Source organism: Lysobacter xanthus (assembly GCF_047159895.1).
In genome coordinates this window covers 1-41,605 of record NZ_BAAGAB020000019.1, presented here as the reverse complement: position 1 = coordinate 41,605, position 41,605 = coordinate 1, and the positions used below count along the sequence as shown (strand labels likewise).

35 protein-coding genes are annotated in these 41,605 nt (G+C 69.1%); 23 read left to right on the top strand and 12 right to left on the bottom strand.

Translation table 11 applies throughout. The features are described 5' to 3' along the window. The 3 genes from ACY35P_RS07230 to ACY35P_RS07220 all read right to left on the bottom strand — a co-directional run. Positions 1–1,914, bottom strand: a 1,914-nt coding sequence (locus ACY35P_RS07230) for a family 1 glycosylhydrolase (protein ID WP_462115158.1), incomplete at its 3' end; no start/stop codon positions are given. Positions 1,915–1,930: 16 nt separating this feature from the next. After that, a complete protein-coding gene (glf, locus tag ACY35P_RS07225) occupies positions 1,931–3,112 on the bottom strand; it encodes a UDP-galactopyranose mutase (RefSeq protein ID WP_462115157.1) in 1,182 nt (393 codons plus the stop codon). Positions 3,113–3,126: 14 nt separating this feature from the next. Further along, positions 3,127–4,392, bottom strand: coding sequence for a glycosyltransferase (locus tag ACY35P_RS07220; RefSeq protein WP_462115156.1), 1,266 nt, complete (start codon positions 4,390–4,392; stop codon positions 3,127–3,129). Positions 4,393–4,466: 74 nt separating this feature from the next. Here ACY35P_RS07220 and ACY35P_RS07215 point away from each other — a divergent pair, with 74 nt between their 5' ends. Genes ACY35P_RS07215 through ACY35P_RS07200 form a run of 4 tightly spaced genes read left to right on the top strand, consistent with a single transcriptional unit; the run spans position 4,467 to position 9,431 of the window. Then, positions 4,467–6,305: a glycoside hydrolase family 2 protein gene (locus tag ACY35P_RS07215; RefSeq protein WP_462115155.1), complete on the top strand. Its 1,839-nt coding sequence runs from the start codon at positions 4,467–4,469 to the stop codon at positions 6,303–6,305. Next, positions 6,305–7,393, top strand: coding sequence for a galactose-1-phosphate uridylyltransferase (gene galT / locus ACY35P_RS07210; RefSeq protein ID WP_462115154.1), 1,089 nt, complete (start codon positions 6,305–6,307; stop codon positions 7,391–7,393). The genes ACY35P_RS07215 and galT overlap by 1 nt, the downstream gene beginning before the upstream one ends. Next, entirely contained in the window at positions 7,390–8,463 is a 1,074-nt protein-coding gene (gene galK, locus ACY35P_RS07205) for a galactokinase (RefSeq protein ID WP_462115153.1), read from the top strand. The genes galT and galK overlap by 4 nt, the downstream gene beginning before the upstream one ends. Then, entirely contained in the window at positions 8,460–9,431 is a 972-nt protein-coding gene (locus ACY35P_RS07200) for an aldose 1-epimerase (RefSeq protein WP_462115152.1), read from the top strand. Before galK ends, ACY35P_RS07200 begins: the two co-directional genes overlap by 4 nt. A gap of 158 nt (positions 9,432–9,589) precedes the next feature. Here the strand turns inward: ACY35P_RS07200 and ACY35P_RS07195 are convergent, their stop codons facing one another. Then, on the bottom strand, positions 9,590–9,757 hold the full coding sequence (locus ACY35P_RS07195; protein WP_462115151.1) for a hypothetical protein: 168 nt from the start codon (positions 9,755–9,757) through the stop codon (positions 9,590–9,592). A 107-nt stretch (positions 9,758–9,864) separates the two neighbouring features. Between ACY35P_RS07195 and radA the strand changes: the two genes are divergently transcribed. Then, complete coding sequence (radA, locus tag ACY35P_RS07190; protein ID WP_462115150.1) at positions 9,865–11,271, top strand: DNA repair protein RadA; 1,407 nt, start codon at positions 9,865–9,867, stop codon at positions 11,269–11,271. A gap of 82 nt (positions 11,272–11,353) precedes the next feature. Further along, positions 11,354–11,710, top strand: coding sequence for a DUF7021 domain-containing protein (locus ACY35P_RS07185; RefSeq protein WP_462115149.1), 357 nt, complete (start codon positions 11,354–11,356; stop codon positions 11,708–11,710). Between the two features lie 4 nt (positions 11,711–11,714). On the opposite strand, the gene ACY35P_RS07180 is transcribed toward ACY35P_RS07185, so the two are convergent. The 5 genes from ACY35P_RS07180 to ACY35P_RS07160 all read right to left on the bottom strand — a co-directional run bounded on the left by ACY35P_RS07180 (position 11,715) and on the right by ACY35P_RS07160 (position 17,335). Next, positions 11,715–13,262, bottom strand: a complete 1,548-nt coding sequence (locus ACY35P_RS07180) for a DHA2 family efflux MFS transporter permease subunit (protein WP_462115148.1) — start codon at positions 13,260–13,262, stop codon at positions 11,715–11,717. A 98-nt stretch (positions 13,263–13,360) separates the two neighbouring features. Continuing rightward, positions 13,361–14,545: an efflux RND transporter periplasmic adaptor subunit gene (locus ACY35P_RS07175; protein WP_462115147.1), complete on the bottom strand. Its 1,185-nt coding sequence runs from the start codon at positions 14,543–14,545 to the stop codon at positions 13,361–13,363. Next, a complete protein-coding gene (locus tag ACY35P_RS07170; protein ID WP_462115146.1) occupies positions 14,542–16,017 on the bottom strand; it encodes an efflux transporter outer membrane subunit in 1,476 nt (491 codons plus the stop codon). Before ACY35P_RS07170 ends, ACY35P_RS07175 begins: the two co-directional genes overlap by 4 nt. Before the next feature lies 1 nt (position 16,018). Further along, complete coding sequence (locus tag ACY35P_RS07165) at positions 16,019–16,465, bottom strand: MarR family winged helix-turn-helix transcriptional regulator (protein WP_462115145.1); 447 nt, start codon at positions 16,463–16,465, stop codon at positions 16,019–16,021. Between the two features lie 72 nt (positions 16,466–16,537). Further along, positions 16,538–17,335, bottom strand: a complete 798-nt coding sequence (locus ACY35P_RS07160; protein ID WP_462115161.1) for a cytochrome C assembly family protein — start codon at positions 17,333–17,335, stop codon at positions 16,538–16,540. Between the two features lie 86 nt (positions 17,336–17,421). Between ACY35P_RS07160 and ffh the strand changes: the two genes are divergently transcribed. From ffh to ACY35P_RS07110, 10 genes are all read left to right on the top strand, one after another. Further along, positions 17,422–18,789, top strand: a complete 1,368-nt coding sequence (gene ffh, locus ACY35P_RS07155) for a signal recognition particle protein (protein ID WP_462115144.1) — start codon at positions 17,422–17,424, stop codon at positions 18,787–18,789. Positions 18,790–19,000: 211 nt separating this feature from the next. Further along, positions 19,001–20,116: a non-hydrolyzing UDP-N-acetylglucosamine 2-epimerase gene (gene wecB, locus ACY35P_RS07150; protein WP_462115143.1), complete on the top strand. Its 1,116-nt coding sequence runs from the start codon at positions 19,001–19,003 to the stop codon at positions 20,114–20,116. Further along, on the top strand, positions 20,113–22,326 hold the full coding sequence (locus ACY35P_RS07145) for a glycosyl transferase family protein (RefSeq protein WP_462115142.1): 2,214 nt from the start codon (positions 20,113–20,115) through the stop codon (positions 22,324–22,326). The genes wecB and ACY35P_RS07145 overlap by 4 nt, the downstream gene beginning before the upstream one ends. Further along, on the top strand, positions 22,323–24,779 hold the full coding sequence (locus tag ACY35P_RS07140; RefSeq protein WP_462115141.1) for an NfrA family protein: 2,457 nt from the start codon (positions 22,323–22,325) through the stop codon (positions 24,777–24,779). The genes ACY35P_RS07145 and ACY35P_RS07140 overlap by 4 nt, the downstream gene beginning before the upstream one ends. Before the next feature lie 2 nt (positions 24,780–24,781). After that, the gene (locus tag ACY35P_RS07135; RefSeq protein WP_462115140.1) at positions 24,782–25,675 is read left to right on the top strand and encodes a DUF4434 domain-containing protein; all 894 of its coding nucleotides are present in this window, start codon (positions 24,782–24,784) and stop codon (positions 25,673–25,675) included. A gap of 96 nt (positions 25,676–25,771) precedes the next feature. Next, positions 25,772–26,029, top strand: coding sequence for a 30S ribosomal protein S16 (rpsP, locus tag ACY35P_RS07130; protein WP_462115139.1), 258 nt, complete (start codon positions 25,772–25,774; stop codon positions 26,027–26,029). Further along, positions 26,029–26,580 carry a ribosome maturation factor RimM gene (rimM, locus tag ACY35P_RS07125; RefSeq protein ID WP_462115138.1) on the top strand — a complete coding sequence of 184 codons (552 nt, stop codon included), beginning with the start codon at positions 26,029–26,031 and terminating at the stop codon, positions 26,578–26,580. The genes rpsP and rimM overlap by 1 nt, the downstream gene beginning before the upstream one ends. A 47-nt stretch (positions 26,581–26,627) precedes the next feature. Beyond that, entirely contained in the window at positions 26,628–27,419 is a 792-nt protein-coding gene (gene trmD / locus ACY35P_RS07120; RefSeq protein WP_462115137.1) for a tRNA (guanosine(37)-N1)-methyltransferase TrmD, read from the top strand. Between the two features lie 106 nt (positions 27,420–27,525). Further along, entirely contained in the window at positions 27,526–27,933 is a 408-nt protein-coding gene (gene rplS / locus ACY35P_RS07115) for a 50S ribosomal protein L19 (RefSeq protein ID WP_462115136.1), read from the top strand. A gap of 134 nt (positions 27,934–28,067) precedes the next feature. Beyond that, positions 28,068–28,466 carry an RNA-binding S4 domain-containing protein gene (locus ACY35P_RS07110; protein WP_462115135.1) on the top strand — a complete coding sequence of 133 codons (399 nt, stop codon included), beginning with the start codon at positions 28,068–28,070 and terminating at the stop codon, positions 28,464–28,466. Between the two features lie 9 nt (positions 28,467–28,475). Here the strand turns inward: ACY35P_RS07110 and ACY35P_RS07105 are convergent, their stop codons facing one another. Further along, the gene (locus ACY35P_RS07105) at positions 28,476–29,120 is read right to left on the bottom strand and encodes a DUF937 domain-containing protein (protein ID WP_462115134.1); all 645 of its coding nucleotides are present in this window, start codon (positions 29,118–29,120) and stop codon (positions 28,476–28,478) included. A 59-nt stretch (positions 29,121–29,179) separates the two neighbouring features. After that, positions 29,180–29,353: a DUF3606 domain-containing protein gene (locus tag ACY35P_RS07100; RefSeq protein WP_462115133.1), complete on the bottom strand. Its 174-nt coding sequence runs from the start codon at positions 29,351–29,353 to the stop codon at positions 29,180–29,182. A gap of 229 nt (positions 29,354–29,582) precedes the next feature. On the opposite strand from ACY35P_RS07100, the gene ACY35P_RS07095 reads away from it, so the two are divergent. Next, positions 29,583–30,215, top strand: a complete 633-nt coding sequence (locus ACY35P_RS07095; protein WP_462115132.1) for a TMEM175 family protein — start codon at positions 29,583–29,585, stop codon at positions 30,213–30,215. On the opposite strand, the gene mutS is transcribed toward ACY35P_RS07095, so the two are convergent. Continuing rightward, on the bottom strand, positions 30,216–32,768 hold the full coding sequence (gene mutS, locus ACY35P_RS07090) for a DNA mismatch repair protein MutS (protein WP_462115160.1): 2,553 nt from the start codon (positions 32,766–32,768) through the stop codon (positions 30,216–30,218). 185 nt (positions 32,769–32,953) lie between these two features. On the opposite strand from mutS, the gene ACY35P_RS07085 reads away from it, so the two are divergent. From ACY35P_RS07085 to alaS, 6 genes are all read left to right on the top strand, one after another. After that, complete coding sequence (locus ACY35P_RS07085; protein WP_462115131.1) at positions 32,954–35,554, top strand: TonB-dependent receptor; 2,601 nt, start codon at positions 32,954–32,956, stop codon at positions 35,552–35,554. A gap of 23 nt (positions 35,555–35,577) precedes the next feature. Beyond that, complete coding sequence (locus ACY35P_RS07080; RefSeq protein WP_462115130.1) at positions 35,578–36,075, top strand: CinA family protein; 498 nt, start codon at positions 35,578–35,580, stop codon at positions 36,073–36,075. A 45-nt stretch (positions 36,076–36,120) separates the two neighbouring features. Further along, positions 36,121–36,744: a transcriptional repressor LexA gene (gene lexA / locus ACY35P_RS07075; protein WP_462115129.1), complete on the top strand. Its 624-nt coding sequence runs from the start codon at positions 36,121–36,123 to the stop codon at positions 36,742–36,744. Positions 36,745–36,905: 161 nt separating this feature from the next. Then, positions 36,906–37,934: a recombinase RecA gene (gene recA / locus ACY35P_RS07070; RefSeq protein WP_462115128.1), complete on the top strand. Its 1,029-nt coding sequence runs from the start codon at positions 36,906–36,908 to the stop codon at positions 37,932–37,934. A 467-nt stretch (positions 37,935–38,401) separates the two neighbouring features. Further along, positions 38,402–38,893, top strand: a complete 492-nt coding sequence (locus ACY35P_RS07065; RefSeq protein ID WP_462115159.1) for a regulatory protein RecX — start codon at positions 38,402–38,404, stop codon at positions 38,891–38,893. Between the two features lie 123 nt (positions 38,894–39,016). Next, positions 39,017–41,605 (top strand): alanine--tRNA ligase (gene alaS / locus ACY35P_RS07060; protein WP_462115127.1); only part of this gene is annotated, 2,589 nt, incomplete at its 3' end.

The window sequence follows — 41,605 nt, the reverse complement described above, 5'->3', positions numbered from 1 at the left end:
GGGCACGTAGGTCGGCGAGACCGTCATGTCCTCCGAGGCGACGAAGGCTTCGCCGCTGCGGAGCGTCTTGAGCGCGATGGTGATGAAGTTGTGCGCGTCCCAGGGCCCGAAGAAGGAACTGGTGCGGACCACGAGCGCTTCCGGATGCCGGTCCAGCACGATCTTCTCGGCGCGCGCCTTGCTCTCGCCGTAGACGTTGAGCGGGCGCGTCGCGTCCGTCTCGATGTACGGCGCATCGTTCTCGCCGTCGAAGACGAGATCGGACGAGAACGTCACCAACGGCAGCGCGTGTCGCGCGCATGCGGCGGCGAGGTTCGCCGGGCCCTGCGTATTTTCGAGGAAGCAGCGCTCGGCGTCGTGCTGGGCCTCGTCCACGCGGACGTAGCCCGCCGTGTTGATGACGGCCCACGGCTGGTGGCGGTCGATCGCACGTTCGATCGAGTCCGGATCCGTGATGTCCAGCTCCGCGCGCGTCAGCACGCGGCAGTTGATGTCGCGGTCGGCGCAGATCCGTGCGAAGGCGCGGCCGAGCGTTCCGGTCGCGCCGGTCACCAGGAGCGGGGCGGCATTGGTGCCGGTACGGGGGCGCAGGGGGAAGTCCATGGACGGCAGCGTCGCGGGTTCCGTTCGGAAGAAGCGGTTGGGGCGCCGCCACCAGCCCGCGCCGGAGAGCAGCGGATGGTCGGGCAATCCCGTGGTGGCGAGGTCTTTCATCAGCCACGCGATCGCCGTGGGCCGCGGCTCGCCACTGCGCACGTCGAAGGCGCCGGCCTCGTAGTAGCCGCGGCACTCCGTCAGCAGGCAGTTCCAGTCATACAGGCCGAGCAGACCCCAGACCGTGACCGCACGGATGTCGGCGCCTTCGCGCCTCACCTCTACCGCAGCGGTCCACACCTCCGCGATCCAGCGAAGCTGGTCCTCGCGGCTCGCGTCGATATGCACTTCCGTGATCGCGATCGGCAGCCCGTAGCGCTCCCACGTCTCGCGGAGCAAGGGGCCGATCCCGCCCGTCGGGTGGGCGAGGGCGCGCGCCGCCTCGATGTCCGCATAGCGATGCTGGCGATTGCCCCCGCGGTAATGCTTCGGGTACTTGCGGTAGTCCTCGTCGAGGAATCGCTCGCTGGTGATGTAGTGATTGACGCCGATGATGTCGGGCGGGCACGGATTGGCCTTGAACCAGAGGATCTCCTCCGGCGTGGCGCGTCCGTAGGTGATGAGCCAGTCCCACAGGGCGTGCTGCTCGTCGACCATGCCGCACAGCAGGTCCCAGGCGAGCCAGCGCATCTCGTTGCTCAGGTCCGCCTGGTACTGCAGCAGCGGCGTCGAGTAGATCTTTCCGAGATCGTCCGTCTGAACGAGTTTCGCGTCGGGATTGACCTTGCGGATCTCGCGCATCGACAACACGACGCCGCGGCATTCGTTGAACAGTGCGTCCTTGAAGGTCCACTCGTCCCGGCCATGCGGGTACCAGACGCCGTAGAGCCCGCTGAAGCGCGCCGTGGTCAGCGGCTCGTTGACGGGCGTGTAGTACTCCACCCATGGATACCGGGCGGCCACCGCACCGGCGTATTCGGCGAGCTTGGTCGCGAAGCACGGGTCGACCAGGCTCGTGTGCATCGGGCCGCTGCCGTGGTGCACCAGGCCGATGATCGGCTCGATGCCGACGTCGCGCAGCTGTGCGAGGCGCTCGTCGGGCCATGACCAGTCGGCATCGGCGAGCCCATCGGGCGCCACCTGCTCCCAGAGCACCGGATAGCGGATCGCCTGCATGCCCAGCTCGCCGAAGCGCGCGATGTCGCCCGCACGGGTCGCATGGGCGCTGCGGTCGAGCTGCCGGGTGTAGGTGTCGCCCACCCGGCAGATCGTGCACTCAAGACCGCCCCACAACTGCAGCTTCGAATCGTCCAACCGCATGCCGATCGCGTATCCCTTAGTGGCGGCTGGCGATCAGCGGCATGGTATCGACGCGCGATGCCCGGGCCGTGAGTTCGGCCGGCACGGTGTCCGCCGTTTCGCCCAGCTTCTCGAGGATGTACTCCACGGACTTGAGCGCCGCACCGACGCACTGGTCCATGTTGTAGTAGCGGTACTGGGCCAGGCGACCGACGAACGTGACGTTCGATTCCTGCTCCGCGAGGCGCTCGTAGCGCTTGAACAGCGCCTCGTTCTCCGGACGGGGAACCGGGTAGTACGGGTCGCCCTCGGCCGTCGGGAACTCGCGCACCAGCGACGTGCCGGAATGCTGCTGGCCCGTCAGGTGCTTGAATTCCGTCGTGCGCGTGTAGTCGTAGTCGTTCGGGAAGTTGACCGTGCCGACCGACTGGTACCACTCGGTGTCCGGCAGGTGCTGGTGTTCGAACCGCAGCGAGCGGTACGGCAGCTTACCGTAGCAGTAGGCGTAGAACGCATCGATCGGGCCGGTGTAGACGAGGTGCGTCGCCTCGACGCGCTCGCGCACTTCGAAGAAGTCGACGCCCAGTTCCACCTTGATCGACGGATGGTCGAGCATGCGCTCGAACATCTTGGTGTAACCCTCGAGCGGCATCTTCTGGAACTTGTCGGTGAAGTAGCGATCGTCGCGGTCGGTGCGGGTCGGCACGCGGGCCGCCACCGAGGCGTTGAGCTCGGACGGGTCCAGGCCCCACTGCTTGCGCGTGTATCCGCGGAAGAACTTCTCGTAGAGGTCCTGGCCGACGGCATTGACCACCACGTCTTCCGACGTGCGGATCTTGTCGCGCGGCTCGCGCACCGAGTCGTAGAAGTCCTGGATGGTGTCTTCGTTCAGGTCGAGGCCGTAGAGCGCGTTCACCGTATCGATGTTGATCGGGATCGGCACCAGCTTCTCGTCGACCTTGGCGAGCACGCGGTGCTCGTACGGCCGCCATTCGGTGAACTTGGACAGGTACTCGGCGATGCGCTCGGCATTGGTATGGAAGATGTGCGGGCCGTACGGGTGGATCAGGATCCCGTGCTCGTCCACGCGGTCATAGGCGTTGCCGCCGATGTGCTCGCGCTTGTCGATCACCAGCACTTCGTAGCCACGCTCGGCCAGTTCGCGTGCGACCACCGCGCCGGAAAATCCAGCTCCTACGATCAGAACGTCTGTCTTCATCGATTGCTCCTTGTTCACGCGGCGGCTTGTGCGGGGACTTCAGGCCACACGGCCTGCTGTACGTCATTTCGGATGGAGGCCACGGTCGCGTCCCAGGAGGCATCGCCGGCGCGGTCGATGCCACGCGCGATCAGGTCCGCATCCGGCTGGCGCCAGGCGCGCTCCACCGCGTCCACGAATTCGGCCGGCGAGCGGGCGATGTCGACGATCGGCGTGAAGTTGCGCACCACGTCGGCCACTGCGGTCGAGACGATCGGCTTGCCGGCAGCCATGTACTCGAGCGTCTTGGTCGGGTTGATGTACTTCGTCGCCTCGTTGAGCGCGAAGGGCATCAGGCAGACGTCGAAGCCCTTCACGATCGCCGGGAGGTCCGCGTAGTTCTGCTGGCCGAGCCAGTGGATGTTGGGATGCTTCGGCAGCTCGTTCGGGTCGACCTTCACCACCGGACCGGCCATCACGACCGAAGCCTGCGGGAAGCGCTCGGCGAGCGCGGCGATCAGCTCGTAGTCCAGGCGCTCGTCGATCACGCCGAAGTAGCCGAAGCGCGGGGAAGGCGTCGCGGCGACCGCGGCCGGGATGACCGTTTCCGCGGCACGTGCCTTGCCGTAGTGCTCGACGTCCACGCCGCAGCCGTAGAAGTGCACGTTGTCGTGCAGCTTCGACTTGGACTCGAACAGCTGGTAGCCGCCGGTGAACACCACGTCGGCCTTGGAGATGACGAAGCGCTCGCGGTCCGCGATGTCCGCCGGCGCGAAGCGGAAGTTCGCCAGCTCGTCCATGCAGTCGTAGACGACGCCGACGGAATTGAACTGGCCCATGTAGCCCGGCGCGGGCATGGGCGAGTAGAACCACTGCACCGAATGCTCGAAACGGCCCGCCAGCAGCGGGTGGGTGCGCAGCGCCTGCTGGATCTGCGGCAGGAAGATCTCCGCGTCCTTGTCGGCGTTGACGGCGAGGTGCTGCGGGATCTGCGGAACGATGCGCACCAGGTTCGGATACGGCTCGTCGATCTGCAGGCTCGGCTCGCCCTCGGCGATCACCGGGTCCTCGATGAAGAGGATCCGGTGGTTCTGCGCGAGGCGCGAGAAGATCTGCTGCGGCCGCTGCCAGACGAAATCCCAGCGCAGGTGGCAGTGCACGATGATCGGGAAGTCGCCGCGTCCATCGCTTCCACCGCCCGCAACCGCGGCCGACGCAGCGCCCGAAGCGCCATGGCCGAGGCCATCCAAACCCGCTGCGCTGCCGTCGTTGCCGTCCACCGAATCCATTTCCTTTGACATGGCGCTCTCACTGAATTGGTTAAGAATGAGTCTTGGATGAACGACATCTCGACGAAGTGAAAGCCGACTCCCAAATGACGACGACCGCCGTGGACGCAGCGCGTTTCTGCGATGACGAGGCTTACCCCCGCCCTCAACTGCGGCGCGAACACTGGGAGTCGCTCGACGGACCCTGGAGGTTCGTTTTCGACGACGAGAAGCAATTCACCCACCCGCGGGAGATCGAGCACTGGCCGATGCAGATCGTGGTGCCGTATCCGATCGAATCGCAGGCCAGCGGGATCGGAGATCGCGGGTTTCACAAAGCTTGCTGGTATCAACGTGATTTCGACGTAGAGACGGTCGGTGACTCGCGCGTGGTGCTCCACTTCGGCGCGGTCGATTACCGGGCGAAAGTGTGGGTAAACGGGCACTTCGTGGTGCAGCACGAGGGTGGGCACACCCCGTTCAATGCCGATATCACGGATGCTCTGAACACTTCAGGCCCGCAGGTCGTCACCGTCTACGTCGAGGACGATCCCCACGAACTCAACAAACCGCGGGGCAAGCAGGACTGGCAGCTAGAGCCGCACTCCATCTGGTATCCGCGGACGACGGGCATCTGGCAGACCGTCTGGCTGGAGCATGTGCCGCGCACCTACGTCCAGAAGATCCGCTGGACGCCCCATGTCGAGGGCTTCGCGCTGACGTTCGAGGCCCGCGTGATGGGCGACGCCATCGACGGCCTGACGATGGAAGTGCAGGTGCGACATCGGGACCGGATCATCGCGGACGACCGCTACATGGTGATCGACGGCGAGGTCGACCGCCGGATCATCCTGTCCGACCCCGGCATCGACGACTACCGCAACGAACTGCTGTGGAGTCCGGAGAAGCCCCAGCTGCTCGACGCGACCGTGCGACTCAAACGCGGCGACGTCGTCATCGACGAAGTGCGGACCTACACGGCGTTGCGCTCGATCGGCGTGCTGCGCGATCGCTTCATGCTCAACGGGCGTCCCTACCTCCTCAAGTTGGTGCTCGACCAGGGCTACTGGCCGGACACGCTGCTCGCCGCACCCGACGACGCCGCGCTGCGCCGCGACGTCGAACTGGCGAAGGCCATGGGGTTCAACGGCGTGCGCAAGCACCAGAAGATCGAGAGCCCGCGCTATCTGTACTGGGCCGACCGGCTCGGCCTGTTCGTCTGGGAGGAGATGCCGTCGGCGTACCGCTTCACGCGCACCGCGATCAAGCGGATGGTGAAGGAGTGGGGCGAGGCGATCGAACGCGACTTCAGCCACCCCTGCATCATCACGTGGGTGCCGTTCAACGAATCCTGGGGCGTGCCCGAGCTGACGTCGGTGGGCGCGCACCAGCACGCGGTGGCCGCGCTCTACTACCTCACGAAGACGCTCGACCCGACGCGGCCCGTGATCGGCAACGACGGCTGGGAGAGCAGCGATACCGACATCATCGGTATCCACGACTACGACGCCAACGTCGAGCATCTGCGCCAGCGCTATGGCCCGGAGGTCACGACCGAACAGTTGTTCGACCGCCGCCGCCCGGGTGGCAAGGTGCTCACCCTCGACGGCTATCCGCACCGGGGCCAGCCGGTCATGCTCACCGAGTTCGGCGGCATCGCGTTCGACACGCGCCCGCGCAAGGAAAGCGACGTGGAAGGCGACACCGCGGAGATCTGGGGCTATTCGGTCGCCGAGGCCGCGGACGAGTTCGGCCGCAAGTTCCACGAGCTCATCGAGACGGTGACCTACACCGCGCTCTTCAGCGGCTACTGCTACACGCAGTTCGCCGACACGTTCCAGGAAGCGAACGGCCTGCTGACAGAAGACCGGGTGCCGAAGATCCCGATCGAGCAGATCCGCAAGGCGGTGAGCATGTCGCGCACCCACATCCAGGGCGCGGCCTGATGCATCGGCTGGAGCTCACCAAGCCGGACGGGCGCGCGCTCACGTTGTACGCGCGTGCGCCGATGGGCGAGGTGGCCGACGCGCCGAGCCCGTTCGCGGAGCCGCTCAACCGCAGCCCGCACCTGCGGCGGCATCCGCTGCGCGGCGAATGGATCACGTACGCCGCGTATCGGCAGGACCGCACCTTCCTGCCCCCGCCGGAGTACAACCCGCTCGCGGTGACGGTCGACCCTGCGGCGCCCACCGAGTTGCCCGTGGGCGCCTGGGACGTGGCGGTCTTCGACAACCGGTTTCCCTCGCTCAGCCTCGCCGCCGACGAGGCGCCGGAGGCGATCGTCGACACCGCGCCCGGCACGGGCAAGTGCGAGGTCGTGGTCTTCACGCAGGACCGCTTGTCGTCGCTGGGCGCGCTCCCACTCGACCACATCGAACTCCTGCTGCAGGTCTGGGCGGATCGCACGGCGCAGCTGGGCGCGAACGACGCGATCGACTATGTCCTGCCGTTCGAGAACCGCGGCGCGGAGGTCGGCGTCACGCTGCACCATCCGCACGGGCAGATCTATGCCTATCCCGAGGTGCCGCCCGTGCCCGCTCGAATGCAGCAGGTCGCCAGCGAGTACCACGCACGCACCGGTCGCGGCGTGCTGCAGGACCACATCGCGAAAGAGATCGAGGATGGGCGCCGCATCGTCTATCGCGGCGCGCATGCGGTCGCGTTCGTTCCCGCCGCCGCGCGTTATCCCTACGAGGTATGGGTGGCGACCATCGAGCCGGTCGCCACGTTCTGCGACCTGTCGCACCTGCAGCGCGCGGACCTCGCGCGCGCGCTCAAGACGGTGCTCATGAAGTACGACGCCCTGTGGGACCGCCCGTTCCCGTACCTGATGGCCTGGTACCAGGCACCGACCGACGGGCGCCCCCATCCGGAATCGCACCTGCACGCCGAGTTCTATCCGCCGTATCGCACCCGTGAGCGCCTCAAGTACCTGGCCGGCACCGAAATCGCTGCCGGCTGGTTCGCCATGGACGCGCTGCCGGAAGACAAGGCGCGCGACCTCCAGCAGATCGACGTGGACATCGGCCCATGAGTTTCGAGGACATCTTCGGCACCGCGCCCACCGTGGTCGCCTCCGCACCGGGACGCGTGAACCTGCTCGGCGAGCACACCGACTACAACGACGGCTTCGTGCTGCCTGCGGCGATTCCGCAGAAGACGACCCTGTCGCTGCGTCCGAACCGCGGCGCCGAGTTCGTCGTGCACGCGGCGGACCTCGCCAGCGAGTCGCGCTTCCCGCGTGACGCGCTGCCGGGCGACCACTTCGCGAGCTACGTCTACGGCGTGATCCGCGGAGTCGACGCGCTTGGGGTGGAAGTCCCGTATCTCGACATCCACGTGCACTCCGACGTGCCGATGGGTGTGGGGCTCTCCTCGAGCGCCGCGCTCGAAGTCGCGATGCTGCGTGCGCTGCGCGAGCTAATGTCGCTCGAAATCGACGACGTGCGGATCGCGCAGTTGGCGCAGCGCGCGGAGGTCGACTTCGCCGGCGTCAACTGCGGGATCATGGATCAGATGGCGTCCAGCCTCGCGGACGAGGCCCATCTGCTGTTCCTCGACACGCGCACGCTGGAGCGTCGCCTCGTTCCGCGCCCGGAGGGCACGGAGGTCCTGGTGATCGACTCGGGCCTGAGCCGCTCGCTGGCGGCGAGCGCGTACAACACGCGGCGCGCCGAATGCGAGGCCGCCGCCCGCGCGCTCGGCGTGCCCAGCCTGCGCGACGTTGCCGATGCGGACGCGGTCGAGCGCCTGGACGAACCGCAGCGCCGTCGCGCCCGACACGTCGTCACCGAGAACGCGCGGGTGCTGCGAGCGGTCGAAGGCGTCGATGGGGCGACGTTCGGCGAGCTCATGAACGCGTCGCACGCCAGCCTGCGCGACGACTACGAGGTGTCGGTGCCGGAACTCGATCGTCTGGTCGACCTGCTGCAGCAGCATGCGTCGGTGCACGGCGCCCGCCTGACCGGTGCGGGTTTCGGCGGCGCGTGCGTCGCCCTGTGTCGCGAGGGCGAGGCGCGACGCGTCGGTCACGACGTCGTCGCCCGCTACAACGCGGCAGGCGGGCAGGGCCGTGTCCTGGTGCCCGCGGAGTCCACTCCATGAGCACGCAGGATCCTGCAGTGCCCTCGACGCACCTGCATGAAGAGACTGGCCGGAGCGTCCGCACGCACACGCTCGCGGCGGGCGAGCTGCTCGCCGTGTTCCGTCCCGAGCAGGGCATGCTCTGCACGTCGCTGAAGCATCGCGGCGAGGAGATCCTGCGACGCGTCGACGAGATGGACGAGGCCCTCGCCACAGGCATGTCGATCGGCATCCCGCTGAACTATCCCTTCGCGAACCGCCTGCGCGGCACGAGTTACGACTTCGACGGCCGCGAGGTGCATCTCGATCCCGCGTCGCCGTGGCTGATGAAGGACTGGAACGACATCATCATCCACGGCGTGCCGTGGCCGAAGCTCGAGTGGCGCGTGCAGGAGGCGACCGATCGCCGCCTGCGCAGCCGGCTCGCCTGGAACCGCCCGGAGCTGCTGGGGGTCTTTCCGTTCGAGCACGAGGTCGAGATGACGGCGACACTGGACGGCCTCGGACTCACGATCGAGACCGCGGTGCTCGCGACGGCCGGTACCCGCGTGCCGGTGAGCTTTGGCTTCCATCCCTACATCGGGGTGCCCGGGCTGCGTCGGGATCAATGGCGACTGTCGCTGCCGGCGATGCAGGGGATCGTGCTCGACGCCCGACTGCTTCCCGTGGGAGAGCGCACGGATCTTCCCGCTTACGACGATCGACTCGCCGACCTCGACTTCGACCATGGCTTCGCCTTCGTCTCGGGCGCGCCGAGCATGTCGATCGAAGGAAACGGACGGCGCGTCACCGTCGATTTCCTCGAAAACTTCCGCTACGCGCAGATCTACGCGCCGCCGGGCTTCGATTACATCTCGCTCGAGCCGATGACGGCGCCCGCCGACGCGCTGCGCAGCCACGAAGACCTTCCGGTGGTGGACGCGGGCGGGCGCTTCGCGGCGACGTTCCGGATCCGCGTGGAGCCGACGCACGGGGCTTCGCTGCACTGACGTCCAAAGTCCAAGGCCCCTTGCCGCGCGTGCGGCCAGGGACTGATACGCCAGCGCGCCCTGGGCCGACCTGCGCCGCACATCACCCGGCTTCTCATGTTTCGACGGCCGGGAGGCACGCTCGACCGGCCGCCCGACCACGCCGTCGGTGGCCCGCGTTACGGGGTCCCGGACTCCGGCGCCCGGCTGACGTCGTCCTTCGCCTTGCCGGACTCGTCCGTCCGGGGCGAGGCGGTTCGTTCGTCCTGGCCGTCACGCTTGCGCGGATCGCCTTCCCGCGAATCGCTGACGCGCCCGCTGCCCGTGTTGTCGCGTTCGTCGCGCATGGCGGTCTCCTGGTTCGAGCCCCGGAATCTAGATGGACCGTCGTGAGCCGGAGGTCTTAGCGGCTGCGACCTCCGCCGTTTACCCTTGCGGCACTCTGGAGGGTTCAATGATCGGCAAGTCCGCGAAAACCGGTTCCAAGCGCGCCACGGCCTACGTCTGCGCCGACTGCGGTTCCGAGCACAGCAAGTGGCAGGGCCAGTGCACCGACTGCGGCCGCTGGAACACGCTCAACGAGTTCGCGATCGAGGCCGCCGTGCCGGAGAAGTCCGGGGTTGCGCAGAGCCGCCGCAGCGGCTGGGCCGGCAAGGTCGATCCGCCCGCGATCACCGCGCTCAAAGACGTGACCGTCTCGGAGGAATCGCGCGAGACGACGCATATCGGCGAGTTCGATCGCGTCCTCGGCGGCGGCCTCGTGCAGGGCTCGGTGGTGCTGGTCGGCGGCGACCCGGGCATCGGCAAGTCGACGTTGCTGCTGCAGGCGGTCGCGCTGATGGCGCAGTCGATGCCCGGGCTCTACGTCACCGGCGAAGAGTCGCTGGCGCAGGTCGCCGGCCGCGCCGTGCGGCTCGGTCTTCCGCTGGAAGGCGTGCACGCGCTTGCCGAGACGTGCATCGAACGCATCCTCGAACAGGCGGCGCCGATGGGGCCGCGCCTGATCGTCGCCGACTCGATCCAGACGCTGTGGACCGAGACGCTCACCGCGGCCCCGGGTTCCGTGAGCCAGGTGCGCGAAAGCGCGGCGCGCCTCGTGCGTTACGCGAAGGAGACGGGAACCGCGGTCTTCCTCGTCGGCCACGTGACGAAGGAGGGCGGCATCGCCGGGCCGCGCGTGCTCGAGCACATGGTCGACGCCGTGCTGTATTTCGAGGGCGAGTCGGGCAGCCGCTTTCGCGTGCTGCGCGCCTTCAAGAACCGCTTCGGCGCGGTGAACGAGCTCGGCGTGTTCGCCATGGCCGACAAGGGCCTGCGCGAAGTGCCCAACCCGTCGGCGATCTTCCTGTCCGGCAGCCGCGAGGCACAGCCCGGCAGCTGCGTGATGGTCACGCGCGAAGGCACGCGGCCGCTGATGGTCGAGGTGCAGGCGCTGGTCGACCACTCGCCGCTGTCGAATCCGCGGCGCGTCGCGGTCGGCATGGAAGGCAACCGACTCGCGATGCTGCTGGCCGTGCTGCATCGCCATGGCGGCGTCGCGGTCGGCGACCAGGACGTCTTCGTGAACGTCGTCGGCGGCATCCGTGTGCAGGAGACGGCGGTCGACCTGCCGCTGCTGCTCGCGGTGCTGTCTTCGCTGCGCGATCGGCCGCTCGGCGAGATGACGGTCGCCTTCGGTGAAGTCGGTCTCTCGGGCGAGATCCGCCCGGTGCCGAACGGCGAGGAGCGCCTCAAGGAGGCCGCGACCCACGGCTTCAAGCGCGCGATCGTGCCGAAGGCGAATGCACCGAAGTCGGGGAAAGTGGCCGGAATGGATGTGATCGGCGTCGAGCGGCTGGCGGACGCGCTCGAGCACGCCTGACGGTTGACCTGCCGCGCCACGCGCGGCTACGGTCCCACGACGGGACCCGTTCGCACGGGTCCTTTTCCACGTGGAGACCGCGATGTCCGTTCCCACCCGGGGCTTCGTCGAGCGTGCCGTGCATCCGGCGCCGGGCCGGCTGCGCCCGAGCGCCTGGCTCGACGCCTGGCGGACCGTGGAGGTGGTGGGCCGCGTCACCGACGAAGGCGTCTGCGCCGAGCGCATCGCGGGCGACGACGCCTGGACCGCGCGCGTTCGCCTCCAGCCGTGGGCGCAGTGCGGGGCGGCCCCGACCGACGAACCGCTCGAGATCGAATGGGGGACCGACACGGCGAGCCTCGCCCGGCGGCAACGCATGCTCGAACCCGGCGACGAGGTTCGGCTGCGTGTCCGCATGACCGGCGACGCGCTGCGGGCGAAACTCGCCGAGCGCCGCTGACGACTCAGTGGCCGCCGGCGGCGCCGCCGATCTTCGCGGCGAACGGCGGCTTCGCGACCCAGACGAAGGCGATCACGACGAGGAACACGATGCCCAGCACGTGGAAGATCTCGTTGAACCCGATCTGCACGGCCTGCTGCGAAATCATCCGTTCGAGCACGAACGCGCCACGCTGAAGGTCGCCGCGGCCGAGTTGCTCGACCGTCTCCCGGATCGCCGGATTGTAGGCATCGATGTGTTCGGTCAGCTGCGCATGGTGGATCGTCGTCCGCTGGTTCCACGCCCAAGTCGTGAGCGACGCGGCGAAGCTGCCCCCGAGCGTACGGACGAACGTAGCCAGACCTGAGCCCGCCGCGATCTCGTGCGGCTCCAGGTCCGATAGCAGGATCGTCAGCACCGGCATGAAGAACAGCGCGACGCCCAGCCCCTGCCACAGCTGCACCATCGCGATGCGCTGGAAATCGACGTCGAGCGTGAAGCCCGAGCGGATGAAGCTGGTGCCGGCCATCACCATGAAGGCGAACGTGGCGAGGATGCGCAGGTCGAAGCGCGTCGCGTACTTGCCCACGAACGGCGTGAGGATCACCGGCAGGATGCCGATGGGTGCACTGGCGAGGCCCGCCCAGATCGCGGTGTAGCCGAGGTTGCGCTGCAGCCACAGCGGCACGAGCAGGCCGACGCTGAAGAAGGCCGCATAGGCCATCACCATGGCCAGCGTGCCGGCCGCGAAGTTGCGATGGCGGAACAGGCGCAGGTTGACGATCGGGTCCTTCTCGGTCAGTTCCCAGATCAGGAACACCGCGAGCGAGACGGCCGAGACGATGGCGAGCACCACGATGCGCGTGGAATTGAACCAGTCCTCGTCGTTGCCGAGGTCGAGCAGCGTCTGCAGCGCGCCGACGCCGAGCACCAGCGTCGCGAGACCGATGTAGTCCATCTTCGGCTTCTCCAGCCGCTCCGGGCGGCCCTTCAGCTGCCGTCCGACGACGAAGCTCGAGAAGATGCCGATCGGCACGTTGATGAAGAAGATCCATTCCCAGCTGTAGTTGTCGGTGATCCAGCCGCCCAGGATCGGGCCCGCGATGGGCGCCACGACCGTGACCATCGCCAGCAGGGCGATGGCCTGTCCGCGTTTCTGCGGCGGATAGATCGACAGCAGCAGCGCCTGCGTCACCGGATACATCGGGCCGGCCACGAAGCCCTGCAGCGCGCGAGCGACGACGAGGAAGCCCATCGAGTTGGCGATGCCGCACAGCAGCGAGGCGAACACGAAGGCGAGGGTGGCGAGCGTGAACAGGCGGAGCTCGCCGAAGCGACGCGTGAGGTAGCCCGTCAGCGGCAGCGCGATCGCGTTGCTCACCGCGAACGAGGTGATCACCCACGTCGCCTGGTTCGAACTCGCCCCGAGATTGCCCGCGATGGTCGGCAGCGAAACGTTCGCGATCGTCGTGTCGAGCACCTGCATGAACGACGCGAGCGCGAGGCCCAGGGTCGTCAGCGCCATGTTCGGCGGTCGGAAGGCGTTCGCGGGGGCGGGGGCAGCAGCAGCCATGGGGCCTTCGATGCGTCAGGTCGACGCGGCGCGGGTGCGCGCGTCGGGATTGGCGGAGAGGCGACGGATCGACGCGCGGTGCACGCGCGTCGAAACGGTCAGCCGCGACGGCCGGACAGGTTCTGGCGGATGACCTGGTCGATGCGGTCCTGCACGGCCTGCATCTGGCGGTCGTACGCGGCGGTCGTCATCAGCGGCTTCTCGGGCGGTGCCGAGGCCAGCACAGGGCCGTTCTGGTCGTGCAGGTCGACGTCGGCACTCATCGACAGTCCGATCCGCAGCGGATGCTTCGCGAGCTGCGCCCGGTCGACCTCCACGCGCACCGGCACGCGCTGCACGATCTTGATCCAGTTGCCGCTCGCGTTCTGCGCCGGCAGCAGCGAGAACGCGCTGCCGGTACCGAGCCCGAGGCTCGCGATGCGGCCCTTGTAGGTCACGTCGTCGCCGTAGAGATCGGAATGCAGCTCGACCGGCTGGCCGATGTGCATCCGCGCGAGCTGCGTCTCCTTGAAGTTCGCCTCCACCCAGACCTGCTCGAGCGGGATCACCGTCATCAGCGGCTGGCCCGGCTGCACGCGCTGTCCGAGCTGCACGCTGCGCTTGGCGACGTAGCCGCTCACCGGCGCGACGATCGCGCCGCGCTGCATGGCGAGATAGGCCGAGCGCACCTGCGATGCGGCCGCCTGCACCTGCGGCTGGTCGCGCACCGTCGTGGCGTCCACGAGCGCGCGGCTGCGCGAGAGATTGCCGCGCGACGTCGCGAGTGCCGCTTCGGCGGCAGCCAGGTCGTCGCGTGCATGCGCCAGTTCCTCGGCCGACACCGCCCCGCTGGCGACCAGGCCACTGCGGCGGGCGACGTCGGCGCGCAGCTTGCCGATGGCGACTTCGCGTGCACGGATTTCGGCTTCGGAGGCGCTGACCGTGCTGTACAGCCCACGCACCTGCCGCACGGTATTGGCGAGGTTCGCGACGGCCTGCTCGTAGCCCACCTGCGCGTCCGTCGCATCGAGCTGCACGAGGACCTGGCCGGCCTCGACGCGCATCCCGTCCTCGGCGCTGATGCCGGTGACGGTGCCCGTCGTCTGCGGCGTGATCGCCACGATGTTGCCCTGGACGTAAGCGTCGTCGGTGTCCTGGTGCCAGCGTCCGACGAGCATGTGCCAGGCGAACCAGCCGGCGCCGCCGATGACGACGACGGCACCGAGCATCGTCAGCGCGCGGCGGCGCTTGCTCGACTTGGCGGGCGGGGAAGCGGGAGTCGCGGGGGGCGTGGGCGTGCTCATCGGGCGTCGGCCGTGGAATCGGAAAGGGAGTCGGAGGTCGGGAGCGCGAGTTCCAGGCCGCCCCCGAGCGCCTGGTCGAGGTCGACCACGGCGACGAGGCGCTGCGCGCGGAGCGCCGCGAGTTGCTGGTCGAGCTGCAGCAGCGGGCGCTGTGCATTCAGCACGTCGATCTGCGTCGACAGCCCGGCCTTGTAGCGTGTGTTCGCGAGCGAGAGCGCGGCCTTCGCGGCGTCGCGCGCCTCGCGCACCTGCGCGATCTGGGCGTCGAGCCGACGTGCGATGGCGAGCGCATCGGCGACTTCGCGAAGGCCGGTGACGAGGCTGCCGTTGTAGGCGGCCACCGCGAGGTCGTAGTCGGCCGTGGATTTCTCGAGGTTGTTGCGCAGCCGACCGCCATCGAAGATCGGCAGCGACAGCGCGGGCCCGCCCTGTGCGACCAGCGCATTGGTCGACAGCAGGTCGCCGAGGCCGCCGGCCGCAAGGCCCACCAGCGCGGAGAGGTTCACCGTCGGATAGAACTGCGCCTTCGCGGCCGAGATCCCGCGGTTCGCGGCCTCGGCACGCCAGCGCGCGGCGACGACGTCGGGGCGGTGGCCGAGCAGTTCGCTCGGGACCACGGACGGTACGCCGGGGGAGGGCGCCTTCAGCAGGCGAGGCCGCGCGATCGTGGCGCCGCGGTCGGGCCCCTTGCCGAGCAGGGCCGCGATGGCATTGCGCGTCGTGTCGACCTGCTGCTGCGCAGCCGTGGCTTGCTGGCCCGCCGACGCGATCAGAGCCTCGGCATTGCGCACCGGCAGCTGGTTGTCGACGCCGGCGCGGGCGCGTTGCCGGGCGAGCGAGAGCAGGCCCTTCGAGCGGGTGGCCTCGGCCGACGCCACGTCGAGCGCGTCGTAGGCCTGGGCGAGACCGATGTAGGCGCGCACGACGTTCGCCGCGAGCGAGACGCGCGCCGCCTGGGCGTCGACTTCGGCGGCGCGCAGCTGGCCGATCGTCGCTTCGTAGCGGGCGCGGTCGCCGCCCCAGAGATCGGGCGCGTACTTGATGTTGAGCCCGAGCAGGATGACGCCCTTGTACTCGCCGCCGAGCGGCGGCGGCGCCACCGACTCGGGGATGAGCACGCCGGAGTACTGCGCCGTCGCGCCCACGGTCGGCTGCCTCGCCGCATCGGCGAGGCCGGCCTGCGCGACGGCCTGGCGGACGCGCGCGTCCGCGGCGGCGAGCGCGGGCTGGCCCGCGAGTGCTTCCTCGACGAGTGCATGGAGCTGGGGGTCGCCGAAGGCGCGCCACCAGTCTCGCGAAAGCGCCGCAGCGTGCCCTGCGCGTCCGAGCGTGGCCGAGGCGGCGAGGGCATCGGCGTCGGCCGGCGCACCGACCGGTGCGATCCCATGCGTGCTCGCGCAGCCCGCCAGGGCGAGCGCGAGGAACAGCGGGGCCAGGCGCCGGACGGCCGGCGCAGCGTTTCGAGGCGTCATGTCAGTCGGAATCCGGGGAAAGGTTGTCGCGCACGCGGGCGAGGAGGTCCATCAGGCGCGCCCGCTCGTCGTCGTCGAGGCCCGCGGTCGCGCGCTCGTGCACGCGGCGGCCGCAATCGCTGATGTCGCGCCACAGCACACGCCCGGCGTCCGTCAGGTCGACGTGCAACGCGCGGCGGTCCTGCGGGTCGGTGACGCGGGCGACGAGGCCCTGCGCCACGAGCTTGTCGAGCACGCGGGTCATCGCGCCGGGATGCAGCTGCGCGGCGCGCGCCAGCTCGCTGGCGCCGGCGCGGCCGGCGGCGAGCGTCTTCAGGGTGATGTACTGGCTGAAGTTCAGCTCATGGCCCGCGGCCGCGAGTTCCCGTTCCATGCGTGCCCACATGGCGTCGCGAACCTGCCTAAACAGGAGGCCGAGGGTGGAGCCGTTGCAGGAGGCGGCGTTCATGGCCGAGCACTCTATGTGCGTCGGCAATAGTTGTCAATGCAATTATTGCGGGTGCGCGTAGTTGGCTGGGCGTCAGCCGACCGGCCGGTGGAGGATCAGCTCCAGCACGCCCTTGCTGCCGAAATACGCCAGCACCAGCAGCGCCATGGCGCCGAGCGTCCAGCCGGCGGCCCGCGCCCCCCGCCAGCCCGAGCGGCGCCGGCCGTACAGCAGCGCGCCGAAGGCCAGCCACGACAGGATGCTCAGCACCGTCTTGTGCACCAGGTGCTGGGCAAACAGGTTCTGCACGAACAGCACGCCGGTCAGGAGCGTCGCCGTCAGCAGGCCGAAGCCGACCGCGATCGTGCGGAAGAGCAGGGCCTCGAGCTGGACCAGCGGGGGCAGCGCACGTAGCCATCCGTGGAACTCGCGACGGCGCAGCGCCCGTTCCTGCAGCCAGAGCGTCACGGCAAGCAATGCGGCCACGGCCAGCGTGGCGTAAGCGAGCAGCGCGAGCGCCGCGTGCAGTTGCTGCTGCCAGTCGAGCCGCATCGGCGTTCCATGCCCGTAGGCGCGGAACGCGGCCAGCATCGCGGCCGCCAGGGGGAGCGCGAACATCGCGAGCGCCGACATGCGCTCCCGTCGCGCGACCCCGGCGGTCAGCGCCGCCATCCCGAGCCCCACCAGCGACAGCGCGGCGAAGAAGTGCAGGTCCGGCCCGCCCACTTCCTTCCACGCGGCGATATGCGTCGTGGCGTGAAGCGCCATCGCGAGCGTCGCGGGGATGCGCCAGCCGTCGCCGGGCGCCGCCGGATCGGCGTGCAGCGCACGGGCGAGCAGGGCGGTGGCGACCAGGTAGAGAAGGACGGACAGGACGACGAGCGCGAGCATCATGCGCCCAGTGTCGCACAGCCGTTCCGCGGCCCGCGGGCCCGTGGCGGCTATACTTCGCGACCGTTTTTCGCGTCGGCCGAGCCATGTTCGAATCCCTGTCCCAGCGCCTCTCCGGCACCATCGAGCGCTTGCGCGGCCGCGGTCGCCTGACCGAGGAGAACATCCGCGAGGCGCTGCGCGAGGTGCGTATCGCGCTGCTGGAAGCGGACGTCGCGCTGCCGGTCGTGCAGGCGCTGGTCGAGCGCATCAAGACGCGCGCGGTCGGGCAGGAAGTGCTGAAGTCGCTGACGCCGGGCCAGTCGCTCATCAAGGTGGTGCGCGACGAGCTCACCGCGGTGATGGGCGCGCAGGCCGCTGACCTCAACCTCAACGTTCCGGCGCCCGCCGTCATCCTCATGGCCGGCCTGCAGGGCGCGGGCAAGACGACCACCGTCGGCAAGCTCGCCAAGCACCTGAAGGAACGCCGCAAGAAGAAGGTGATGGTGGTGTCCGCCGACGTCTACCGTCCGGCCGCGATCGAGCAGCTCCGCCAGCTCGCGGAGCAGGTCGACGTGGCCTTCTTCGCGTCGGATGCGTCGCAGAAGCCCGAAGCGATCGTGCGTGCCGCGATCGACGACGCACGCAAGTCGTACGTCGACGTGCTGATCGTCGACACCGCGGGCCGCCTCGCGATCGACGAGGCGATGATGGCGGAGATCAAGACGCTGCACGGCGCGGTGGATCCGGTCGAGACGCTGTTCGTCGTCGATTCGATGACCGGCCAGGACGCGGCCGTCACCGCGAAGGCCTTCGCCGAGGCGCTTCCGCTCACCGGCGTGGTGCTGACCAAGACCGACGGCGACGCGCGCGGCGGCGCGGCGCTGTCCGTGCGCTACATCACCGGCCGTCCGATCAAGTTCATCGGCACCGGCGAGAAGCCCGAAGGCTTGGACGTTTTCCATCCCGACCGCATCGCGAGCCGCATCCTCGACATGGGCGACGTGCTGTCGCTCGTCGAGCAGGTCGAGCAGCAGGTCGACAAGGACAAGGCGCAGAAGCTCGCCGAGAAGGTCGTCAAGGGCAAGAAATTCGACCTCAACGACATGCGGGACCAGCTCGAGCAGATGCAGAGCATGGGCGGCCTGCACGGCCTGATGGACAAGCTCCCGGGCATGGGCCAGGTGCCCGCACACCTGAAGGAGCAGATCACCGGCAAGGAAGTGCCGCGGATGATCGCGATCATCAACTCGATGACGAAGAAGGAGCGTCGCAACCCGGCGCTGCTCAACGGATCCCGGCGCGCCCGCATCGCCAAGGGCGCGGGCCTGACCCCGGCCGACGTGAACAAGGTGATGAAGCAGTACCAGCAGATGGAAAAGATGATGTCCAAGCTGGCCGGCGGCGGCATGAAGGGGCTCATGCGCGGCATGAAGGGCATGATGGGCGGTCGCGGCGGCATGCCGTTCCGCTGAGCAGCGGGCCTGCCGCGACGCGTCGCAATCGGACGACGCAGGTGTAAATCCGCGCACGCTGTCGCAATTGCGTTAACTCCGTCACATAATGTGGGCACGGTACGGCACGGTTTGCCGGCCGACGGGGTTGGAACAGGAATTGCACGCGCACGGGAGTGCGCGGCGCCGCCGCGTGCAGGAATGCACCTGACATGGGGAGCGCGGAAGCGCGATGCACGACATTCTTCTGGTATCCGGGACTCGCCCGGAGATCATCAAACTTGCGCCGGTCTATCACGAACTCCGCCGGCGCGACTGGGCGCGGGTGAGCTGGCTGCACACGGGCCAGCACGGCGAGATGGCCGGTCCGATCCTCGCGAGCTTCGGCATCAGGCCGGACTACGCCTTTGAACGGCACGGCTCGACGCTCGACGAGTTCAGCGCGCAATGCCGCGAGCAGCTCGCGGGCGTCATGCGCGAACGCGCATGGAGTTCCGTCATCGTGCAGGGCGACACCGAGAGCACGTTCCTCGGTGCACTCGCCGGCTTCTACCATCGCGTGCCGGTCTCGCACGTCGAGGCCGGGCTGCGCACGCACAACCTCGATCGCCCATTCCCTGAAGAAGGGCTGCGGCAGATGATCAGCCGGATCGCGCGGCATCAGTTCGCGCCCACGGCGCGTGCGCGCGACATGCTCCTGCGCGAGGCGGTGCCGGAATCCCACGTCGAGGTGACCGGCAACACGGTGGTCGACGCGCAGAAGTGGCTGATCGAGCAGCGCGGCCTGCAGCGCCGCCGGTCGGGTCGCGGCCATATCCTGGTGACCGTCCACCGCCGTGAGAACTGGGGCGACGACGTCGCGCAGATCTGCCATGCGGTCGCCGACATCGCGATGTGCTATCCGCAGTCCGACATCCTGTTTCCCGTGCACCTCAATCCTGTGATCCAGGGGCCGGCGCGCGACATCCTCGGTGGACTGCCGAACGTGCGCCTGACCGCGCCCCTCGACTATCTCGAGATGCAGCAGGCGCTGATCGATTCGTGGCTCGTGCTGAGCGACTCGGGTGGATTGCAGGAGGAGGCGCCGACGTTCGGCGTCCCGCTTCTCGTCCTGCGCGAGGAGACCGAGCGCCCGGAGGCCGTCGAGGCCGGCTGCGCGCGCATCGTCGGCACCGACCGCGAGCGCATTTTCGCGCAGGTCTGCGACCTCTGGGACAACGACACGGCCTACGCGGCGATGCATCGCGTCGCCAATCCCTTCGGCGATGGCCGCGCCAGCGAGCGCATCGCCGACCGTCTCGCCCGTTCCTTCGGGCTCGTCCACGACGAGCGCGAGGCGGCGGCGTGATCGGTGCGCTCACCGACGTCCTGGGAACCTACCTCTACGTCCTGAAGTTCATCGCGATGGGCACGGCGGTGCTGCTGATCATCAGCGGCATCGACGATCTGTTCATCGACGTCGTGTACTGGGGGCGCCGGATGCTTCGCGCGGTGACAATTTACCGGCGTCACTCGCGGGGTGGTTTCGACCTGCTGCAGGGAGCGCCGGAGAAAGCGCTCGCGATCATGGTCCCCGCGTGGCAGGAGACCGGCGTGGTCGGTCCCATGGCCGAGCTCGCGGCATCGACGCTCGACTACGAGAACTACCACATCTTCGTCGGCACCTATCCGAACGATCCCGACACGCAGCGGGAGGTCGACGCCGTGTGCGCGCGGTTCCCGAACGTGCACAAGGTGGTCTGCGCGCGGCCCGGTCCGACGAGCAAGGCCGACTGCCTCAATAATGTGCTCGATGCGATCCTGCAGTTCGAACGGCAGGCGAAGTTCGAGTTCAGTGGCTTCATCCTGCACGACGCCGAGGACGTGATCAGCCCGCAGGAACTGCGGCTGTTCAACCACCTCGTCGACCGGAAAGACCTGATCCAGGTGCCGGTCTATCCGTTCGAGCGGCGCTGGACGCACTTCACCAGCATGCACTACATCGACGAGTTCGCCGAGCTGCACGGGAAGGATCTCGTCGTGCGCGAGGCGCTCGCGGGGCAGGTGCCCAGCGCGGGCGTCGGCACGTGCTTCAGCCGGCGCGCGATGCTGGCGCTCATCGCGGACGGCGACGGCATCGCATTCGACGTGCAGAGCCTCACGGAGGACTACGACATCGGCTTCCGCCTGAAGGCGAGGGGCATGAGCGAAGTCTTCGTGCGCTATCCGGTGTGGAACGGGGAGGACGAGCCGCGCCGCTTCGGCCGCAGCCGCGACCAGGCGAGCGTCGTCTGCGTGCGCGAGTACTTCCCCGACACGCTCGGCACGGCCGTGCGGCAGAAGGCCCGCTGGATCATCGGGATCGTCTTCCAGGGATATCGCACCCACCGCTGGACGCGGAATCCGATCGTCAACTACTTCCTCTGGCGTGACCGTCGCGGCGCGATCACCAACTTCATCAGCTTCTTCGCGATTTTGATCCTCGGCCAGATGCTGCTGCTCGGCCTGTTGCAGATGCTGCCCGGGGCGCCACGGTTTCTGTCGATCTTCGAGCAGGATCGCTGGTTCCAGGTCGTGCTGACGATCAACTTGGCGTTGATGGCGAACCGCATCGCACAGCGCCTGTTCTTTGTGTCCCGCTACTACGGACTCGGGCAAGCACTGCTGTCGCTGCCCCGCCTGATGTGGGGCGCCTTCATCAACTTCCTGGCGAACGTGCGCGCGATCCGGCAGATCATCCAGCAGGGTGATCCGCGGCGCGTCGCCTGGGACAAGACGACGCACGATTTCCCGACCGTCGGCACCACCCGCCGTTCGCGGCGACCGCTCGGCGAGATCCTGGTCGAGCAGGGTGCATTGACGCCGGCCCAGCTGGAGCAAGCCCTGGCGGACACCGTTCCCGGGCTCCGGCTCGGCAGCGCGCTGGTGCATTCGCGGTTGATTTCCGCAGGCCAGCTGGCCGGGGCACTCGCCGTGCAGAACGGCGTCGAGGCGGAATCGATCGAGCCGTACGCGCCCTCCGCGTCGCTGATGGCCTCGATGGAGCGCGACGTCATGCTCCGCTACGGGATCCTGCCGTTGCGCGAGGAAGGGCCGACGCTCGTCGTCGCAAGCGAATGGGCGATCGATCCCGTGTCGCTCGCTGCGCTCTCGCGCCGCCTGAAGCGCCCGGTTCGCTATGTGATCGCGCACCGTGGCGAAGTCGTGGTCAACACGCGATGCCTGCTCGCCGACGACGATGCGAATCCACGCATGCGCCTGGCGCGCTGGGTGCGGGAGGGCCGCGTCGCCGCCTCGGAGGCCGAGCCGCTGTGGCGACGTTACGTCAACGAGCAGGTCTCCCTCGGTGAATTGCTGATGTCGCTCGGCCATGTCGAGCCCACGGCCTTCCGCGCACTCATGCTGCGGTTCGGCCATTCCATCCAGTTGGGCGAATTCCTCGTGCGCAATGACGTCATCACCGAGGACGTGCTCCGTCGTGCACTGAGCCTCCAGCAACGGCTGCAGCCGACCCTCGAGGCCGTGGTCGAGCCGCTCGCGCGACAGGTACTTGAAGCGCCCGCGGAGCCCGCGGCATGAGGTGCCTCGCGTTGCTCAGCGTCGCGCTCGCGGCGGCACTGCCCTTCGCTGCGCGCGCGGCCGAGCCGATCGATCTGGGTCCGGGCGTGAGCGACTACCAACGCTTCATGGTCTATCCGCATCTCCAGCGGGCGTTCGAAGCGCAGGCGCGCGGGGACTTCGACGCGGCGATCGACGGCTTCCAGCGCGCGCGTTCGTATGCGCCGCGCAGCGCGAACGTCGCACTCTTCCTTGCCGACGCGTATCGCCGCGCGGGGCGTCCGGCGCTCGCCGAGCGGGTGCTTGCAGAGCAGCGTCGGTACACGCCTGGGGATGCGCGCCTCGCAGCGGCACCGACGCCGATGCGGGCTGCCGCTGCATCGGCGCGCGCGCTCCCGCCGACCCTGCCTGCGTCGCCGGCCGTTCCGGTAATCGCGCCTCGACCCGCCGTCACCAGCCCGCGGAACGCGCGCGCAGCGGTCGTCGGGCCTAAGGCGACGAGACCGCCGACGGCCGAATCCGACCGGCGTCTGGCCTCCGAGATTACGGCTGCCCTCGAGACGGGCGACGCCGCTCGCGCCGACCGGCTGCTGGCGGGCGTACCGTCCACCTCGTTTCCGGAAGCACGCCTCGCCACCGATCTCGCCCTGGGTCGTCGCGAGGCCGCTGCACGACGTGCCGTGGCGCTGGTCCGGGCGACGCCGTCCGATGCGGCGCTGTTCGATCGCGTCACCTATCGTCTGGTCGCAGCGGGCGAGGGCACCCTCGCCGCGCGTCTGCTTCTCGACGCCTGGCCGTCGCCGGTGGCGTCCACGCCCGCGCTGGTCACGCGCCTGGCGGCGTTGATTTCCAGTGATCCGTCGCGGGTGACGCCCGACGATCGCATCCGGCTCGCGGCCGCACCGGCCGTCGCCGGAGCCAAGGTCGAGCTTTCCGCAGCCCTCGGCGACTGCGGTACCGCCACGCGCGTCGCAGCCGAGGCCGACGCGGTGACCGCGGCCGGCTGGTCCGCGCTCGCGTCGTGCACCACGTCGGATCGCGCCGCGATGCTCGACGCGCTCAGGACGGCGGTCGCCAAAGGCGCCGACGCAACCGCGTTGCGCGCGTTCGCGTACCGCGCCTTCGAGGCCCGCGAGTACGCGGCCGCGCTCGATGCCTGGCACGCGGTGCCGTCGGCACAGCTCGAGCCGGACCACCTGCTCGCAGCCGCCACCACCGCGGTGGCCGCGAATCGCGCGGCGGATGCGGGGATCTGGCTCGATGAGTACGAACGTCGCGGTGTGCCGCAAACCGACGCCTACTGGTGGCTGCGGGCGGTGTCGCTCGGCGGAAGCGCCGGTGAACGTGCGGCGATCGACCATGCGATTTCGTTCCGTGAGGACGCGCGCTACCTCGCGCGGCGCGCGCAGCTGCAGTCAGCGGCCGGCGAACGCGATGCCGCGGTCGCCAGCCTCGAGCGCGCGCACGCGCTCGCACCTGACGACGAGGCGATCGCCGCGTCGCTCGGCTACGCACTCATCGCGGTCGGACGTGATGGGGATGCCCTGCCGCTCCTTGCGGCGTACCGGACGCGCCATGCCGAGCAGGCACCGGTCGCCGAGGACCTCGCGGAGCTCCATCGTCGGCTGTTGCAGCCCGATGCGGCGCGAACGATGGCGGCCACGGCGATCGACTTGCTCGGTCCCGATGGCGATCCCGATCGCGTGTTCCGCCTTCGCCGCCTGTACGAGCAGCTTGGCCGCACCTGGACGGTGAGCGCGGACGCGACGCTCGGCAATGCGGTCGCGGGCACCAACACGACGATTCCGGGTGGCGCCTACCGCAGCTATGCGCAGGTCGAGGCCGCTTACCGCTTCGGGCAGGTCCTGCAGCGGCCCGATCGCGACGCGCTGTCCGCCTATGCCCGCATCTTCGCCGGGGCGCAGGGCGGTGGCGTGTGGCCGGACGACCTGCCGACGCTGGGCGTCGGGCTCCGCTGGAAGCCGTTCGAGACGCGCGTCCTCTACGTTGCGCTGGAACGACAGATCGCGCTCGACATGCGCGATGCGAGAGACGACGACACGCTGCTGCGTGTAAGTGCGGCGCCGCTCACGGATCCGCGAATCGGGGACGACTGGCATGCCTCCGGTGCGGGATGGTGGTCACACACGATCTATCTCGATGCCGCCCACTATCTGCGCAGGGGAGACAGCGCGGCAACCGCGGACTACCAGGTCGGACACCACTTCAAGCTCGGCGACGGCGAGACGCTCCAGCCGTTCGCGCGCGCGCAGTGGAATGGACGTTGGCAGGACGGCGGATTCGACAGGGATGCGAGGCTCGGACTCGGGCTCCGGTGGAACCGGTGGTATGGCGGCGATGCCCACGAGGCATGGCCGCATCGCCTCGTGATCGGCCTCGAACTGCAGAACGCGCTGACGACCTATCTGCCGGAACGGCGGACCCTCTTCGTCAACGTCGGAAGCTACTGGTAGCCATGATCAGACTTGCGCTCGCCCTGGTGCTCGGATTCCTTTCCTTTACCAGCAGCGCGCAGGTCGCGATGATCTACCAGCCGCAGCTGCGCGACATGCAGGTCGCCGAGGCGGCGTGGCCGGGTGTCTTCGAACAGACGCGGCAGCAGGGCTTCGACACGATCGTCCTGCAATACACCCGTTACGGCAGCGCGTTCGGCTCGCGGTCCGAGCAGGACTGGCTGCGTCGACGCATCGCCGATGCCCGGGGCAAAGGGCTGCGCGTGGTCGTCGGCCTGTATGCCGACCCCGACTTCTTCAATGCGCAGTACCAGTCGGGCGCCGCACTCGACACCTATCTAGCCCAGCTCCGGCAGCAGGACATCAAGCTGGCGAAGCAATGGGTGGCGACCCTCGGGGCGACCGCCATTTCCGGCTGGTACCTCTACCCCGAAGTGGACGACCTGCGCTGGCAGGATACGGCGGCGCGGCGCAGCCTCGTCGACCACCTGCGCAAGGAGCGGCAATCGCTCGCGTCCATCGCGCCCGCGGCCGTGTTCATCTCGTCGTTCTTTGCCGGGAACAGCGCGCCGGCGCCGTACCACGACCTCGTGATGGCGGTGCAGCGCACGGGCGTCCGCGTCTGGGTGCAGGACGGCGCCGGCACCGGCGTGTTGTCGGCCGAGCAGCGGGCGCAGTACGTCGACACCTTGTCCCAGTGCACCTACGGGCCGGCCAATGGCCTGGTGTTCGAGATCTTCCGGCAGACCAGCACCGGGTCGGCACCCTTCACGGCCGCCCGGCTGGGACCCGCCGAGGAGGCCGCGGCACTGGCGCAACGGGCCGCCTGTGGCGGCGCCAGCGTGTTCTTCGAGCAGCGCTACCTCAACTCGATGGCCGGAACGCTGCCGCTCTGACGGGGCGCCGCCGCCCCGGGTTTCCCCGCGCCGGAATTCACGCTAAAATCGCGGGCTTACCCTGCCACTCCGGCAGCTGGGCAACACGAGAACCTCATGGTCAAGATCCGTCTTACCCGTGGCGGCGCCAAGAAGCGCCCCTTCTACCACATCATCGTCACGGACAGCCGCAGCGCCCGCGACGGCCGCAACATCGAGCGCGTCGGCTTCTACAACCCGGTGGCTTCGGGTAACGACAAGCGCGTCGAGCTCGACGTGGCCCGCATCCAGCACTGGATCGGCAATGGCGCGCAGATGACCGACAAGGTCGCCGACCTGTACAAGCAGGCGCAGAAGGCGCAGGCCGCGGCCTGATGACCTCGCCCGTGCCTGGCGCGGGCGGTGGCGAGACGCAGTCCCCGGGGCGCCGCATCCTTGTCGCAAGGGTGATCGGCGCCTTCGGCGTTCGTGGGGAAGTGAAACTCGAGAGCTGGACCGAGCCGCGCTCGGCCCTGTTCGGCTACCGGCCGTGGATCCTGCGCGACGCGCGTGGCGTCGAGCGCGAATTGATGGGCGTTCGCGGCCGCATGGTCGGCAAGGGCGTGGTCGCCGAGATCCCGGGCGTCGACGACCGCGACGGTGCCGAGGCGATGCGCGGCACCGAGGTCTGGGTCCCCCGGTCGGCGCTGCCGAAACCTGCCGATGGCGAGTTCTACTGGACCGACCTGGAAGGCCTCGCGGTCGAAACCGTCGACGGGCGGTCGCTGGGCCGTGTCGCCCACCTGTTCGCCACGGGTGCCAACGATGTCCTGGTGGCACGCGACGGCGAGCGCGAGTGGATGATTCCGTTCGTCCGCCCGCAGTACGTCACGGCCATCGACCTGGACGCCGGCCGCGTCACGGTCGACTGGGACCCGGATTTCTGAGTGGGTGCGGCGTCTGCCGCCCCGCGCCACCGCTGCCGGACCGCCGCATGCGCATCGACGTCGTCAGCCTGTTTCCCGAATTCGTCGCCCAGGTCGCCGGCTTCGGCGTGGTCGGGCGTGCGGTCGAGCGTGGGCTGCTGTCGATTCACGGCACCAACCCGCGCGACTTCGCGGAAGGGAACTACCGGCGCGTGGACGATCGCCCGTTCGGCGGCGGCCCCGGCATGGTGATGCTGATCGACCCGTTGCGGCGCGCCCTCGACGCGGCGCGGAACGCCGGCGAGGGCGCGGCGCGGGTCGTCTACATGAGCCCGCAGGGCGCCCGGCTCGACCAGGCGACGGTGCGCCGCCTCGCCGCGGAACCCCGCCTCGTGCTGCTCTGCGGCCGCTACGAGGGCGTCGACGAACGGCTGCTGCGCGCGGAGATCGACGAGGAGATCTCGATCGGCGACTACGTGCTTTCTGGCGGCGAGCTCGCCGCGGCCGTGGTGATCGATGCGATCGCCCGCCTGCAGGACGGCGTGCTCAACGATGCCGAATCGGCGGTGCAGGACAGCTTCGAGGACGGGCTGCTGGACTGCCCGCATTACACGCGGCCGGTCGAGCACGCCCTGGGCACCGTGCCGGACGTGCTGCTCTCGGGGGACCACGCCCGGATCGCCCGCTGGCGCCGGATGCAGGCGCTCGGTCGGACGGCGGAGCGACGCCCCGATCTCTTGGACGGCCGGGCGCTGTCCAAGTCGGACGCGGCGCTGCTCCGCGAGTACCGTGAAGCGGCGGACGAGGGTGCTTCCCCGTCGGCAGCACCGGGGGCCGGGTCCGAGCGGGCTAAGCCCTAGCCCCACAACGGGTTTTCACGCTACAATCGCAGGCTTCGCTCCACCAGCCGGCACGCGGGTCCACGCGCACTCGCGGCTCTACAACGACTCCAACAGGCCCAAGCCCATGAACAAGCCGTCCCTGAACACGCTGCTCCAGAACTTCGAAGCCGAGCAGATCACCCGCCAGCTCCCCGACTTCAGCCAGGGCGACACCATCGTCGTCAACGTGAAGGTCAAGGAAGGCAACCGCGAGCGCGTGCAGGCCTACGAAGGCGTCGTCATCGCGATCAAGAGCTCGGGCCTGAACTCGTCGTTCACCGTCCGCAAGATCTCGCACGGCTTTGGCGTCGAGCGCGTGTTCCAGACGCATTCCGCCACGATCGACTCGGTCGACGTGAAGCGCCGCGGCAAGGTTCGCGCCGGCAAGCTGTACTACCTGCGTGGCCTGCAGGGCAAGAAGGCGCGCATCAAGGAAGACCTGGCCGGCAACGCCAAGGCCAAGGCCGCTGCGGCCGCTGCTGCACAGCAGTAAGCGCCGCCCCGTGACATCGCGACGGCCGCCTTCAGGCGGCCGTTTGCGTTTGGTGGTACGCGGACCGGCGGCCTGCGTTCATCCTCGTCGGCACGTGCGCGGCATCATCGGCATTCCCCATCCTTCGACCGCGCATGACCGATCCCGCCGCTTCCGTCCGACTCGACCAATGGCTCTGGGCCGCGCGCTTCTTCAGGACGCGCTCGCTCGCCAAGCAGGCGATCGAGACCGGCCGTGTCGACATCGACGGGCAGCGCGCGAAGGCCTCCCGCGCGGTGCGCACCGGCGACCGGCTCGGCATCACGCGCGGCGATGAGATTTTCGAGGTGGATGTCGTCGGCCTTAGTACCGTTCGCGGCGCAGCGCCTGTCGCGCAGGCGCTCTATGCTGAAACGGAAGCGTCCGCGAAGCGCCGCGAAGAGGCCCGCGCACTGCGCGCCGCGCAGCGCGACGGATTCCGTCCACCGGACCAGCGTCCGGACAAGCGCGCGCGGCGTCTGATCCGCGCGCTCGGCGACATCGACCTCGCCTAAGCCGCGCGTTCACAGCAGCGGACGGGGGCTCCGCATCTCCGCCGTCTGCGTCGGCAATGCACCGGCGCCCGTGCCGCCGAAATCCTGCAGGTCGACATCGCCGTCGCCGTCGCGATCCAGTGCGGCGAGGGACGGATGGACATCACCGCGCGTGCGCAGCGTCGTCACCTCGTCGTCGAGCGCCGAGCGCAGCCCTTCGGGGGACGGCTGCGGCGTGCTAGGGCCGTCCGCACGCCGCGGCGTGAACAGGCGACGCGCCAGGTAGGCCATCACGACGGGTGCGAGCAGACGCAGCAGCATCCCGCCGCGATCGGTGCCCAGTCCGGTCGCATTGCCGACGGCGTCCGCCGCGGTCGGTTCGCGACGTCCGAAGAGATGCCCGAGGATGCCGGCACCGGCGCCGCCGCCGGCGAGCGCCGTGCCCAGCGCGTTGGCGGGATCGATTCCGCGATGGTCCACCTCGAGGGCCGACAGCAGCGACTGTGCCCCGTCGCCACGCTGCGTATTGCGGTGCATGGCGCCCAGCAGGACGGGCAGCGCCGTGGCGACCGCCTGCATCGTGGATTCGGGCGCCAGCCCGAGCTGCTGCGACAGTTGCTGCACGGGCGCGCCACGCAGCTGGTCGAGAAGGTCGTCGAACAGTGGTCCGTTCATGGGGAGTCTCCGGTGATCCGCCACAGCTAGCCATGCGTCGGATCGACGGTCCGTGACGGCTACGCGCTGCGCTGGCCGAGGTGCTGGCGGACATCGTCGACCTCGACGCCGACCGCGCTGACGGCCTCCCGCAGGTCGTCGGCCGAGCTGCCCAGCTCGCGGCACCAGTACTCCAGTTCCTGGTCATTGTGGACATTGACGCGTGCGGCGTCGTTGGGAATGCGATGGGCCATGTGCACCTCGTCTCGATCAAGGCGAGGACATCACGTCCGACGTCGCGCCGGCGACAACACGGGCGCGGGCACGGACCGCATGCCGAACGCTCGGGTGTGCGGCAATGGTCCCGGGGCCGGGCGAGGCCGGACGCGCGCGTCGACACTACCGGCGGCTTCCCGCGGACGCCGACGGCGCTTGCGGCGCCTGTCGCCGGCAGGAACAATTCCCGAAACGGGGAGATTTGGCATGAGCGGACGCACCGACCACGCCCTGGAACGGCTGGTCTTCTTTTCGGACGCCGTGTTCGCCATCGCGATCACGCTGCTCGTGATCGAGGTCCACGTGCCCGAGGTCGCGCCCGGCAGCGGCAATGCGGCCTTCGCGCAGGCGCTCGTCCACCTGATCCCGAACCTGGTCGGATATTTCCTCAGCTTCGGGGTCATCGGCGCGTTCTGGATGGGCCACCACAAGGCGTTTTCGCTCGCGTCGCGCTACTCGCCCCGCGTCGTCGGCTGGAACCTGCTGTTCCTGGGCGCGATCGCGTTCATGCCGTTCCTCACCGCGTTCATGGCGCGGTACGCGGGTGCGCGCGTCCCCGCCACGCTGTACTGGGGATGGCTGCTGCTCACCGCGCTGCTGAACCTGCGGGTCAATACGCTCGCCGTAGGCCCGGACATGCGCGCGCCGTCCACCACGGCCGACGACGTCCACCACATCCGTGGTCGTGGGCTGGGCACGATCTGCGCCGCAGTGGTGGCGCTCGCCATCGCGCAGGTCGCACCGTTCCTCGGGCCGCTCGGGATGGGCACGCTGCCGCTGTGGCGCCTGCTGTTCAACCGACTCGGGCGCGCGCGCGCGTATCCGGTGCCGGCCGCGTGATCAGGACAGCGACTTCAGGCGGTACAGCGCTTCGAGGGCCTGCTTGGGCGTGAGTTCGTCGGGGTCGATCCCGGCGAGCGCGTCGACTGCCGCCGACGACGGCGCGAAGAGATTGAACTGCTGCGGGGCGTCGAGCGTCATCGGAGTCAGCGGGGCGCGGGCATCGTCCGGCCGCTGCTGTTCGAGTTCGGCGAGGCGCGCGCGCGCCTGCTCGACCACCGCGCGCGGCAGGCCGGCGAGGGCCGCGACCTGCAAGCCGAAACTGCGATCGGCCGGCCCGTCCTTGACCGCGTGCATGAAGACCAGCTTGTCCCCGTGCTCCACCGCGTCGAGGTGGACGTTCGCGATCCCGCTGCCCGGTTCGGCCAGGCGGGTCAGCTCGAAATAGTGGGTCGCGAACAGCGTGTATGCGCGATTCACTGATGCGAGGTGCCGCGCGCAGGCCTCGGCGAGCGCGAGGCCGTCGTACGTCGATGTGCCGCGCCCGATCTCGTCCATGAGCACCAGGGACTGGTCGGTGGCGTGGTGCAGGATGTAACTCGTCTCCGCCATCTCGACCATGAAGGTCGACTGCCCCCGTGCGAGGTCGTCGCCAGCGCCGATGCGGGTGAGGATGCGGTCGATCGGACCGATCGTCGCCGTCGCCGCCGGCACGAAGCTTCCGACATGCGCCAGCAGCACGATGAGTGCGTTCTGTCGCATGTAGGTCGACTTGCCGCCCATGTTCGGGCCGGTGATCACGAGCATGCGGCGACCGGCATGGTCGGGCGCGCAGTCGAGGATCAGGTCGTTCGGTTCGAACGGCGCATCGCGCACCGCTTCGACTACCGGATGCCGGCCGCGCTCGATGCGGATGCCCGGATGCTCGGCGAGCTCGGGCATCGACCAGTCGAGCGTCTGCGCTCGCTCGGCGAAGGCCGCGAGGACGTCGAGCTCGCTGAGGGCTCCGGCGCAGTGCTTGAGCGGTTCGAGGCGTTCGTTGAGCACGTCCAGAAGCTGCTCGTACAGCAGCCGCTCGCGCGACAGCGAGCGCTCGCGCGCGCTCAGCACCTTGTCCTCGAACTGCTTGAGTTCTTCGGTGATGTAGCGCTCGGCGCCCGTGAGCGTCTGGCGCCGCGTGTAGTGCGCGGGCGCCTTCGCGGCCTGGCCCTTGCTGACCTCGAGGTAATAGCCGTGGACGCGGTTGTAGCCGACCTTCAGCGTCGCGATGCCGGTGGCTTCGCGCTCGCGCGCCTCGAGGTCGATCAGGAACTGGTCGGCATGGGTCGACAGCCGGCGCAATTCGTCCAGTTCGTGGTCGTAGCCCTCGGCGAAGACGCCGCCGTCGCGCGCGAGCACCGGCGGATGCGGGACCACGGCCTCCGCGAGGTGCGTGGCCATCGCGTCGTGCTCGCCGAGGGCGTCGCGCAGGCTCTGCAGGCGCGGCGCATCCAGCGGGGCGAGCATGTCGCGCAGCGCGGGCAGCATGGCGAGCGCATCGCGGAGGGTGGACAGATCGCGCGGTCGCGCGCTGCGTAGAGCGATGCGCGCCAGGATGCGCTCGATGTCGCCGACCGCGCGCAGGCGTTCGCGGATGGCGTCGTCCGCGCGACGGTCGATTAGCGTCGACACCGCGTTGTGCCGCAGTCGCAATGTCGTGCGGTCGCGCAGGGGGCGGTGCAGCCACCTGCGCAGCAGGCGGCCGCCCATCGGCGTGACCGTCGAATCGAGGACGCCCAGGAGCGTGTGCCGCGTGTCACCGTCGACGCGCGTATCCAGTTCGAGATGCCGGCGCGTCGCCGCGTTCATCGCGATGGCGCCGTCGCCGGACTCGAGCGCGATCGACGTCAGGTGGGGCAGGCGTTGCTTCTGCGTCTCTTCGACGTAACCGAGCAGCGCCGCCGCGGCGGCGACGGCCAGCGGGCGATCGTCGATCCCGAAGGCGGAGAGATCGTGCACCTCGAAGAAGCGCAGCAGCTGGCGACGCCCGCTGTCGAGGTCGAACAGCCAGGGCGCGCGGCGCCGCAGGCCGACGCGCGTCGCCACGCAGGCGGGCAGGGCATCCTCGTCGGGGCACAGCACCTCCGCCGGGTCGAGGCGCGCGATTTCCGCCTCGAGCTGGTCGTCGTTCGCCACCTCGTTGCAGAGGAACCGGCCCGCGGCGAGGTCGGCCCACGCGAGGCCCCAGCCGTTCTTGCCGCGGGCGACGGCCATCAGCAGCGTGTCGCGGCGTTGGTCCAGCAGGGCCTCGTCGGTCACCGTGCCCGGCGTGACGATGCGGACGACCTTGCGCTCGACGATGCCCTTCGCTAGCGCCGGGTCCCCGATCTGCTCGCAGATCGCGACCGACTCGCCGAGCGCGACCAACCGTGCGAGGTAGCCCTCGGCGGCGTGGTAGGGCACGCCGGCCATCGGGATCGGCTGGCCGGCGGACGCACCGCGCTGGGTCAGGGTGATGTCCAGCAGCCGCGCCGCCTTGCGGGCGTCATCGTAGAACAGCTCGTAGAAGTCCCCCATCCGGAAGAACAGCAGCACGTCCGGGTGCTCCGCCTTGCAGGCGAAGAACTGGCGCATCAGCGGCGTATGGGCGTCGGCGGCGGGCTGCACGCGGTGGGGGCTCGGGCGGAGGCCGGCGGTGGGCCGGCGGGCCGGGATTATGACAGCGGCGGCTCCGGTGGCCGCCGTATTGCGACGTACAAGTCGTGATACGGTCGTCCGCAAATCGGGCGGGGGGCGCCCGATACACCAGCGGGCAGCACATGCGTTCCAGTCGTCCGCACCGAAACGTCCTGACACTCGCCGTGGCCGTGGCCTTGTTGCCCGGCTTCCCCGCCCTGGCGCAGCAGTCGCCTGCCGCGACCGCCGTCGCCGAGGACGAACCCACCACGCTCGATTCGATCAAGGTCACCGCGCAGAAGCGCGAGGAGGCGCTGCAGGACGTGCCGATCGCCCTGACGGCACTGCCCGAGCGCCTTCTGCGCGACACCGGCGTGCGCGACATCAAGGACATGCAGATTCTGGTGCCGGGCCTGACCGTGACCAGCACGCAGAGCGAGGGGCAGACCACCGCGCGCATCCGCGGCATCGGCACGGTCGGCGACAACGCGGGCCTCGAGTCCTCGGTGGGCGTGGTCATCGACGGCGTGTACCGGCCGCGCAACGGTGTCGGCTTCGGCGACCTCGGCGAGATCGAACGTATCGAGGTGCTCAAGGGCCCGCAGGGCACGGTGTTCGGCAAGAACACATCGGCAGGCGTCATCAACGTGATCACCCGACGCCCCAGCTTCGATACCCGCGTCGAGGGCGAACTGTCCGTCGGCAACTACAACGCGGTCGGCGTGTCGGGCGCGTTCAACACCGCGCTCGGCGAGAACGCGGCGATGCGGATCTTCGCCGCCAAGCGCAAGCGCGACGGATTCAACGAGGTCCGCACCGGCGGCGGCCCGCGCGTGGAAACCGACGACGGCGACCAGAACATGCACACGCTGCGAGGGCAGCTGCTGATCGAGCCGACGCCGAACGTGAGCATCAACCTCGTCGGCGACTTCACCAGCCGCGAGGAGAACTGCTGCGTCGGCGTCACGACCGTTCGCGGTGCCACCGGCAACATCATCGATGCGCTGTCGCCCGACGAGGGCGTGGTGCGGGTCGCCGATCCGTTCGCGCGCGTCGCCTACAGCAACCGCAGCACCGAGCAGGACCTCAAGGACAAGGGCGTTTCCGCCGAGGTCAACTGGACTACGCCGTGGTTCGGCGGCGCCACGCTGACGTCGATTTCCGCGCGCCGGAAGTGGCAGTCGATCAACGGCCTGGACTTCGACTTTTCCTCCGCCGACATCCTGTACCGCAATCCACGCGAGGACGAGGCCTTCACCGCATTCGACACGATCAGCCAGGAACTGCGCCTCACCGGCTCCACGTCTCGCGTCGACTGGATGGTCGGCGGCTTCTTCTCCGACGAAGACCTGCGCCGCAACGAGGCCTACCAGGTCGGCGCCGCGTACGAGCCCTATCTGTCGGTCGCGCTCCTCTCGCTCGTGAACCCGGCGCTCGGCACCTCGCCGACGGCGCCCCTGTTCCTGTCGCAGGCCACCGGGCGACCGTTCGGCACGGTGTTCGCCGGCACCGGCGCGAAGGACACGTACGCGCAGAACGCGCGCACGTCCGCACTGTTCACCAACAACACGTGGCATGCGAGCGAGGCCCTCGACCTCACCCCTGGCGTGCGTTACACCAACGAGTCGAAGCAGCTCGACTCGCGCTACACCAATCCGAACGGCGGGCTCGGCTGCGCCTCCTACTTCGGACCGAACGGGCAGGTGAGCCCGGCGGCGATCGGTCGCATCGCGGCCGCGCTCACCGGCCGCGGCGTGCCCTTCGGCTCACTGCCGGCGGCGCAGCAGCAGTCGATCATCAGCAACATCGTAGGCTTCAGCTGCCTGCCGTGGACCAACCCGCTGCACAACGGCCGCGTGACCCGGCAGGAGCGGGACGAGAAGGAGTGGTCGGGCACGTTCAAGGCCGCGTACCGCTGGAATCCGAACGTGATGACGTACCTGTCGGCGGCGCGGGGCTACAAGGCGGGCGGTTTCAACCTCGATCGCGTGCAGTCGAACAACGGCCTCTCCAGCGGCGCCCAAGGCGTCGTTCCGGTCAACGACACGTCCTTCCCGGGCGAATTCGTCGACAGCTACGAGCTCGGCGCCAAGACCACCTGGGCCGACGGCAACCTGCTGCTCAACGCCACGGCGTTCCACCAGGCGTATTCCGGCTTCCAGCTCAACAGCTTCCTCGGCACGAGCTTCGTCGTGCGGTCGATTCCCGAGGTCGTCTCGAAGGGCGTCGACGCGGAAATCCTGTGGAAGCCGTCGCGCAGCCTGATGCTGCAGGGTGGCCTGACGTACGCGGATACCCGCTACGGCGACGAGGTGCCGGGCGGGGACTTCGTCGCGCCGACGGGCAACCTGTACAAGCTGCCGGGAAGTCGGATCAGCTTCGCCCCGTACTGGTCGGGCTCGGCGTCGCTCACGTGGGAGCACGCGCTGCCTGCCGACCTCACGGGCCGCTTCAACATCGGCGCGAAGTACATGTCGGACCACAACACCGGTTCCGACCTCGATCCCGAGAAGCTCCAGAAGGCCTACACCGTTGTCAACGCCCGCTACTCGCTTGGCGCCCGGAACCGTGCGTGGGCGCTCGAGTTCTGGGCGCAGAACCTGTTCAACCAGGACTACGTGCAGGTGGGCTTCGACGCGCCACTGCAGAACGTCTCGCCGGCGCCCGGCAATCCGTTCAACTCCTACAACGCGTTCCTCGGCGCGCCCCGCACCTACGGCGTCACGCTGCGGGTGCGGTACTGAGGGTCGCTGGCCATAATGGCCGCATGAGCCTGCCCAGTGACGACGAACTGCGCCGCCTGGCCGAGACCCTCGGTCAGGCGGCCCGTGACCACCACCTGAGCCTCGCCACCGCGGAGAGCTGCACCGGCGGCTGGATCGCGAAGATGCTGACCGACGTCGCCGGCTCGTCCGGCTGGTTCGACTGCGGCATGGTCGTCTACAGCTACGAGGCCAAGCAGGCGCTGCTGGGGGTCAATCCGCACACCCTCGAGGAGCATGGCGCGGTCAGCCGCGAAACGGTCGTCGAGATGGTCTCCGGCGCGCTGGTGCATTCGGCCGCCACCCTCGCGGTGGCGGTCACGGGGATCGCCGGGCCCGGCGGGGGTACGGCCGACAAGCCGGTCGGCACCGTCTGGATCGCCTGGAAGCGACGCGGCGGCTACCCGCACGCCTCCGTCCACCATTTCGACGGCGACCGAGAGGCCGTCCGCCGGCAGACGGTCGCCACGGCGCTGCGAGGCCTGATCGAGCACGCCGTCTGACGAACGGTCTTGCGGTGGGCGCCGTCATTAGTAGTATTGCTACTAATGAACCTCACCGACACCCAGCAGGCGATCCTCGAGATGATCGCCGAGCGCATCGAGGCCGACGGCGTGCCGCCGTCGCAGACGGAGATCGCCCAGGTCTTCGGCTTCAGTTCCGTCCGGGCCGCCCAGTACCACCTGCAGGCGCTGGAGCAGGCGGGCGCCATCCGCCGGGTGCCCGGGCAGGCGCGCGGCATCCGCCTGGTGGCGACGCCCAACCGGCCGGCCGCGAACGCCCCGGACATGCTGCACCTGCCGGTCCTCGGCCAGGTCGCGGCGGGTCTGCCCATCGGCGCCGATATCGGCTCGGACGACATGGTGCTGCTCGACAAGAACCTGTTCGCGCCGGCGCCGGACTACCTGCTGCGGGTCAAGGGCGACTCGATGCGCGACGAGGGAATCTTCGACGGTGACCTCATCGGCGTGCATCGCACCAACGAGGCGCGCTCGGGGCAGATCGTCGTCGCGCGTATCGACGATGCGATCACCGTGAAGCTCCTGAAGATCGCCAAGGACCGCATCCGGCTGCTGCCGCGCAATCCGGACTTCGACCCGATCGAGGTCACGCCGGACAACGATTTCGCGATCGAAGGGCTGTACTGCGGCCTCGTGCGGCCGAACCGTTGAAGCGCGGCGATTCGGGCAATTCCGACAGCCGCCGCAGTGGCCGCCCGACGGCGCGCGCCGGCCGCTCATCGCAGAGTTCAGCTGCCGATGCCATCGTCTCAACCCCTGCGATGTCCGGCACCGAGAATCCCCTTACACCAATGAACACCAGGAACCCGTCAATGGATGAGAACAAGAAGCGCGCACTTGCAGCCGCTCTCGGCCAGATCGAGAAGCAGTTCGGCAAGGGCTCGGTCATGCGCATGGGCGACCGCGCGGTCGAGGCCGTGGAGATCGTGGGCACGGGTTCCCTGATGCTCGACATCGCCCTCGGCATCGGCGGCCTGCCGCGCGGACGCGTGGTCGAGATCTACGGCCCGGAGTCCTCGGGCAAGACCACGCTCACGCTGCAGGCGATCGCGGAATGCCAGAAGAAGGGCGGCACCGCGGCGTTCATCGACGCCGAGCACGCGCTCGACCCGATCTACGCGGCCAAGCTCGGCGTCAACGTCGACGACCTGCTGCTTTCGCAGCCCGACACCGGCGAGCAGGCGCTCGAGATCGCCGACATGCTCGTCCGGTCCAATGCGGTCGACATGGTCGTGATCGACTCCGTCGCCGCGCTGACCCCGCGTGCGGAAATCGAAGGCGAGATGGGTGACCAGCTGCCGGGCCTGCAGGCCCGCCTGATGTCGCAGGCGCTGCGCAAGCTCACCGGCAACATCAAGCGCTCGAACACGCTGGTGATCTTCATCAACCAGCTCCGCATGAAGATCGGCATCATGATGCCGGGCCAGAGCCCGGAGACGACCACCGGCGGCAACGCGCTGAAGTTCTACGCGTCCGTCCGTCTCGACATCCGTCGCATCGGCTCGATCAAGAAGGGCGACGAGATCATCGGCAACCAGACCCGCATCAAGGTCGTCAAGAACAAGCTGGCGCCTCCGTTCAAGCAGGTCGTCACCGAGATCCTGTACGGCGAGGGCATCTCGCGCGAAGGCGAGCTGATCGACATGGGCGTCGATGCCAAGCTCGTGGAGAAGTCGGGCGCGTGGTACAGCTGCGATGGTGAGCGCATCGGCCAGGGCAAGGAGAACGCCCGACAGTTCCTCAAGGAGAACCCGGCGATGGCGGCCAAGCTCGAGGCGGCCCTGCGCGAGAAGTTCGTGCCGCAGGAGATCAATCCGGCCGAGGCCGAGGCCGACGCCTGATCGACGCGATGGTTCGACCACGTGCCCCACGTGATCGCGAAACGGCCCCGGGCGACGAGCCCGGGGCCGAGTCGTTTCCGCGTCCCGGAGGCGGCGACGCGCCGAGCGGCATCGTGCGGCTGTCCGACTACTTCAACGCCGAAGATTTCGATACGTCCGGCGCGACATCGCGTGCGCCGGGCAGCGTGGGCGCCAAGCGTCGCGCACCCACCCGCGCCCGTAGCGGCGCGACGGCGGGGCCGACTGCCCGCGGGGTCGATTCCATCGGCAGCCGGCGGTCCGCGCACACGCCGCCGGCTCCGCCCGGAGACGATGACGGCGCGGTGCCTGCGCTTGAATCCCCGGCGGCGGGGCAGCCACGGGGCGCCGGTCGCCCGCCCGCGTTCAACCGCAACAAAGGCGCCCGCGGCGACGACGCAGCGGCGTCGGTGGAGCTGGAGGAGGCTGGCGGCGCTGCCTATGAACCGCTGTTCGGAAACCCCGGCGAGTCCACTCGCCGGCCCAAGCGTGAGCGCAAGCCCGCGACAGCCCTGCAGCGGGCGCTCGGCCTGCTCACCCGCCGCGAGCACTCGCGCAAGGAACTGACCCGCAAGCTCGTGTCGCGCGGCGTCGACGGGGCCGAAGTCGAGGCGGCGGTCGACCGTCTGACCGGGGCCGGCTGGCAGGACGAGCGCCGCTTCGCCGACAGCCTCATCCGAAGCCGCGCGTCGACAGGCTATGGGCCGCTGCACATCCGGGCCGAGCTCGGGACCCACGATCTTCCCCCCGACGTCGGCCAGACGGCCCTCGAGGAGTTCGAGGGCGACTGGACCGAGATCGCGCGCGACCTGGTCGAGCGGCGATTCGCGCGGATCGACGACCGCCGCCTTCGCGAGCGCAAGGCTTCCGATTTCCTCATGCGCCGCGGTTTCCCCGGCGACGTGGTGCGGGCCGCGGTTCGGTTCGATCCGGAAGACTGACCGGTCCATTGGTAGGGGCTTCACGGCCCGCGCCGCCTGCTACTCTTCGGGGTCCACCTGCCGCTGCCCGGCCGCCCCACGGCGGCCGTCGGTCTGTACGGCCTCCTTCCGAATGTCGATCGCATGAAAACCACGTCCGAAATCCGCAGCGATTTCATCGAATTCTTTCGCGGCAAGGGCCACACGATCGTGCCGTCCGCGCCGCTCGTGCCGGCCAACGACCCGACGCTGCTGTTCACGAACTCGGGCATGGTCCAGTTCAAGAACGTCTTCCTCGGCAGCGAGAAGCCGGGCTACGTGCGTGCGGCCGACGTCCAGCGCTGCCTGCGCGCGGGCGGCAAGCACAACGACCTCGACCAGGTGGGTTACACCGCACGCCACCACACGTTCTTCGAGATGCTCGGCAACTGGTCGTTCGGCGACTACTTCAAGAAGGACGCGATCGCCTGGGCCTGGGAACTGCTGACGCAGGTCTGGAAGCTCCCGCCCGAGCGCCTGCTCGTGACCGTCTACCAGACGGACGACGAGGCCTACGAGATCTGGAACAAGGACATCGGCATCCCGCCCGAGCGCATCGTGCGCATTGGCGACAACAAGGGTGCGCCGTACGCCTCGGACAACTTCTGGCAGATGGCCGACACCGGCCCCTGCGGCCCGTGCACGGAGATCTTCTACGACCACGGCGCGGACATCGCGGGCGGCCCGCCCGGCTCGCCCGACGAGGACGGTGATCGCTACATCGAGATCTGGAACAACGTCTTCATGCAGTTCGACCGCCAGCCCGACGGCACGCTCGTCCCGCTGCCGGCGCCCTGCGTCGACACCGGCATGGGCCTCGAGCGAATGGCGGCCGTGCTGCAGCACGTGCACAGCAACTACGAGATCGACATCTTCGCGCGCCTCATTGCCGAAGCCGCGCGCCTCACCAACCGCACCGATCTCGACCACAAGTCGCTGCGCGTGATCGCCGACCACGTGCGCGCGTGCTCGTTCCTGATCGTCGACGGCGTACTGCCGTCGAACGAGGGCCGTGGCTACGTCCTGCGTCGCATCATCCGTCGCGCCATCCGCCACATCTGGAAGCTCGACGGTCTGAAGGCCGACGGCACGTTCTGGAAGATGGTCGGCACGCTGGTCGAGGTGATGGGCGATGCGTATCCCGAGCTGCCTGCCAAGCGCGAGCTCGTCGAGCGCGCGCTCAAGGCCGAGGAAGCTGCGTTCGCGACGACGCTCGATGCGGGCATGCAGCGGCTCGAGGGCTACCTCGCGCGCCATCACGGCCGCATCGACGGCGAGCAACTGTTCCTGCTGCACGACACCTACGGTTGCCCGCCCGACCTCATCGCCGACATCGTGCGCGAGCGCGACGGTGCCGAACTCGAACCCTCGGCCATGGAGGACTACGAGCGCCTGATGGCCGAGCAGCGCGAGCGCGCACGCGCGGCCGGCAAGTTCGGCAATGCGTCGACGCTGCCGGCCGAGCTCGCCGCCCAGCTGCCCGCGACCGAATTTCTCGGGTACGACAAGCTCGTCGATGGCGGTCTCGAAGTACTCGCGCTGCTGCGCGACGGGCGCCCGGTCGACGCGGTCGAAGCGGGCGAGGAGGCTGTGGTCATCCTCGACCGCACGCCGTTCTATGCCGAGAGCGGCGGCCAGGTGGGCGACGCGGGCGAGCTGGATGCGCAGGGCGTGCGCTTCGTCGTGCGCGACACGCTGAAATTCGCCGGCCAGTTCCACGGTCACCTCGGCAGCCTGCAGTCGGGGCGCCTCGCGAAGGGCGACCGCCTGATGGGCTCGGTCGACGCGGCGCGTCGCGCCGCCACCGTGCTGAATCACTCGGCCACGCACCTGCTCCACGCGGCGCTGCGCGCGGTGCTGGGCGAGCACGTCGCGCAGAAGGGGTCGCTGGTCGCACCGGATCGTCTGCGCTTCGACTTCTCGCACTTCCAGCCGATTTCGGCGGCGGAACTCGCGGAAATCGAGCGTCGCGTGAACGCCGAGATCCGGTCGAACCACGGCGTCGACATCCACCACATGGACATGCAGGAAGCGCTCGAATTCGGCGCTCTTGCACTGTTCGGCGAAAAGTACGGCGACCGCGTGCGCGTGCTGCGCATGGGCGAGGCGTCCACCGAACTCTGCGGCGGCACGCATGTCGCGCGGACCGGCGACATCGGTCTCTTCAAGATCCTGTCGGAAGGCGGCGTATCGGCCGGCGTCCGTCGCATCGAGGCCGTCACGGGGCAGGGCGCGCTCGATTTCGTCGCTTCGGAGCTGCATCGACTCGACGAGGCCGCGCGCCTCGTGGGCGTTCCACGTGCCGAAGTGAGCGACAAGCTCCGTGCGCTGCTGGACCGCCAGCGTCGACTGGAACGCGAACTCGAATCACTGAAGGCCAAGGCCGCGTCGGGGGCTACCGCGGACCTGGCGTCGGGCGCCGTCGACGTGGACGGAATCAGGGTCGTCACGGCCCGTCTGGAAGGCTTCGACGCCAAATCGCTGCGGGATGCGGTGGATCGGCTAAAGCAACAGCTGGTCGATGCCGTTGTTGTTCTCGCGGGCGTGCAGGACGGGAAGGCGTCGCTCGTCGCCGGTGTCGGCGGCAGCGCGCTCGGTCGGGTCAAGGCGGGCGATCTCCTCGGCGAAGTGGCGAGGCGGATCAACGGCAAGGGCGGTGGCCGGCCGGACATGGCGCAGGGCGGTGGCGAGGAT

Bases quoted from the DNA above. Each gene is read 5' to 3' on its own strand.
- glf (WP_462115157.1), bottom strand. From the start codon at position 3,112: ATGAAGACAGACGTTCTGATCGTAGGAGCTGGATTTTCCGGCGCGGTG.
- ACY35P_RS07220 (WP_462115156.1), bottom strand. From the start codon at position 4,392: ATGTCAAAGGAAATGGATTCGGTGGACGGCAACGACGGCAGCGCAGCG.
- ACY35P_RS07215 (WP_462115155.1), top strand. From the start codon at position 4,467: ATGACGACGACCGCCGTGGACGCAGCGCGTTTCTGCGATGACGAGGCT.
- galT (WP_462115154.1), top strand. From the start codon at position 6,305: ATGCATCGGCTGGAGCTCACCAAGCCGGACGGGCGCGCGCTCACGTTG.
- galK (WP_462115153.1), top strand. From the start codon at position 7,390: ATGAGTTTCGAGGACATCTTCGGCACCGCGCCCACCGTGGTCGCCTCC.
- ACY35P_RS07200 (WP_462115152.1), top strand. From the start codon at position 8,460: ATGAGCACGCAGGATCCTGCAGTGCCCTCGACGCACCTGCATGAAGAG.
- ACY35P_RS07195 (WP_462115151.1), bottom strand. From the start codon at position 9,757: ATGCGCGACGAACGCGACAACACGGGCAGCGGGCGCGTCAGCGATTCG.
- radA (WP_462115150.1), top strand. From the start codon at position 9,865: ATGATCGGCAAGTCCGCGAAAACCGGTTCCAAGCGCGCCACGGCCTAC.
- ACY35P_RS07185 (WP_462115149.1), top strand. From the start codon at position 11,354: ATGTCCGTTCCCACCCGGGGCTTCGTCGAGCGTGCCGTGCATCCGGCG.
- ACY35P_RS07180 (WP_462115148.1), bottom strand. From the start codon at position 13,262: ATGGCTGCTGCTGCCCCCGCCCCCGCGAACGCCTTCCGACCGCCGAAC.
- ACY35P_RS07175 (WP_462115147.1), bottom strand. From the start codon at position 14,545: ATGAGCACGCCCACGCCCCCCGCGACTCCCGCTTCCCCGCCCGCCAAG.
- ACY35P_RS07170 (WP_462115146.1), bottom strand. From the start codon at position 16,017: ATGACGCCTCGAAACGCTGCGCCGGCCGTCCGGCGCCTGGCCCCGCTG.
- ACY35P_RS07165 (WP_462115145.1), bottom strand. From the start codon at position 16,465: ATGAACGCCGCCTCCTGCAACGGCTCCACCCTCGGCCTCCTGTTTAGG.
- ACY35P_RS07160 (WP_462115161.1), bottom strand. From the start codon at position 17,335: ATGCTCGCGCTCGTCGTCCTGTCCGTCCTTCTCTACCTGGTCGCCACC.
- ffh (WP_462115144.1), top strand. From the start codon at position 17,422: ATGTTCGAATCCCTGTCCCAGCGCCTCTCCGGCACCATCGAGCGCTTG.
- wecB (WP_462115143.1), top strand. From the start codon at position 19,001: ATGCACGACATTCTTCTGGTATCCGGGACTCGCCCGGAGATCATCAAA.
- ACY35P_RS07140 (WP_462115141.1), top strand. From the start codon at position 22,323: ATGAGGTGCCTCGCGTTGCTCAGCGTCGCGCTCGCGGCGGCACTGCCC.
- ACY35P_RS07135 (WP_462115140.1), top strand. From the start codon at position 24,782: ATGATCAGACTTGCGCTCGCCCTGGTGCTCGGATTCCTTTCCTTTACC.
- rpsP (WP_462115139.1), top strand. From the start codon at position 25,772: ATGGTCAAGATCCGTCTTACCCGTGGCGGCGCCAAGAAGCGCCCCTTC.
- rimM (WP_462115138.1), top strand. From the start codon at position 26,029: ATGACCTCGCCCGTGCCTGGCGCGGGCGGTGGCGAGACGCAGTCCCCG.
- trmD (WP_462115137.1), top strand. From the start codon at position 26,628: ATGCGCATCGACGTCGTCAGCCTGTTTCCCGAATTCGTCGCCCAGGTC.
- rplS (WP_462115136.1), top strand. From the start codon at position 27,526: ATGAACAAGCCGTCCCTGAACACGCTGCTCCAGAACTTCGAAGCCGAG.
- ACY35P_RS07110 (WP_462115135.1), top strand. From the start codon at position 28,068: ATGACCGATCCCGCCGCTTCCGTCCGACTCGACCAATGGCTCTGGGCC.
- ACY35P_RS07105 (WP_462115134.1), bottom strand. From the start codon at position 29,120: ATGAACGGACCACTGTTCGACGACCTTCTCGACCAGCTGCGTGGCGCG.
- ACY35P_RS07100 (WP_462115133.1), bottom strand. From the start codon at position 29,353: ATGGCCCATCGCATTCCCAACGACGCCGCACGCGTCAATGTCCACAAT.
- ACY35P_RS07095 (WP_462115132.1), top strand. From the start codon at position 29,583: ATGAGCGGACGCACCGACCACGCCCTGGAACGGCTGGTCTTCTTTTCG.
- mutS (WP_462115160.1), bottom strand. From the start codon at position 32,768: ATGCGCCAGTTCTTCGCCTGCAAGGCGGAGCACCCGGACGTGCTGCTG.
- ACY35P_RS07085 (WP_462115131.1), top strand. From the start codon at position 32,954: ATGCGTTCCAGTCGTCCGCACCGAAACGTCCTGACACTCGCCGTGGCC.
- ACY35P_RS07080 (WP_462115130.1), top strand. From the start codon at position 35,578: ATGAGCCTGCCCAGTGACGACGAACTGCGCCGCCTGGCCGAGACCCTC.
- lexA (WP_462115129.1), top strand. From the start codon at position 36,121: ATGAACCTCACCGACACCCAGCAGGCGATCCTCGAGATGATCGCCGAG.
- recA (WP_462115128.1), top strand. From the start codon at position 36,906: ATGGATGAGAACAAGAAGCGCGCACTTGCAGCCGCTCTCGGCCAGATC.